Annotated in this window: 55 protein-coding genes (1 of these 55 cut by a window edge); 24 read left to right on the top strand and 31 right to left on the bottom strand. The window is 71.0% G+C overall.

Annotated features, from left to right (window positions below; translation table 11 throughout):
* The 3 genes from NYZ98_RS33160 to NYZ98_RS33150 all read right to left on the bottom strand — a co-directional run.
* A protein-coding gene (locus NYZ98_RS33160) for an ABC transporter ATP-binding protein (protein ID WP_316249629.1) crosses the window boundary here: on the bottom strand, positions 1-450 show its 5' portion. It extends 423 nt beyond the left edge of the window; the window shows 450 of its 873 coding nt (coding positions 1-450); it begins with the start codon at positions 448-450; the stop codon falls past the left edge of the window.
* Positions 450-1,862, bottom strand: coding sequence for an efflux RND transporter periplasmic adaptor subunit (locus tag NYZ98_RS33155; protein ID WP_262847615.1), 1,413 nt, complete (start codon positions 1,860-1,862; stop codon positions 450-452). Before NYZ98_RS33155 ends, NYZ98_RS33160 begins: the two co-directional genes overlap by 1 nt.
* A gap of 87 nt (positions 1,863-1,949) precedes the next feature.
* On the bottom strand, positions 1,950-3,176 hold the full coding sequence (locus NYZ98_RS33150; protein ID WP_262847613.1) for an MFS transporter: 1,227 nt from the start codon (positions 3,174-3,176) through the stop codon (positions 1,950-1,952).
* A 590-nt stretch (positions 3,177-3,766) separates the two neighbouring features.
* Here NYZ98_RS33150 and NYZ98_RS33145 point away from each other — a divergent pair.
* Positions 3,767-3,988 carry an EF-hand domain-containing protein gene (locus NYZ98_RS33145; RefSeq protein ID WP_262847611.1) on the top strand — a complete coding sequence of 74 codons (222 nt, stop codon included), beginning with the start codon at positions 3,767-3,769 and terminating at the stop codon, positions 3,986-3,988.
* A gap of 19 nt (positions 3,989-4,007) precedes the next feature.
* Here the strand turns inward: NYZ98_RS33145 and proC are convergent, their stop codons facing one another.
* On the bottom strand, positions 4,008-4,802 hold the full coding sequence (proC, locus tag NYZ98_RS33140; RefSeq protein ID WP_262847609.1) for a pyrroline-5-carboxylate reductase: 795 nt from the start codon (positions 4,800-4,802) through the stop codon (positions 4,008-4,010).
* 125 nt (positions 4,803-4,927) lie between these two features.
* Positions 4,928-5,842 (bottom strand): proline dehydrogenase family protein, encoded by a 915-nt coding sequence (locus NYZ98_RS33135; RefSeq protein ID WP_262847607.1) that lies wholly within the window; start codon positions 5,840-5,842, stop codon positions 4,928-4,930.
* A 212-nt stretch (positions 5,843-6,054) separates the two neighbouring features.
* On the opposite strand from NYZ98_RS33135, the gene NYZ98_RS33130 reads away from it, so the two are divergent.
* The 8 genes from NYZ98_RS33130 to NYZ98_RS33095 all read left to right on the top strand — a co-directional run bounded on the left by NYZ98_RS33130 (position 6,055) and on the right by NYZ98_RS33095 (position 16,518).
* Positions 6,055-7,617, top strand: coding sequence for an alpha/beta hydrolase (locus NYZ98_RS33130; protein ID WP_262847605.1), 1,563 nt, complete (start codon positions 6,055-6,057; stop codon positions 7,615-7,617).
* Positions 7,618-7,729: 112 nt separating this feature from the next.
* A complete protein-coding gene (locus NYZ98_RS33125) occupies positions 7,730-8,185 on the top strand; it encodes a hypothetical protein (RefSeq protein ID WP_262847603.1) in 456 nt (151 codons plus the stop codon).
* A gap of 163 nt (positions 8,186-8,348) precedes the next feature.
* The gene (gene dnaK / locus NYZ98_RS33120; RefSeq protein ID WP_262847601.1) at positions 8,349-10,235 is read left to right on the top strand and encodes a molecular chaperone DnaK; all 1,887 of its coding nucleotides are present in this window, start codon (positions 8,349-8,351) and stop codon (positions 10,233-10,235) included.
* On the top strand, positions 10,232-10,867 hold the full coding sequence (gene grpE, locus NYZ98_RS33115; protein WP_262847598.1) for a nucleotide exchange factor GrpE: 636 nt from the start codon (positions 10,232-10,234) through the stop codon (positions 10,865-10,867). Before dnaK ends, grpE begins: the two co-directional genes overlap by 4 nt.
* Before the next feature lie 35 nt (positions 10,868-10,902).
* On the top strand, positions 10,903-12,087 hold the full coding sequence (gene dnaJ / locus NYZ98_RS33110) for a molecular chaperone DnaJ (protein ID WP_262847596.1): 1,185 nt from the start codon (positions 10,903-10,905) through the stop codon (positions 12,085-12,087).
* Positions 12,088-12,108: 21 nt separating this feature from the next.
* Positions 12,109-12,456, top strand: coding sequence for a heat shock protein transcriptional repressor HspR (locus tag NYZ98_RS33105; protein WP_262847594.1), 348 nt, complete (start codon positions 12,109-12,111; stop codon positions 12,454-12,456).
* Positions 12,457-12,590: 134 nt separating this feature from the next.
* Positions 12,591-15,170 (top strand): ATP-dependent chaperone ClpB, encoded by a 2,580-nt coding sequence (clpB, locus tag NYZ98_RS33100; protein ID WP_262847592.1) that lies wholly within the window; start codon positions 12,591-12,593, stop codon positions 15,168-15,170.
* 97 nt (positions 15,171-15,267) lie between these two features.
* Positions 15,268-16,518 carry a hypothetical protein gene (locus NYZ98_RS33095; protein WP_262847590.1) on the top strand — a complete coding sequence of 417 codons (1,251 nt, stop codon included), beginning with the start codon at positions 15,268-15,270 and terminating at the stop codon, positions 16,516-16,518.
* A gap of 24 nt (positions 16,519-16,542) precedes the next feature.
* Here NYZ98_RS33095 and NYZ98_RS33090 read toward each other — a convergent pair whose 3' ends face one another.
* A complete protein-coding gene (locus tag NYZ98_RS33090) occupies positions 16,543-17,085 on the bottom strand; it encodes a tetratricopeptide repeat protein (protein ID WP_316249628.1) in 543 nt (180 codons plus the stop codon).
* A gap of 161 nt (positions 17,086-17,246) precedes the next feature.
* On the opposite strand from NYZ98_RS33090, the gene NYZ98_RS33085 reads away from it, so the two are divergent.
* The gene (locus tag NYZ98_RS33085; RefSeq protein WP_262847588.1) at positions 17,247-17,477 is read left to right on the top strand and encodes a hypothetical protein; all 231 of its coding nucleotides are present in this window, start codon (positions 17,247-17,249) and stop codon (positions 17,475-17,477) included.
* Between the two features lie 25 nt (positions 17,478-17,502).
* Here the strand turns inward: NYZ98_RS33085 and NYZ98_RS33080 are convergent, their stop codons facing one another.
* Positions 17,503-17,928: a DUF6069 family protein gene (locus tag NYZ98_RS33080; protein WP_262847586.1), complete on the bottom strand. Its 426-nt coding sequence runs from the start codon at positions 17,926-17,928 to the stop codon at positions 17,503-17,505.
* Entirely contained in the window at positions 17,925-19,472 is a 1,548-nt protein-coding gene (locus NYZ98_RS33075) for an MFS transporter (RefSeq protein ID WP_262847584.1), read from the bottom strand. Before NYZ98_RS33075 ends, NYZ98_RS33080 begins: the two co-directional genes overlap by 4 nt.
* Positions 19,473-19,771: 299 nt before the next feature.
* On the opposite strand from NYZ98_RS33075, the gene NYZ98_RS33070 reads away from it, so the two are divergent.
* Positions 19,772-20,737: an AraC family transcriptional regulator gene (locus NYZ98_RS33070; RefSeq protein ID WP_262847582.1), complete on the top strand. Its 966-nt coding sequence runs from the start codon at positions 19,772-19,774 to the stop codon at positions 20,735-20,737.
* A 9-nt stretch (positions 20,738-20,746) separates the two neighbouring features.
* Here NYZ98_RS33070 and NYZ98_RS33065 read toward each other — a convergent pair whose 3' ends face one another.
* The 3 genes from NYZ98_RS33065 to NYZ98_RS33055 form a co-directional block, all read right to left on the bottom strand.
* Entirely contained in the window at positions 20,747-21,409 is a 663-nt protein-coding gene (locus tag NYZ98_RS33065) for a TetR/AcrR family transcriptional regulator (RefSeq protein ID WP_262847580.1), read from the bottom strand.
* A 31-nt stretch (positions 21,410-21,440) separates the two neighbouring features.
* Positions 21,441-23,156, bottom strand: coding sequence for an SDR family oxidoreductase (locus tag NYZ98_RS33060; RefSeq protein ID WP_262847578.1), 1,716 nt, complete (start codon positions 23,154-23,156; stop codon positions 21,441-21,443).
* Positions 23,157-23,217: 61 nt separating this feature from the next.
* Positions 23,218-24,375, bottom strand: a complete 1,158-nt coding sequence (locus tag NYZ98_RS33055) for a CapA family protein (protein WP_262847576.1) — start codon at positions 24,373-24,375, stop codon at positions 23,218-23,220.
* Positions 24,376-24,499: 124 nt separating this feature from the next.
* On the opposite strand from NYZ98_RS33055, the gene NYZ98_RS33050 reads away from it, so the two are divergent.
* Together NYZ98_RS33050 and NYZ98_RS33045 are read left to right on the top strand one after the other, a co-directional pair.
* Positions 24,500-24,916: a Fur family transcriptional regulator gene (locus NYZ98_RS33050; RefSeq protein ID WP_316249627.1), complete on the top strand. Its 417-nt coding sequence runs from the start codon at positions 24,500-24,502 to the stop codon at positions 24,914-24,916.
* Between the two features lie 76 nt (positions 24,917-24,992).
* Entirely contained in the window at positions 24,993-26,441 is a 1,449-nt protein-coding gene (locus NYZ98_RS33045) for a catalase (RefSeq protein WP_262847572.1), read from the top strand.
* Positions 26,442-26,529: 88 nt separating this feature from the next.
* Here the strand turns inward: NYZ98_RS33045 and NYZ98_RS33040 are convergent, their stop codons facing one another.
* From NYZ98_RS33040 to NYZ98_RS33030, 3 genes are all read right to left on the bottom strand, one after another.
* Complete coding sequence (locus NYZ98_RS33040; protein ID WP_262847570.1) at positions 26,530-26,733, bottom strand: DUF397 domain-containing protein; 204 nt, start codon at positions 26,731-26,733, stop codon at positions 26,530-26,532.
* 95 nt (positions 26,734-26,828) lie between these two features.
* Positions 26,829-27,017: a DUF397 domain-containing protein gene (locus NYZ98_RS33035; protein WP_262847568.1), complete on the bottom strand. Its 189-nt coding sequence runs from the start codon at positions 27,015-27,017 to the stop codon at positions 26,829-26,831.
* Between the two features lie 57 nt (positions 27,018-27,074).
* A complete protein-coding gene (locus tag NYZ98_RS33030; RefSeq protein ID WP_262847566.1) occupies positions 27,075-27,932 on the bottom strand; it encodes a helix-turn-helix domain-containing protein in 858 nt (285 codons plus the stop codon).
* A 471-nt stretch (positions 27,933-28,403) separates the two neighbouring features.
* Between NYZ98_RS33030 and NYZ98_RS33025 the strand changes: the two genes are divergently transcribed.
* From NYZ98_RS33025 to NYZ98_RS33005, 5 genes are all read left to right on the top strand, one after another.
* The gene (locus tag NYZ98_RS33025) at positions 28,404-28,685 is read left to right on the top strand and encodes a hypothetical protein (RefSeq protein WP_262847562.1); all 282 of its coding nucleotides are present in this window, start codon (positions 28,404-28,406) and stop codon (positions 28,683-28,685) included.
* Between the two features lie 5 nt (positions 28,686-28,690).
* Positions 28,691-29,365: a hypothetical protein gene (locus tag NYZ98_RS33020; RefSeq protein WP_262847557.1), complete on the top strand. Its 675-nt coding sequence runs from the start codon at positions 28,691-28,693 to the stop codon at positions 29,363-29,365.
* 163 nt (positions 29,366-29,528) lie between these two features.
* Positions 29,529-31,715 (top strand): molybdopterin-dependent oxidoreductase, encoded by a 2,187-nt coding sequence (locus NYZ98_RS33015; RefSeq protein ID WP_262847552.1) that lies wholly within the window; start codon positions 29,529-29,531, stop codon positions 31,713-31,715.
* Positions 31,716-31,776: 61 nt separating this feature from the next.
* Positions 31,777-32,388: an HD domain-containing protein gene (locus NYZ98_RS33010; protein ID WP_262847550.1), complete on the top strand. Its 612-nt coding sequence runs from the start codon at positions 31,777-31,779 to the stop codon at positions 32,386-32,388.
* Between the two features lie 63 nt (positions 32,389-32,451).
* Positions 32,452-33,393, top strand: a complete 942-nt coding sequence (locus NYZ98_RS33005; RefSeq protein ID WP_262847548.1) for a Rieske 2Fe-2S domain-containing protein — start codon at positions 32,452-32,454, stop codon at positions 33,391-33,393.
* 71 nt (positions 33,394-33,464) lie between these two features.
* Here NYZ98_RS33005 and NYZ98_RS33000 read toward each other — a convergent pair whose 3' ends face one another.
* The 4 genes from NYZ98_RS33000 to NYZ98_RS32985 form a co-directional block, all read right to left on the bottom strand.
* Positions 33,465-33,692, bottom strand: a complete 228-nt coding sequence (locus NYZ98_RS33000; RefSeq protein WP_262847546.1) for a hypothetical protein — start codon at positions 33,690-33,692, stop codon at positions 33,465-33,467.
* Between the two features lie 30 nt (positions 33,693-33,722).
* Entirely contained in the window at positions 33,723-34,478 is a 756-nt protein-coding gene (locus NYZ98_RS32995; RefSeq protein ID WP_262847544.1) for a sulfite exporter TauE/SafE family protein, read from the bottom strand.
* 138 nt (positions 34,479-34,616) lie between these two features.
* Complete coding sequence (locus tag NYZ98_RS32990; RefSeq protein WP_262847542.1) at positions 34,617-35,573, bottom strand: SPFH domain-containing protein; 957 nt, start codon at positions 35,571-35,573, stop codon at positions 34,617-34,619.
* A gap of 204 nt (positions 35,574-35,777) precedes the next feature.
* The gene (locus NYZ98_RS32985) at positions 35,778-36,572 is read right to left on the bottom strand and encodes an ABC transporter ATP-binding protein (RefSeq protein WP_262847540.1); all 795 of its coding nucleotides are present in this window, start codon (positions 36,570-36,572) and stop codon (positions 35,778-35,780) included.
* A gap of 135 nt (positions 36,573-36,707) precedes the next feature.
* Between NYZ98_RS32985 and NYZ98_RS32980 the strand changes: the two genes are divergently transcribed.
* Positions 36,708-37,487, top strand: a complete 780-nt coding sequence (locus NYZ98_RS32980; RefSeq protein WP_262847538.1) for a hypothetical protein — start codon at positions 36,708-36,710, stop codon at positions 37,485-37,487.
* A 51-nt stretch (positions 37,488-37,538) separates the two neighbouring features.
* Here NYZ98_RS32980 and NYZ98_RS32975 read toward each other — a convergent pair whose 3' ends face one another.
* The gene (locus tag NYZ98_RS32975; protein WP_262847536.1) at positions 37,539-38,180 is read right to left on the bottom strand and encodes a response regulator; all 642 of its coding nucleotides are present in this window, start codon (positions 38,178-38,180) and stop codon (positions 37,539-37,541) included.
* Positions 38,177-39,394 carry a GAF domain-containing sensor histidine kinase gene (locus NYZ98_RS32970; RefSeq protein WP_262847534.1) on the bottom strand — a complete coding sequence of 406 codons (1,218 nt, stop codon included), beginning with the start codon at positions 39,392-39,394 and terminating at the stop codon, positions 38,177-38,179. Before NYZ98_RS32970 ends, NYZ98_RS32975 begins: the two co-directional genes overlap by 4 nt.
* A 123-nt stretch (positions 39,395-39,517) precedes the next feature.
* On the opposite strand from NYZ98_RS32970, the gene NYZ98_RS32965 reads away from it, so the two are divergent.
* The 3 genes from NYZ98_RS32965 to NYZ98_RS32955 all read left to right on the top strand — a co-directional run bounded on the left by NYZ98_RS32965 (position 39,518) and on the right by NYZ98_RS32955 (position 41,863).
* Positions 39,518-40,231, top strand: coding sequence for an SDR family NAD(P)-dependent oxidoreductase (locus NYZ98_RS32965; protein WP_262847532.1), 714 nt, complete (start codon positions 39,518-39,520; stop codon positions 40,229-40,231).
* Positions 40,228-41,241, top strand: coding sequence for an S-adenosylmethionine:tRNA ribosyltransferase-isomerase (locus tag NYZ98_RS32960; RefSeq protein WP_262847530.1), 1,014 nt, complete (start codon positions 40,228-40,230; stop codon positions 41,239-41,241). Before NYZ98_RS32965 ends, NYZ98_RS32960 begins: the two co-directional genes overlap by 4 nt.
* A 73-nt stretch (positions 41,242-41,314) precedes the next feature.
* A complete protein-coding gene (locus NYZ98_RS32955) occupies positions 41,315-41,863 on the top strand; it encodes a DUF11 domain-containing protein (RefSeq protein ID WP_262847528.1) in 549 nt (182 codons plus the stop codon).
* 217 nt (positions 41,864-42,080) lie between these two features.
* Here the strand turns inward: NYZ98_RS32955 and NYZ98_RS32950 are convergent, their stop codons facing one another.
* Both NYZ98_RS32950 and NYZ98_RS32945 read right to left on the bottom strand, forming a co-directional pair.
* Entirely contained in the window at positions 42,081-42,935 is an 855-nt protein-coding gene (locus NYZ98_RS32950; protein WP_262847526.1) for a lysophospholipid acyltransferase family protein, read from the bottom strand.
* Entirely contained in the window at positions 42,932-43,813 is an 882-nt protein-coding gene (locus NYZ98_RS32945) for a GNAT family N-acetyltransferase (protein ID WP_262847524.1), read from the bottom strand. Before NYZ98_RS32945 ends, NYZ98_RS32950 begins: the two co-directional genes overlap by 4 nt.
* A 112-nt stretch (positions 43,814-43,925) precedes the next feature.
* On the opposite strand from NYZ98_RS32945, the gene serB reads away from it, so the two are divergent.
* A complete protein-coding gene (serB, locus tag NYZ98_RS32940) occupies positions 43,926-45,164 on the top strand; it encodes a phosphoserine phosphatase SerB (protein ID WP_262847522.1) in 1,239 nt (412 codons plus the stop codon).
* 51 nt (positions 45,165-45,215) lie between these two features.
* Here the strand turns inward: serB and NYZ98_RS32935 are convergent, their stop codons facing one another.
* The 4 genes from NYZ98_RS32935 to NYZ98_RS32920 all read right to left on the bottom strand — a co-directional run bounded on the left by NYZ98_RS32935 (position 45,216) and on the right by NYZ98_RS32920 (position 50,252).
* Positions 45,216-45,698, bottom strand: coding sequence for a SixA phosphatase family protein (locus NYZ98_RS32935; protein ID WP_262847520.1), 483 nt, complete (start codon positions 45,696-45,698; stop codon positions 45,216-45,218).
* A gap of 283 nt (positions 45,699-45,981) precedes the next feature.
* The gene (locus tag NYZ98_RS32930) at positions 45,982-48,318 is read right to left on the bottom strand and encodes a sodium-translocating pyrophosphatase (RefSeq protein ID WP_262847518.1); all 2,337 of its coding nucleotides are present in this window, start codon (positions 48,316-48,318) and stop codon (positions 45,982-45,984) included.
* 1,110 nt (positions 48,319-49,428) lie between these two features.
* Positions 49,429-49,899: an ATP-binding protein gene (locus NYZ98_RS32925; protein WP_262847516.1), complete on the bottom strand. Its 471-nt coding sequence runs from the start codon at positions 49,897-49,899 to the stop codon at positions 49,429-49,431.
* A gap of 2 nt (positions 49,900-49,901) precedes the next feature.
* Entirely contained in the window at positions 49,902-50,252 is a 351-nt protein-coding gene (locus NYZ98_RS32920) for an STAS domain-containing protein (RefSeq protein ID WP_114029683.1), read from the bottom strand.
* A gap of 155 nt (positions 50,253-50,407) precedes the next feature.
* Here NYZ98_RS32920 and NYZ98_RS32915 point away from each other — a divergent pair, with 155 nt between their 5' ends.
* On the top strand, positions 50,408-52,738 hold the full coding sequence (locus tag NYZ98_RS32915; RefSeq protein ID WP_380707368.1) for a DEAD/DEAH box helicase: 2,331 nt from the start codon (positions 50,408-50,410) through the stop codon (positions 52,736-52,738).
* A 391-nt stretch (positions 52,739-53,129) separates the two neighbouring features.
* On the opposite strand, the gene NYZ98_RS32910 is transcribed toward NYZ98_RS32915, so the two are convergent.
* From NYZ98_RS32910 to NYZ98_RS32890, 5 genes are all read right to left on the bottom strand, one after another.
* Entirely contained in the window at positions 53,130-53,492 is a 363-nt protein-coding gene (locus NYZ98_RS32910) for an Rv3654c family TadE-like protein (protein WP_262847510.1), read from the bottom strand.
* A gap of 274 nt (positions 53,493-53,766) precedes the next feature.
* Entirely contained in the window at positions 53,767-54,165 is a 399-nt protein-coding gene (locus NYZ98_RS32905; RefSeq protein WP_316249626.1) for a TadE family type IV pilus minor pilin, read from the bottom strand.
* 171 nt (positions 54,166-54,336) lie between these two features.
* Positions 54,337-54,633: a DUF4244 domain-containing protein gene (locus NYZ98_RS41425; protein WP_316249625.1), complete on the bottom strand. Its 297-nt coding sequence runs from the start codon at positions 54,631-54,633 to the stop codon at positions 54,337-54,339.
* 193 nt (positions 54,634-54,826) lie between these two features.
* Positions 54,827-55,318 (bottom strand): type II secretion system F family protein, encoded by a 492-nt coding sequence (locus NYZ98_RS32895; protein ID WP_262847620.1) that lies wholly within the window; start codon positions 55,316-55,318, stop codon positions 54,827-54,829.
* Positions 55,319-55,969: 651 nt separating this feature from the next.
* Positions 55,970-56,569 carry a type II secretion system F family protein gene (locus NYZ98_RS32890; protein WP_262847508.1) on the bottom strand — a complete coding sequence of 200 codons (600 nt, stop codon included), beginning with the start codon at positions 56,567-56,569 and terminating at the stop codon, positions 55,970-55,972.
* Between the last annotated feature and the right edge of the window lie 309 nt (positions 56,570-56,878).

The following is a 56,878-nucleotide window of genomic DNA, read 5'->3' as shown; positions in this document are numbered from 1 at the left end:
GAACGACTGGAACACGAACCCGACGGCCTGGTTGCGCAGCTCCGCGAGGCCGGTGTCGTCCAGCGTGGAGACGTCCACCCCGTTGACCCGCAGCGTGCCCGCGGTCGGCCGGTCCAGGCAGCCGAGCAGGTGCATGAGCGTCGACTTGCCGGACCCGGACGGGCCGAGGATGGCGACGAACTCACCCTGGTCGATCCGCAGGCTCACCCCGCGCAGCGCGTCGACCGAGACCCCCTCCAGCCGGTAGGACCGAGCAAGCTCGACCGCCTCGAACGCGGGCGCCCCGCCCTCGCCCTCACCGCCCGCTCCACCATCCCCACGACGCGCCCCCGCACTCCCAGGTACGCCCCCCTCACCGTCCCTGTGGCGCGACCCCGCGCTCGTCCATGGGCCGTCCATCCCGCCGCCCTCGCCGGGCAGGTCCGGTCCGCCGGAGGCCGGGTGTGTCATCACGTGAGCTTCTGGCCCGGGCGCACGGTGTCGGCGCCCCTGACGACGATCCGCTCGCCTGCCGTCAGACCCCGGGCGACCTCGACGACGTCGTCACCCTGCGCCCCGAGCTTGACCACCCTGCGTTCGGCCGACCCGTCGGCACGCACCACCCACAGCACCGTCTCCTTGCCGCTGGTCACGATGCTCGACGCCGGCACCGCCACCGCGTCCGGCGACTCGCGCACGGTGAGCCGGACGACCGCGCTCATACCGGGCTTCGGTACCGGCGCCCCGCCCCCGTCGTCGTAGGCGCCCTTGCCGAGCGCGAGCCGTACGGGGTAGCTCACCCCGCCCGTCGTGCCCTCCTTCGGGGTCACGCCCACCCCGGTGACCTTGGCGCCGTACGCGGCCCCCGTCACCGCGTCGAGCTCGACCTCGGCCTTCACGCCTGGCGTGACCAGGAGCACGTCGGTCTCGTCCACGTCGGCGGACAGGGTCAGCTTGGACACGTCGGTCACGGTCGCGATCGCGTCGCCCGCCGCGACCGGGACGCCGGTGGCGATCGTGCCCCCGGAGGTGGCGGCTCCGGCGTTCCCCGAGGAGCCCGCGGCGGCCCCCGCCTGCCCGGCCAGCCCCGCGGGGAGCTGGCCGATCAGGGAGCCGAGGCCGGGGGCGCCGCCGCCCGAGGCGCCGCCGAGCGTGACGACCCCGCCGAAGGGGGCCTTGACCACCAGGCCCTTGACGGTGCTCGACGCGAGCCTGACCGCCGTCTTCGCCTGGGACCTGGAGGCGGCCTGAAGGGAGGACATGGACGACGCCAGCCCGCCCAGCCCGGCGCCGATCTGGCCGCTCACCTGGGACAGCACCTGGTTGACCGAGCGGGTCAGTCCTTGGGTGATCTGGTTCAGCGCGGCCCGCTGCGCGCGGTGCTGGGTCCGGGCCGAGTCGATGGCGGCCAGCAGTTGCGTCCGCACCTGCGGGTCCTTGATCTTCTTGGCCGCCGCGCGCGCCCTGGCGAAGCCCTGGGCGACCTTACGGTCGAGGGACGAGGTGGTGCTCAGGCCGGCGAGCCGGATGCTGGGCGCCGCGACCCCGCCGCCCATCCTGACCGGCCTGGACGCCTGCCTCTCCGCCTTGCGCGCCTGTTCGAGCTGGTCCTCGGCCTGCGGTGAGCTGATCCTGGCGAGGATCTCTCCCTTGTCGACCGAGTCGCCGTCGTGGACGTACAGCCGGGCGACCGTGCCCGCCGCCGGAGAGCGCAGCGTGGCCGTGGCGCGGGCGCCGACGGTCGCGGGCGCCTCGACGACCTCGCTCACCGGGCCGTACTTGGCCGTACCGATCTGCACTTTGGGCGTCTCGTCCTGCGAGCAGGCCGAGAGCACCAAGGTGAGGCCTATGAGAAGCGGGGGGATACCGCGACGAACCGTCACCCGGCCCATCGTAGGAGGACGACCCGTCCCCCCGCCTGGGCCCCCGGTGATCAGGGGGACGGCGCGAAAATCCAGGGCCGGGCGGCGTTAGCGGAGCGCGGGGGCGCGGCGCAGGCGGCGGATGGCGGGGACCGCCAGCATGACGCCGCATCCCGCCACGGCGATCACCGACGAGACCGCCAGCACCTCCCTGGCGCCCACCACGGAGGCCACCGGGCCGGAGAGGGCCTGGCCGACGGGCACGGCCATCACCGAGCCCGCGACCTCGTACGCGTGCACGCGGTTCAGCACCTCGGGCGCCACCTGGGTCTGCACGCTGGTCATCCACATGACGCCCCAGAAGGCGTACCCGGTGCCCGCGGCGAGATGGCAGGCGGCCATGAGGGGCAGCGGCAGGTTCAGCGTGATCGACAGCGGTTCCAGTGAGAACAGGAACATGGCCGTGGCCCCGGCGGCGAGCGGGCGCCCCGGTTCGACCCTCATCGCGACCAGGCCGCCGAGGATCGTGCCCGCCCCGAAAGCCGAGGTGACGAAGCCGTACCCGGTCGCGTGGTACGAGGCGTTGATCAGGGTGGCGCCGATCGGGAGGACCGGGCCGAAGACCGCGATGCCCATCACCGCCCAGATGACGATCACGCCCCACATCCAGGTGCGGGAGCCGAACTCCCGCCACCCCTCCTTGAGGTTCGCCCATATCGACTCGTCCTCGGCCACCTTCGGGACGGCCCTGAGCCGCAGGAGGGCGAGGCACACGGCGCTCACGCCGAAACCGGCCGCGTCGATCAGGAACACCACGCCCACGTCGGCGAACGCCACCAGCAGCCCCGCGACCGAGGGGCCGATCAGCAGCATCAGGGACTCGGAGGTGCGCTGGGTGGCGACGGCGCGCTGCACGTCCCTGGCGATCTGGGGGACGAGGCTGGCCATGCCGGGCTGGAACATCGCGGCGGCGGTGCCGTTGACGGCGGAGATGGCCATGAGCTGCCACAGGGCGGGCGTGCCCGCGAGGAACAGCACCGCCGTCAGCGTCTGGGAGACCAGGCGGACCAGGTCGGCGCCGACCATCATCCGGCGCGGCGTGAACCGGTCGGCGAACACCCCGCCGAACAGGACGAGCACGGCCATCGGCACCATCGAGGACGCGAGCGTGAACCCGACGCCACTGGCCCCGTACCCGGCCTGGAGCACCCCGAGCGAGGTCGCGACCGGCACCATGGCGGAGCCGAGCATCGACACCGACCGAGCCGTGAAGAACAGCCCGAACTCCCGCGTCCAAACCGCCGCCCCCACCACTGGCGCTAGGCCATCCGCCACCGCCCGATCGTCCGCCCCCAGCACACCCACATCACCCACCACCGGCCCCAAGCCGTCCGCCACCACCCGATCGCCCGTCCCCGCTCGATCGTCCGCCCCCACGGCCCCCAGCACACCCACATCACCCACCACCGGTGCCGAACCTTCCGCCATCGCCCGGTCGGCCGTCCCGGCTCGATCGTCCGACACGGCTTGGCCCGCCTCTGGTGCTCGGCCGTCCATCACCGTCCGGTCGTCCGCCCCCGCTGTCCGGCCGTGGGTTTCCGGTAGGTGGTCGGTAGGCCGGTCGTCCGTGGTCATGGTTCGGTCGCCGGGTCGGTCATGTCAGCGGCCCCTGCCACGATGCCCCCATGTCGCCGTGTCCTGTTCCACCCCCGGTCACGCAGCACTCTATTAGCAAGGTTTCCTAACCATTGGCCCCACCCCCGGCCACCCGCACCCCACCGGCCGGCACCGCGCGACGGCAGCGCGACGTCCCACCAGGCCGCGCTGATGCTGGTGGTTCGGGGTGGGTCGTGCTCGTTCGGGGGGATGGGCGAACTAGGGTGTTCGGCGTACCAGGTAACTACTCGCGCCGGAGGCGGTTCTCCTTGTCCGCAGTACCCGCTGATCAGCGATGGGCCCAGCTCAAGCGCCAGTTCGAGTCGATCGACAGCGACGGTGACGGCTTCATCACCCACGCGGAGTTCGCCGAGCACTTCCCGCACCTGCCCGCGGAGGCCCTCGGCGCCCTGGACCAGAACGCCGACTCCGACGGCGACGGCCGCCTGTCACTGGAGGAGTTCCTCCGACTGACCTCCCCCGACCACTGACCCGGCCGGCACGGGGCGGTCAGCCGGAGGCGAGCTGGCGGCTGCGGTCGCGGGCCGCCTCGATGGCGGCGAGGAAGGCCGCGCGGACGCTGTGGCGCTCCAGCTCCGCGATCGCGGAGATGGTGGTGCCACCCGGCGAGGTGACGGCCTCGCGCAGGATGACGGGATGCTCGCCCGAGTCGCGCAGCATGATCGCCGCGCCGACGATCGACTGGGTCACCATGTCGAGGGCCGCCGCGCGCGGCATGCCCAGCAGGATGCCCGCGTCGACCATGGCCTCGACCAGGTAGAAGAAGTACGCCGGGCCGCTGCCGGAGAGCGCGGTCGCCGCGTCCTGCTGGGACTCGGGGATGCGCAGCACCTTGCCGACCGGGCTCAGCAGGTCTTCGGTGTGCTTGAGGTGGATCTCGGAGGCGTGGGCCCCGGCCGAGATGACGCTCATGGCCTCGTCGACCAGGACCGGCGTGTTGGACATGACCCGCACGACGGGCACCTCGTCGCCGAGGCGCGACTCCACGAAGGACGTCGTGATGCCGGCCGCGACCGAGATCACCAGCCGGCCCGGAGGCACGTGGGAGGCGATCTCGGCGAGCAGGGCCCCCATGTCCTGCGGCTTGACCGCGATGATCAGCGTGTCGGCGATCTCGGCGGCCTCGCTGTTGGACACCACCCGCACACCATGGCGCTCGCGCAGCGAGCGGGCCCGTTCCTCGCGGCGGGCGGTGGCGATGATCTCACCCGGGTCGACGCCGGCACGCAGCAGCCCGGACAGCAGGGCCTCGCCCATCTTGCCGGTTCCGAGAATCGCGATCATCTCAAGGCACCTCGCTAGGAGTCGGGAAACGCTGGCAGCCTACCGACTCCCGCCGCCCCGGGACCTGCCACGGAACCGCCTGTGGACAACGGCCCCGCCGCCGGGGCCACCTGTGGACAACGGCGCTATCGGCCCGCCAGCGATCGGGCGAGGAGGGTCAGGTTGGCCGGGCGTTCGGCGAGGCGGCGGGTGAGGTGGCCGTACCAGTCGGTCCCGTAGGGGATGCGCACCCGGACGCGCGAGCCGAGATCCGCCAGCCTCCGCTGCTCCGACCGGCGCACCCCGTACGCCATCTGGTACTCGAAGCCGCCCGGCTCGCGCTCGTTCAGCACGGCGAGCGCGGAGGCGACCTCGATGAGCCGCCGGTCGTGCGTGGCGACCATCGGGTACCCCTGCCCGGACATGAGCACCCTGAGGCAGCGCACGTACGACCGGTCGATCTCGGCGACCTCGTTGTAGGCCACCGGGGCCGGTCCTTCCACGGGGCCCCGGCTCAGCCGTACGCGGGCCCCGGAGAGCGACCGGCAGTGGTCCTCGGCGCCGCGCAGGCTCGACCGGACGGCGACGCCGGTGGAAGGGTGGTCCTCCAGCAGCGCCGCGTGCACCCGGAGCGCGGCCTCGGCCGGCGCCACGCCTTCGGTGTCGACCGTGACGGTGGCCCCGGCCTCGCTCGCGGCCTCGCAGACCCGCGCGGCGTTCTCCCTGGCGAGCTGTTCGCCGACGTTGAGCCCGAGTGCGGTGAGCCGCAGGGTGAGGTCCGCGCCCTTCGCGATGCCGCGCCGCGCGAGGCCGTCGAGGAGCGCGAGGGAGTCCTCGACGGCGCGGGCGGCCTGCCCGGCGCCGCGGCCCTCCTCCCCGAGGCGGTCGAACGTCACCAGCAGCCCGTCGGCCACGACGCCCTCGGCCGCCGAGGCGGCGTCCTCGGCCGTGGTCCCCGCGACGTACCGGCTCACCAGCCTGCGGGTCACCCCGGCCGTCCTGACGACGCTCTCGACGCGACCGCTGCTCGAAGCGGCCAGCAGAACCTCACGCAACACCATCGGCACCCTTCCCGGCTCGGTACGACTCCAAGGGGGAGACCTCCCCAACCTACGGTGCCTCAGGCATCGATGATCCAATCGTGACCCCATGTTGCGGTTTGACAACCAACTGACGACGCATGTCGTCTTATAAGTCTTTTATCCGCATGATCTACCCGATGGTGCCTTAAGTCGGTTCCAACGACGGAGCCGCGGGCATCGGAGGGGTACAAGTGAAAAAGATCCTCATAGCGCTGGCCACCGCCGGCCTGGGTCTGAGCGGAGCACTGGTCACGGCACCCGCGATGGCCGATGCCCAGCAGGCCCCCGACCACACGTCTCCCGCTCCCGTGTGGGAGCAGTGCGCCGCTCTTCCCGCGGGCATCGAGTGCGCTTCGGTCACGGTCCCGCTCGACTACGACCGCCCGTGGGGCAAGAAGATCAAGATCGCCGTGTCACGCAAGACGGCGACCGACACCGCCCACTACCAGGGCGCGATCCTGTTCAACCCCGGCGGTCCCGGGGGCAGCGGCCTCGGCTACCCGTCGGTGATGCAGACCCGCCTCGGCGCCCCGCTGGCCGCGCAGTACGACCTGATCGGGTTCGACCCCCGCGGCGTCGGGTCGAGCGAGCCCGCGCTCCGCTGCGACCCGCACTTCTTCGACCCGGTGCGCCCGGACTACATCCCGGCCAACTGGTCGGAGGAGTCCGCCTGGCTGAAGCGGATGCAGGGCTACTCCAAGGCCTGTGACTCCGCCTACGGCGACGTGCTCAAGCACATGACCACGATCGACGCGGCCAAGGACATGGACGAGATCCGCAAGGCCCTCGGCCAGAAGCAGATCAGCTACGTCGGCTACTCCTACGGCACCTACCTGGGCGCGACGTACGCCACCCTGTTCCCGAGCAAGGTCCGCCGCCTGGTGCTGGACAGCATCGTCAACCCCGAGCGGGTCTGGTACGGCGCCAACATCGACCAGAACCACGCGTTCGAGGCGCGCGCCAAGGCGTTCTTCGCCTGGATCGCCCAGTACGACGCCACCTACCACCTCGGCACCACCGGCGCCGACGTCGAGAAGGCGTTCTACGACTCCCGCGCCAAGCTGAAGGCCACCCCGGCCGAGGGCAGGGTCGGACCGGACGAGCTGGACGACACCTACCTCGCGGGCGGATACCTGAAGAGCCGCTGGCCGCTCCTGGCCAACGCCCTCTCCCGGTACGCCACCGCGGGCGAGACCGCCCCCCTGGTCGCGGCCTACGGCACCTACGGCGACAGCAGCGGCGACGACAACGGCTTCGCGGTCTACTCCGCGGTGGAGTGCACCGACGCCCGCTGGCCGCGCGACTGGGGCACCTGGCACCGTGACTGGTGGGAGTCCTACCGGACCGCCCCCTTCCTGAGCTGGGGCAACGCCTGGTTCAACGCGCAGTGCCAGTCCTGGCCGGTCCGCGGGCACAACGACCTGCGCATCAACGGCTGGGCGATCAAGAACGCCCTGTTCTTCCAGGACACCAAGGACGCGGCGACGCCGTACCAGGGTGGCGTGGAGATGCACAGCCGCTTCCCGACCTCGCGCCTGGTGGTCATGGACGGCGGCGGCAACCACGGTCTCACCGGCCGGGGCAACGCCTGCATCGACGACATCTGGAAGGCGTACCTGACCGACGGGACGCTGCCGGCGAGCCGGCCCGGACCGGACGCCCACTGCGCGCCGTTCGCCGACCCGGTGCCGCCCGCGGCGACCCTGCGTTCGGCGCCGACGGCCGACGACGACTGGGTGCCCGGCGAGCGCTGAGCCCCGCCGGATCGGCACACGCATGACGGAAGGCCCCCAGGCGCCGCGACGGCCCGGGGGCCTTCCCGTGTCCGAACCCGGCGGGGACCGGGTACGTCAAAGGGATATGCGGATGATGACGGCGACCATGACGACCGGCTCCCTGCTGCTCGCGCTGGGCTGTGGCAGCGCCCCGGGCGGCGCGCCCGTGACCCCGGGCCCCGACACGGCGGTCTCCTCCAGCCCCGGCCCGGCGGACGGCGCGATCACCCCGGCGGGCACCCCGACGCCCACCAGGCCGAAGGGGCACACCGTCGACCCGCACAAGGTGAGGTGGGTGAAGGCGACGCCCTCCCGTGACGGGCGCAAGCTCAAGATCGTCTGGTGGTCGGGGGTAGAGCCGTGCAACGTGCTCGACCGCGTCGCCCTGCGCCAGACCGGCCGGAGCGTGACCGTCACCCTGTACGAGGGCCAGGCGCGCGGGGCGCGGGACGTGGCGTGCATAGAGATCGCCGTCCAGAAGACGACCACCGTCAAGCTCAAGGCGCCCCTGCGCGGGCGAGCGGTGATCGACGGCGCGCGGCGCTGACCCGCTTTCTCAAGCAGTACGTCCACATTTCTCACCCCGGGCCCACGGAATGCCTCCGGCCCGCATAGGGTTGAGCCCGTTAGACTCAAGTCGCTTGACAAACAGCCGAGCGGGTTCCAACATTGAGTCATACAGACTCAACTTTGACTACAAGGACGTACTCATGGCACGTGCGGTAGGTATCGACCTGGGGACGACCAACTCCGTCGTCTCGATCCTCGAGGGCGGTGAGCCCACCGTCATCGCGAACGCCCAGGGCTCGCGGACCACGCCGTCCGTGGTCGCCTTCGCGAAGAACGGCGAGGTCCTCGTCGGCGAGGTGGCCAAGCGGCAGGCCGTCACCAACGTCGACCGGACCATCCGCTCGGTCAAGCGCGAGATGGGCTCCAACTGGTCCGTCGAGATCGACGGCAAGAAGTTCTCTCCCCAGCAGATCAGTGCCTTCGTACTGCAGAAGCTGAAGACCGACGCCGAGGCCTACCTGGGCGAGAAGATCACCGACGCGGTGATCACGGTCCCCGCGTACTTCAACGACTCCCAGCGCCAGGCCACCAAAGAGGCCGGCACGATCGCGGGCCTCAACGTCCTGCGCATCATCAACGAGCCCACCTCGGCCGCCCTGGCCTACGGGCTCGACAAGGACAAGGACCAGACCATCCTGGTCTTCGACCTCGGCGGCGGCACCTTCGACGTGTCCCTGCTCGACGTCGGCCAGGAGGACGGCCACGGCTTCGTCGAGGTCAAGGCCACCAGCGGTGACAACCACCTGGGCGGCGACGACTGGGACCAGCGCGTCGTCGACGAGCTGGTGACCCGCTTCAAGAACGCCCACGGCGTCGACCTCGCCAAGGACAAGATGGCGCTCCAGCGCCTGCGCGAGGCCGCGGAGAAGGCCAAGATCGAGCTGTCCGCCCAGACGGAGACCTCGGTCAACCTGCCCTACATCACCGCCTCATCCGAGGGCCCGCTCCACCTCGAGGAGAAGCTGACGCGCTCGGAGTTCCAGCGCGTGACCGCCGACCTGCTCGAGCGCTGCAAGGGCCCGTTCCACCAGGTCATCAAGGACGCCGGCATCAAGGTCGCCGACATCGCCCACGTCGTGCTCGTCGGCGGGTCCACCCGCATGCCGGCCGTCAGCGAGCTGGTGAAGGAGCTGACCGGCGGCAAGGAGCCGAACAAGGGCGTCAACCCGGACGAGGTCGTCGCCATCGGCGCCGCGCTCCAGGCCGGCGTGCTCAAGGGCGAGGTCAAGGACGTCCTGCTCCTCGACGTCACCCCGCTCAGCCTCGGCATCGAGACCAAGGGCGGCATCTTCACCAAGATCATCGAGCGGAACACCACGATCCCGACCAAGCGGTCGGAGGTCTTCACCACGGCGGAGGACAACCAGCCGTCGGTGCAGATCCAGGTCTTCCAGGGTGAGCGCGAGATCGCGGCCTACAACAAGAAGCTGGCCACGTTCGAGCTGACCGGCATCGCGCCGGCGCCGCGCGGAGTCCCGCAGATCGAGGTCACCTTCGACATCGACGCCAACGGCATCGTCCAGGTCGGCGCCAAGGACCTCGGCACCGGCAAGGAGCAGTCGATGACCATCACCGGCGGCTCCGCGCTGCCGAAGGACGACATCGAGCGCATGATGCGCGAGGCCGAGTCCTACGCCGAAGAGGACAAGCAGCGCCGCGACGACGCCGAGACGCGCAACAACGCCGACGCGCTCGCCTACCAGACGGAGAAGTTCCTCCGCGAGAACGACGAGAAGGTCCCGGCCGAGGTCAAGACCGAGGTCGAGGAGTCGCTCACCGAGCTGAAGAAGACGCTGGAGGGCACCGACTCGGCCGCCATCCGCGCCGCGGCGGAGAAGCTCGCCACCGTCAGCCAGAAGATGGGCTCGGCGATCTACGCCCAGTCGCAGGCCGACGCGGCCGGCGCACCGGCCGACGCGACCGGCACGCCCACTGACGGCACCCCCGGCGGCAACAAGTCCGACGACGACGTCGTCGAGGCGGAGATCGTCGACGACGAGCCGAAGCGGGAGGGCGGTGCCGCGTGACGTCCCCGAACTCTGGGAGCGAGCACGAGGGCCTGGTGATCCGCGACAACCGCCGCATCGACCCCGAGACCGGGGAGGTGCGCGAGGGGGTGGCGAAGGCGGCCGACCAGCCGGCGGCCAGGCCCGACGACGGCCTGGCGGCCGACCTGGCCGCCCAGCTCGCGGAGCGCACGGCCGACCTGCAAAGGCTCCAGGCCGAGTACTCCAACTACCGCAAGCGCATCGAGCGCGACCGGGTCGTGGTCCGCGAGCTGGCGGTGGCCGGCGCGCTGACCGAACTGCTGCCGGTGCTCGACGACATCGGCAGGGCCCGCGACCACGGCGAGCTCACCGGCGGGTTCGCCAAGGTGAGCGAGGCGCTGGAGAGCGCGGTCGGCAAGCTGGGCCTCACCACCTACGGCACCAAGGGCGACCCGTTCGACCCGACCGTGCACGAGGCGCTGATGCACAGCTACTCCTCCGAGGTCACCGTGCCCACCTGCGTGGAGATCCTCCAGCCCGGCTACCAGATCGGTGACCGGATCCTGCGCCCGGCACGGGTCGCCGTCGCCGAGCCGGAGGAGCCGGCGACCCTCTCCGCGTCCGAGGCGGGTGAGGCGGGCGAGGCCTCGGCCGACCCCGAGGGCAATTGAGCTACCACCCCTTTGGCTCGCGAAGGAAGCGATAGATGAGCACCAAGGACTACCTGGAAAAGGACTATTACGCGGTCCTTGGTGTGTCGAAGACCGCCACCGCCGAAGAGATCAAGAAGGCGTACCGGAGACTCGCCAGGAAGTACCACCCGGACGCCAACCAGGGCAACACCGAGACCGAGGCGAAGTTCAAGCAGGTCTCGGAGGCCTATGACATCCTGTCCGACACCAAGCGCCGCAAGGAGTACGACGAGGCGCGGACGTTGTTCGGATCAGGGCTCGGCGGGTACGCGGGGGGCGGCGCCCCCCGCGGCGGTGGCGGTTTCCCGTTCGAGTTCGGCGACCTGTTCGGCGGCAGCGCCCAAGGCGGCGGCGGCACGGGCGAGCGCATCGGCGACCTGTTCGGCGGCCTGTTCAACCGGGGCGGGCGCCCCACCACCTCCACCACGAGCCGGCCCCGCCGGGGCCAGGACATCGAGTCGGAGGTCACGCTCTCGTTCAACGAGGCCGTGGACGGCACCACGGTCTCGCTCCGGCTGACCACCGCCTCGGCGTGCACGGCCTGCCACGGCACGGGCGCCAAGGCCGGCACCACCCCGCGGGTCTGCCCGACCTGCGAGGGCACCGGCGCGGCCAGCCGCAACCTCGGCAACTTCGCCTTCTCCGAGCCGTGCCGCGACTGCAAGGGACGCGGGCTGCTCGTCGACGACCCCTGCCCGGTGTGCGAGGGCAGCGGGCGCGGCAAGAGCACGCGCACCCTGCAGGCGCGCATCCCGGCGGGGGTGGCCGACGGCCAGCGCATCCGGCTGAAGGCCAAGGGCGCCCCCGGCGAGAACAGCGGGCCCGCGGGCGACCTGTACGTCTTGGTCCATGTCAAGGCGCACTCCGTCTTCGGCCGGTCGGGCGACAACCTGACCATCACCGTGCCGGTCACCTACACCGAGGCGGCCCTCGGCGCCGAGATCAGGGTGCCCATCCTGCAGGGCCTGCCGGTGACCCTCAGGATCCCCGAGGGCACCCCGAACGGCCGCACGTTCCGCGTGCGCGGCCGGGGTGTCACGCGCAAGGACGGCACCAAGGGTGATCTGCTCGTCACCGTGGAGGTCGCGGTGCCCCAGCACCTCGGCGAGAAGGAGCGGTCCGCGCTGGAGGAGCTCAGGTCGGCCTCCGACGGGATCGACCCGCGCGCCGAGCTCCTCAAACAGGCCGGTAGCGAGTAGCCCCGAAGGGAGGCGACGCCGATGGACGCCAACTTCTTCGACCTGTCCGACGACACACCCGTGTACGTCATCTCGGTGGCCGCCCAGCTCTCCGGGCTGCACCCGCAGACGCTCAGGCAGTACGACCGCCTCGGCCTGGTCAGCCCCGGCCGCACGGCCGGCCGGGGCCGGTTGTACTCCACCCGCGACATCGTGATGCTCCGCGAGGTCCAGCGGCTCTCCCAGGAGGAGGGCATCAACCTCGCGGGCATCAAGCGCATCCTCGTCCTGGAGACCGAGAACCTCCACATGCGCGAGGAGATCAGCCGCCTGCGGGGCGAGATGACGATGATCCGCGCTCTGATCCAGTACCAGCTTCCTCCCGCGTGAGCGCGACGCGACCCACGCCGGGGCTCCGGGCGAGGACCGTCACGGGGCCTCCGGCGCACACATAGCGAAGTGGCGCGGCGACGCCGGCCCGGTCGGCGCCCGGACGGCCGCCATGCGAGAAAGGCAAGGCAATCGTGGACTACAAGCTGACGCGAAAGAGCCAGGACGCCCTGTCCGGGGCGATCCGGCGCGCCGCCGCTGAGGGCCACCCCGAGGTCGCCCCGGCCCACCTGTTCACCAGCCTGCTCTCCCAGACGGACGGCACCGCCGTCCACCTCCTGGAGGCCGTCGGGGCCGACTGGAAGGGGCTGCGCTCCGAGACCGAGCGGCAGCTCGACCAGATCCCGAAGGCGCAGGGGTCCACGGTGAGCGCGCCGTCCTCCTCACGGCAGCTTCTCGCCGCGCTCAACACCGCGGCCGCGCGGGCCAAGCAGCTCGGCGACGAGTACGTCTCGACCGAGCACCTTCTGGTCGGCCTCGCCACCGACGGCGGGTCCGTCGCGACCCTGCTCAAGGCGCAGGGCGCGACGCCGAACGCCCTGCTCGAAGCCTTCGAGAAGGTACGCGGCCACGCCCGCGTCACCAGCGAGAGCCCCGAGGACACCTACCGCGCGCTGGAGAAGTACGGCGTCGACCTCACCGAGCTGGCCAGGGCCGGCCGGCTCGACCCGGTCATCGGCCGCGACAACGAGATCCGCCGCGTCGTCCAGGTGCTCAGCCGCCGCACCAAGAACAACCCGGTGCTGATCGGCGAGCCGGGCGTCGGCAAGACCGCTGTGGTCGACGGCCTCGCCCAGCGCATCGTGGCCGGCGACGTCCCCGAGAGCCTGCGCGACAAGCGCCTGGTCTCGCTCGACCTCGGCTCGATGGTCGCGGGCGCCAAGTTCCGCGGCGAGTTCGAGGAGCGGCTCAAGGCCGTCCTGAACGAGATCAAGGAGAGCGACGGCCAGGTCGTCACCTTCATCGACGAGCTGCACACCATGGTCGGGGCGGGCGCGGCCGAGGGCGCGATGGACGCCGGCAACATGCTCAAGCCCATGCTGGCCAGGGGCGAGCTGCGCATGATCGGCGCGACCACGCTCGACGAGTACCGCGAGCGCATCGAGAAGGATCCCGCGCTGGAGCGCCGGTTCCAGCAGATCTACGTCGGCGAGCCCACGGTCGAGGACACGATCGCGATCCTGCGCGGGCTCAAGGGCCGCTACGAGGCCCACCACAAGGTGCAGATCTCCGACGGCGCGCTGGTCGCCGCCGCCACGCTGTCGGACCGCTACATCACCGCGCGCTTCCTGCCCGACAAGGCGATCGACCTGGTCGACGAGGCCGCGAGCCGGCTCCGTATGGAGATCGACTCGCGCCCGGTGGAGATCGACGAGCTCCAGCGGGCCGTGGACCGGCTCAAGATGGAGGAGCTCGCGCTCGCCAAGGAGACCGACGAGGCCAGCGTCCAGCGCCTGGAGAAGCTGCACAAGGAGCTGGGCGACCGCCAGGAGGATCTCGACGCCCTCGTCGTCCGCTGGCAGAAGGAGAAGTCCGGGCTCAACCGGGTCGGCGAGCTGAAGAAGGAGCTCGACGAGGCCCGGTCGGCGGCCGAACGCGCCCAGCGCGACGGCGACTTCGAGGCCGCCTCCCGGCTGATGTACGGCGACGTGCCGCGCCTGGAGAAGGAGGTCAAGGAGGCCGGCGCCCAGGCGCAGCCCGAGAACCCCATGGTCAAGGAGGAGGTCGGCGCCGACGACATCGCGCAGGTGATCTCCGCATGGACCGGCATCCCTTCCGGGCGCCTCCTGGAGGGCGAGACCGCCAAACTGCTCCGCATGGAGGACGAGCTCGGGCGGCGGCTCATCGGTCAGCACGCGGCCGTACAGGCCGTCTCGGACGCCGTCCGGCGGGCACGCGCGGGCGTGGCCGACCCCGACCGGCCGACCGGCTCGTTCCTGTTCCTCGGCCCGACCGGTGTCGGCAAGACCGAGCTCGCCAAGGCCCTCGCCGACTTCCTGTTCGACGACGAGCGCGCCATGACGCGCATCGACATGAGCGAGTACGGCGAGAAGCACAGCGTGGCCCGGCTGGTCGGCGCCCCTCCCGGCTACATCGGTTACGAGGAGGGTGGCCAGCTCACCGAAGCCGTGCGGCGGCGGCCGTACACGGTGGTGCTGCTCGACGAGATCGAGAAGGCCCACCCCGAGGTCTTCGACATCCTGCTGCAGGTGCTCGACGACGGGCGGCTCACCGACGGCCAGGGCCGCACGGTCGACTTCCGCAACACGATCCTGATCCTCACCTCCAACATCGGCTCGCAGTACCTCGTCGACCCCACCCTGGACACCACCACCAAGCGCGACAAGGTCCTCCAGTCCGTCAGGAACTCGTTCAAGCCCGAGTTCCTGAACCGGCTCGACGACGTGATCCTTTTCGACGCGCTCGGCTCGGAGGAGCTGACCCAGATCGTCGAGCTGCAGGTCGCCAGGCTCGCCCGGCGGCTGTCCGACCGGCGCCTCACCCTGGACGTCACCACTGCGGCGCGCGACTGGCTGGCGCTCACCGGCTACGACCCGATGTACGGCGCGCGGCCGCTGCGGCGGCTGGTCCAGTCGGCGATCGGCGACAAGCTCGCCAAGGGCCTGCTCGCGGGGGAGATCCACGACGGGGACCAGGTCACCGTCGATCTGGACGTCACTGGAGACACCTTGACCGTCAGGTCGTCCCGGTAAGGAAATGCCCAGGGTTGGGTTAACGACCCGCCGACGCCAGGCCTCCTTGGCTACTTTCGGTGCTCGTCGAAGCACCGGAAGTAGTCAGGGAGTGTTCATGCGTACTTCACACAGCATCCGAGGGTTCCTCGCGATGGCGGCGGTCACCGCTGGCGTCAGCTGGGCGGGGATGAGCGGCGCGGACGCCGCGTCGGTGCCCTGCCAGACCGGCGTCCCGGCGCTGGTGTACAGCTCGGGCGTCGTCGTGTACCCGTGCCTCGGCCTGTCGTGGCCCGACGACCTCGACGACGGCCGGGTCGGCCCCTGGCTCCCGACGACCGCCACCACCACCCAGATCACCCCCACCCTCCCCGACGGCCGGCCCCTCCAGCCCGCCACCGTCCAGACCGGCCCGGCCGCCCTGCAGGGCACCCCCGGCATCCAGTACGCCCCCGGCGTTCAGGGCGGAGTCCCGGGTGGCCCCGCCGTCCAGGGCGGTCCTCAGGGCGGGATCGGCGTCCAGGGGAACCCGGGAGGCGAGGAGTACCACGGCGGCGACCAGGGTGAGGAAGGGTACGGCGGCGAGGGCGAGGAGCACGGGCCCGAGCAGAGCGAGAACGGGTACGGCGGCGGCCATGGCGAAGGCGGGTACAACGGACCCGACCGAGGCGAGAACGGGCCCGGCGGGGACCAGGACGGCCCTCGTGGCGGATACCACGGACCCGACCGGGACGAGAACGGGTACGGCCCCGCCGAGGACCGCGGGCCTGACCAGGACGGCGGCGGCCGTGGCGGATACCACGGCGGCGAGAACGCCGACGGCTACCACGGCGACCAGGGCGACGGCCCTCGCGGGGGCAACGGCGACCACCAGAACCGCATGAAGAGCGACTTCCCCTCGGGCCCGGCCACCACCGGCCCCTCGGACGTCCCGGGCGCCGGCCTCGACGCGGCGGCGACGCCGTCACTGATGCCCATCGCCCCCCAGACACCCGCCCTCACCACTCCGCCTCCCGCTCAGCAGGCCCCCGCGGTCCCGGGCGGAAACGCCACGTCTCCGGCCCCGGGCGCGACGGCGGAGAACGCCTCGCCCGCGCCCGGAAGCGTGCGACCGGAGGTCGTGACGGGCGCGGACGCCGCACCGCCGGCGGGAGCCGCTCAGCAGGCCCCCGGCGATCTACCGGCCGGGGCCGCAGGTCAGGAGGGTGTCGACTCCGGGATCGTCCGGCCCGTCGAGACCGGTGCCGGCACGGTCGGTGCCAGGCTGGCGGTGCCGCGCCTCGTCGCGCGCCCCGGGGAGGACGGCGCGAACTCGGTCGGCACCGAGCTCAGGCTCCCCCCGCTCGGCAAGGTGCTGAACACCGGCTGATCGCCCGAGGCGCAGGGCGGCCGGTCAGCGGGAGACGTCGAGGAGCGCGTCCAGGTCGTCTTCGGGGAGGCCGAGGTCGACGCGGATGCGATAACGCGTGCGCAACAGCGCGTCCCGCGTGCCGCCGCCCGCGCCCTCACTCGTGAGGACCCCTTCGGTCGCCCACTCGTGCGCGCCTGACAGGTCGCCGTAGGCCACCAGCGTCTCGGCCACGTGTAAGGCGGTGCCCGGGTCGACCCGGCCGTCCGCCTTGATCGAGTCGACCAGTTCCCGGGCCTCGGCCGGCCGGTCGAGCTCGAACAAGGTGTCGGCGATGCCGGCCCGGGGATCGATGCTCACCTCGCCCCCGTCGTCCAGTGCCCGTTGGAAGCATTCGAGGGCCCGCGCCGGTTGCCCGGCCTGGCGCCACTCCTCGGCGGCGAGCACCAAGATCGCGGCACGGGACACCTCACCGGACGCGTAACCGCGCGCCAGATCATCGAGCCGCCCGGCGAGCGCCCCGTGGTCGTCATGGAGAAGAGCCTGTTCGAGCAGCCGATCAAGGTGCTCACGTGTCACATGTGCCACAAGACGAGATTACCGAGCCCCGCTCAACTATGCGCGGACAACAGCAGGCATTACTTCGGTACTGATTCGCACATGGTTGGCTACCGTCCGCGTGTCGTACGAGACGAGGGGGCATATTCCCCCTGCCTGGAAGGTCGCGCACGCCGTGAGAAGGAGCTGCGATGGACATGTCCTGGCAGACGACCTTCGCCGTGGCGTGCGCCGCGATCGTGGTCACGGTGGTCCCCGGCACCCTCGGGTACGCCACCGCCCGCGTCGAGACGGCCGTCCGGCAGAGCCAGGAGGTGTCGCGGTTGCGGGCCGAACTCCAGTCGGTGCGCAAGGCGGTCCAGGAGGTCTCCGACCCCTGCGAAGTCCCGCCCGAGGGCACCGTTCCCGGCGCCTCCCACTGAGGAACCACGCCCCTGCCCCGAGGCATCACCCTCGCTTCCTCCGTAGCGAGGGGATGAGGACGGCGGCCACCGCGACGTGCATCAGCGACAGCACGATCCTGGTACCGGCCGTGGCTCCGACGAACGTCACCGGGACGAAGGACACCGCCAGCACCACGAGGGCGAGCACCGTCCATATGGTGCGGGCACGTCGGGTGAGGCGTTCCAGCACCGCGAGCGCGCCCCACCCGAGCAGCGAGAGCACCAGCGTGAACATGACGACGATCGGCAGGCCGATGGGCCCGGCCGGCTGACCGTTGCGGGGATCGACGACGAGGCCGACGTCCAGCACCTGGGCCACCAGCCAGATCAGGCCGGTGGCCACCACCGTCCCGGCGGTCGCGAGGGCTCTGACGCGCAGGACCGGGGAACCGCCGGCGATGGGCTGGGGCGTCCGTGCGTCGGTCGTCATGGCGTACTCCTTGAGATCGCAGGATCGGACAGGCTCGGGTCGGACGGGGTCGAATCGGCCAGGCTGGGGGCGGAAGGGCTCGGAGCGGGCGGATCGGCCGAGCGGGGAGGAACGCCGGGGGCGGCGGGTCCTGGTGGGGCCGGGGTGCGCAGGAGGGTCAGGGTGAGGACGATGGCCACCGCGACCAGCACGGCCCCGGCGCCGAACGCCAGGTGATATCCGTCGTTGAGCGCCGCCACGGCGTCCAGGCCCCCGATGGACGGCAGGACGCCGGTGCGCGCGGTCGCCAGGGCCGCGAGGAACGCCAGCCCCAGCGCCCCGCCCGCCTGCGCCGACGTGGTGAGCAGGCCGGACACCAGCCCCGCGTCCCTGGGCGTCGCCTCCGACATGGCGAGGGTCATCACCGCCGGCATCGCGAGCCCGGCCCCGGCGCCGAGGAGCGTCATCATCGGCAGGACGTCCAGCGCGTACACGCCGCCCACCGGAGCGCGGGCGGCCAGGGCCAGGGCCGCGAAGACGCCCGCCAGCCCCCACAGCAGCACCGTGGGCTCGCCGAACCTCCCGATCAGCCGCGCCGACAGGCCGAGCGAGACCGCCGCGAGCGCCACAGGGACCGGCAGGCCCGCGAGGCTGATCGTCACCTCGTCGTAGGCCAGCACCCGCTGCAGGTACAGCACGCTGAGGAACGAGAACCCGATCATGGAGGCCACCATCAGGAACTGGACGAGGTTGGCCCCGGTGACCGGCCGCGAGCGCAGGATCCTGGGCGGCAGGAGCGGGTCGGCCGCGCGGACCTGGCGGAGCGCGAACGCGGCGAGCAGGACGACGGTCGCGGCGCCGAGCGCGTACGTGCGCGCTGATCCGCCGGGCCCGCCGGCCCCGGCGATGGTGAACACGCCGAGCATGAGACCGGCGGTGACCAGGAACGCGCCCAGGACGTCCACCCCGGCGCCCAGCCCGATCCCCCGGTCGGCGGCGACGATCCGCACGGCCAGGACGGTGGCCACGATCCCGATCGGGACGTTGACGAAGAAGATCCAGTGCCAGCCGGCGCTCTGGGTGAGTACGCCGCCGGCGACCCCGCCGATCGAGCCGCCGGCCGCCGCGACGAAGCCGCTCGCGCCGATCGCCTTCGCCCGCTCGCGCGGCTCGGGGAAGAGCGTGACGACGATGCCCATGCTGACGGCGGAGGCGACGGCGCCGCCGACGCCCTGGACGAACCGTCCCGCGACCAGCATCCCCTGGCCGGTGGCCAGCCCGCACACCAGTGACGAGGCGGTGAACAGGATCAGGCCGGCGACGAAGACGCGCTTGCGCCCGAGCAGGTCGCCGAGCCGCCCGGAAAGCAGGAGCAGCCCGCCGAACGCGATCAGGTACGCGTTGACGACCCAGGCCAGGTCCGGCTGGGAGAAGCCGAGGTCACGCTGGATGGCCGGCAGCGCCACGTTCACGATGCCGCCGTCAATGATGATCATCAGCTGCACGGTGCTGAGCACGGCGAACGCCGTCCAGCGGGAGCCGCTGCCAGGTGGAGGATGTCTCATAAGTGCCGCTTTCTGATCAGACGTCGTTTCAGCGCGCGCCCCGGTCCCCGGCAGGCCCGAAGACCCGCCCCCGATCGCGGGCATGCCGGAGACGGGCCGCGCACGGCCCTGGGCATGCCGGAGACAGGCCGCGCACGGCCCTGGGCATGCCGGAGACAGGCCGCGCACGGCCCTGGGAGGGGAGGATTGACTCGCTCGTAGTCGACCGTATGGGGACCGAGGAAGACAGCCAATGCGTATGAGTCTTCCGTTCATACGCCAACGTCCACCGGGCCGGATTCCGGGGTTATGCTCGCCGTATGGACGTGCTGAGCGACGTGATCGCCACCATGCGCACCGGCGAGCCCCGTTCGGCGCTCGTCGAATGGCACGCGCCGTGGGGCCAGAGCTACCCGCCGATGCCCAGCGCCGGCTTCCAGGTGATCCTCCAGGGGTCGTGCTGGCTGATCCCGCCGGAGGGCGCGCCGCTCGCGCTCGGCGTCGGCGACGTGGTGTTCCTGCCGTACGGGCGGGGGCACGCGCTGGCCGACAGCCCCTCCACCCCGCTGAACGACGTCGCCTGCGACCCGCACGACTCCGGCTACGAGCGGCGCTACGCGTCCCCGCCCGCCGGCCGCCGCCGCCCCGACGACCCGGGCGCGGTCACCGTCACCCTCTGCGGCGCCTACCAGCTCGACCCCGCGCGGGCGCATCCGCTGCTGACCGACCTGCCGGAGATCGTCCACCTGCCCGCCCGGCTCGGCCACCACCCCGAGCTGCGCGCCGCCGTCGAGCTCCTCGGCGGGGAGCTCGACCGCCCGAGGCTCGGCGCGGACGCCGTGGTGCCCGCCCTGCTCGACATGCTGCTGCTGTTCATCCTGCGCGCCTGGTTCGACGAGCAGCCCCACCACGGCACGCCCACCGGCTGGGCGGCGGCGCTCAACGACCCGGCGGTCAGCGCGGCGCTGCACGACATCCACCACGACCCCGGCCACCCGTGGACGGTCGAGGAGCTGGGCGCCCGCGCCGGGCTGTCACGGGCGGCGTTCGCTCGCCGGTTCGCCGCGCTGGTCGGACGGCCGCCGCTCGCTTACCTGACGTGGTGGCGCATGACCACGGCCGCGCGTCTGCTGCTCGACTCCGACGCGCCGCTCACCGTCGTGGCCGAGCGGGTCGGCTACTCCTCGGAGTTCGCCTTCGCCAACGCGTTCAAGCGCGAGTACGGCACCGCGCCCGGCCGGTACCGCCGCCAGGAGCACCTGGAACCGGCGACGACCGGCCCCTGACGAACGCCGTCAGGCCCGCGCGGTCCGCTGGGCCTGGAGCTGGCTCGACAGGTATTCGCGGATCAGCCGCTTGGCCCCGTCCACGAGCGGCGGCCACCCACCCGGGTCGCGGCGGAACGCCAGCGCGAGCACCGCGCCGCCCGCCTCGACCGCGACCGTGAGGCTGAGGTCCAGCTCCTCGCTGTCGGCCATGCCGAACTCCTCCAGCAGCAGCCCGCGCAGCCGCCCGGCGATCACCATGTTGTTCTCCGAGACCGTGTCGAGCAGGTTGAGGTCGACGGCGTCGCCGAACCGCAGCGAGCGGAACCCGGGAACGGTCCTGTGCATGTCGACGTACTCGTCGATGATGGCGTCGACCGCGTGCCACCAGCCGGTGAACTCCTCGGTCATGAAGCGCCGGCCCACGCGGGAGATGAACAGCTCCACGTTGCGCTGGGTCAGCGACTGGGTGATCGCCCGCTTGTCGGGGAAGAACTGGTACACCGAGCCGATCGCGACGTTGGCCCGCTCGGCGATGCGCGTGGTGGAAAGGGCTTCGTAGCCGACCTCGTCGAGCAGCTCGGCGCAGGCGTCGAGCATGCGCTCGACGCGGCGGGCGCTGCGGCGTTGCGACGGTTTGCGGCGCAACGAGACCTGTTCATCGTCGCAGGGGTCAGTCGGCGAGCTGGGCACAGCATCATCTTGCCCCTTCCGCGTCCGGCGGTCAGTCCTTCCCGGCCAGTCGTCCTAAATCGGAATCCGCGATTCGGGCGAGACCGCGCAACAGCCCCGGGGAAAGCCGCGAAAGCGCGTATCCGATCCTGCCCTCGGCGTTCACCGGGACCACGGCGGTGTTGCGGTGGACGGCGCGGAGGATGTGCGCCGCGACCCGCTCGGGCGCGTACCCGCGCCGCTGGAGCGCCTGCTCGGTCAGCGCCCGGTCTCCCCCTCGGTACGTCGCGTTGCCGGCGATCGGGGTGGAGACGAACCCCGGGCAGATGACGCTCACGCCGATCCCCCGGCCGGCCAGCTCGGCGCGCAGGCAGTCGCTGAGCATCTTCACCGCGGCCTTGGACGTGGAGTAGGCGGGCAGCACCCGTGAGGGCACGAAGGCGGCGAGCGAGGCGATGTTGACGATGTGGCCGCCCTCGCCGCGCTCCACCATCTGGCGGGCGAAGAGCCGGCACCCATGGACGACGCCCCAGAGGTTGACGCCGATGGTCCGCTCCCAGTCGGTCAGCTCGTGGTCCAGGAAGGGCCCGGTGACGGCGATGCCCGCGTTGTTCACCACGATGTCCGGCGTGCCCAGGTCGTCCTGGACGGCCGAGGCGAACCGCTCCATCGCGCCGGTGTCGGAGACGTCGACCTGGCGGGCGTGGGCGGTTCCGTACAGGCGCCCGATGTCCTCGGCGGCGCGCCGGGCGGCGTCGAGGTCGAGGTCGGCGCAGACCACTTCGGCGCCGTGGGCCGCGAAGGCCCGGGCCGTCGCCCGGCCGATGCCGCTTCCCGCGCCGGTGACGACCACGAGCCGCTGGTCGAAGGCCTTGCGCCCCTCGGCGACCCTGGCGCGCCTCAGCTCACGGGAGGGCTCGGCGCCGTGCTCTACGTGGCGGGCGAACTCGGCGATCATCCGGGCGACCGTCGCGGGATGGCTCCGCTGCGCCCAGTGGCCGGCCGGGATGGTCCGGTGCCACATGCGCGGCACCCACCGGTGCAGGGACGCCAGCAGCTTCGGCGACACGAAGATGTCCTTGCGCGCCTCGATGAGCTGCAACGGGACGTCGACGTACGGCTCGGGCACGAGGTCACGCCCGGCGAACATGTTGGCCCGGTAGAGGTTGAGGCCGTTGGTCCCGTCCTGGACGAGAGTGTCGGCCGGGTGGCCGTCCCGGGGCTCGATGCCCTCCGACAGGCGCATGGTCCGGGCGAGCGTGCGGGGCGCCACCGTCCGCCAGGCCAGCTCGCCCGCCCCCGGCGCCTGGAAGGCGGCCATGTACCACGACCGCACGGCCTGTCCGGCGACCTCCCGCTTGGCGGCGTTCCGCATGAAGTGCGACCCCTGGTCCAGGCCGGGGCCGCCGAGGGAGGTGAACGAGGCCAGCCGTTCGGGGAACCGCCGCGCGGCCTCCCAGCCCTGGATGGAGCCCCAGTCGTGGCCGACCAGGTGGACGGTGTCCTTGCCGATGGCGTCGAGCACCTCGGCGAGGTCGTCCACCAGGCGGCCGAGGGCGTACCCGCCGGCGTCCCTGGGCGTGGACGACGCGCCCGCGCCCCTGACGTCGTACCGCACGACGTGGAAGTCGGCCGCCAGCAGGTCGGCGACCTCGTCCCACACCCGGTGGGTGTCGGGGTAGCCGTGGATCAGCAGCAGAGTGGGATCGGCCGGGTCCCCCTGTTCGCGCAGTGCCAGTCGTACCGAGCCCGCCTCGATGAACCGCATACGCCTACTCCACACCATGGAGTGCCGCCGGGCCAGCCGTCCGGGCCGGGCGCGCGCCGGGTCAGGGCCTGGCGCGAAGGCCCGCGCAGCCTCGCAGCGCCTTCCAGTTCGCCACGGCCTGCTGCCCGGCGGCGCCGGTGACCGGGATCGGGATGCCTCCGCTGATGCGCGCGGGGGTCCACTGGTCCTTGAGCACCTTGCGGCCGTTGATCGTCAGCGTCAGCACTCCGGTGGCGCCCGTCTGGGCGCTGGAGTTGTAGAAGACGAAGTTGCCCATGCCGTAGCTGACGTACCGGCCCCGGAGGTAGCCGCTGCCGAGCAGGATGTGGGCGTGACCGCCGATGATCACGTCGGCGCCCGCCGCGATCAGCTTGGGCGCGAGATCAAGCTGGGCGGCGTTCGGGCATTTTTGCAGCTCGGTGCCCCAGTGGAGGTGGACGATCACGGTGTCGGAGGTCCTGCGCGCCTGCCGTACGGCCTGGAGCAGCCGTTCCTCGTTCTTGGCGGAGGCCAGCCCGCCCTGGGTGGCGGTGGCGGTCCAGGCCTGGATGAACTCGGAGTCCAGCACCTGCGTGGCGCCGATGATGGCCACCCGGTTGCCGTTCACCGTCTTGCGGAATGGCTTGTACGCCTCGGCGGCGTTCCTGCCGATGCCGACGACCGGGAAGCGGGACCGGCGGATGGCCGCGAGCGAGTCGCGCAGGCCGCCCTGCATGTAGTCCATGCCGTGGTTGTTGGCCATGGAGGCGACGTCCACCCCGGCCGCCTTCAGCGCGGTCAGCGCGGTCGCGGGAGCGCGGAAGGTGAACTGCTTGCCCGGCGCGGGGGTGCCGCCCTGGGTGATGGCGGTCTCCAGGTTGACCATCGCCAGGTCGGCGCGCTTCAGCACCGAGGAGATCGGGCCGAGGGCGGTGCGCGGGGAGGCGAGCCGGTTCCGCAGCGATCCCTCGAAGTGGGTGTCACCACCGAAGGAGATGGTGAACGGCCCGCGCTTCGGCTTCTCGTCGGCCGATGCCGACGCCGAGGCGGTGGAACCGTCCTCCTTGGACCCGGTGTCCTTGGCCGGTTTCCCCGCCGACTCGGCGGCCGAGCACGCGGCGGCCGGCACCGCGGCGAACGCGGCGACGGCCAGGACGGCGACGGCGCGGCGGAGGGCGGGCGCGGCCGGGGAGAGGTGTGACGTGCGGGGCGGGGCGGGTGCAGTGGGGTGACTTCTCATCGCTCCAAGAGCATGCCATCTTCCGCCCGCCGTTGGACAGCGCCGCCGCCTGCGAGCGGCGAAGAGCTGACTGGGAAGATTCCTTTACTTGAATGATTCAGGTTTAGGGCTTAAGGTGCAGGTCGTGGGAGATGTTGACCGGCTACGTGACCTGGGACTGCGGGTGACCGCGGCCCGAGTCGCGATCATGCGCACCGTTCGGGCCGGTGACCACCTCGATGTGGTCACCATCCACCGCGCCGTGCGCGAGCGGGTCGGCCACGTTTCCCTCCAGGCCGTCTACGACGGGCTGCACGCGCTCCACAGGGCCGGGCTCCTGCGCAAGATCGAGCCCATGGGCAGTCCGGCACGCTACGAGGCCAGGGTGGGCGACAACCACCACCACCTCGTCTGCCGCATGTGCGGCACCGTGACCGACGTCGACTGCGCGACGGGCGAGGCTCCATGTCTTGATCCCGTGGACGCCGCAGGTTTCCTGATCGAAGAGGCCGATGTGATCTATTGGGGCGTCTGCCCCGACTGTCACTCCCAGAACCCCTGATAACCGCCGCACTTGACGGGCATGGAGTCCAAGGCACAAGCCGTACTCCACCAACGACGAACCGGAGGACCGCGCGATGACCGAACGGCCCATCACCACGACGGACGCGGGCATTTCCGCCCCGAGTGACGAGTTCTCTCTCTCCGTGGGTCCCAACGGCCCTCTGCTGCTCCAGGACCATTACGTCATCCAGAAGATGGCCCAGTTCAACCGCGAGCGGGTCCCCGAGCGGGTCGTCCACGCCAAGGGCGGCGGCGCTCACGGTGTGCTGCGTATCACCGAGGACGTCAGCCAGTTCACCAAGGCGAACCTGTTCCAGAAGGGCAAGGAGACCGACCTCTTCCTGCGCTTCTCCTCGGTGGCGGGCGAGCTCGGCAGCCCGGACACCCAGCGCGACCCCCGCGGCTTCGCGATCAAGTTCTACACCGACGAGGGCAACTACGACCTGGTCGGCAACAACACCCCGATCTTCTTCATCCGCGACCCCTCGAAGTTCTCCGACTTCATCCACAGCCAGAAGCGGCGCGCGGACACCAACCTGCGCGACCACAACATGCAGTGGGACTTCTGGACCGGCTCGCCCGAGTCGACCCACCAGGTCACCTTCCTGATGACCGACCGGGGCACGCCCACGAGCTGGCGGCACATGCACGGCTTCGGCTCGCACACGTTCCTGTGGTACAACGCGGGCGGCGAGAAGTTCTGGGTGAAGTACCACTTCAGGACCGACCAGGGCGTGGAGAACTTCACCGACGCCGAGGCCGGCGCCGTGATCGCGCAGGACGCCGACCACCACATCCGCGACCTGCACACCGCGATCAAGAACGGCGACCACCCCTCGTGGACGGTCAACGTGCAGATCATGCCGTTCGAGGCGGCGGCCGACTACCGCTTCAACCCGTTCGACCTGACCAAGGTGTGGCCGCACGGCGACTACCCCGAGATCACGATCGGGAAGTTCATCCTGAACCGCAACCCGGTGAACTACTTCGCCGAGGTCGAGCAGGCCGCGTTCGAGCCCGCCAACCTGGTGCCGGGCATCGGCGCCTCCCCGGACAAGATGCTCCAGGGCCGGCTGTTCTCCTACCCCGACACCCACCGCTACCGCATCGGTGCCAACTACCTGCAGCTCCCGGTCAACCGGCCGAAGTCGCCCGTCCACAGCTACAACAAGGACGGCGCCATGCGCTACGAGAACCCCGGCGACCCGGTGTACGCGCCCAACACCTTCGGCGGTCCCGTGGCCGACCCGGCGATCTTCGCGGGCGAGAACTACCACGTCGCCGGTGAGGTCATCCGCAGCGCCTACCAGAGGCACGCGGAGGACGACGACTTCGTCCAGCCGCGCGCCCTGTGGGAGAACGTCCTGTCCCCGACCGACCGCGAGCACCTCGTGAGCAACATCGTCGGCCACGCCTCCGCCCCGGAGGTCGACGCCGAGATGAAGAAGCGCGTCGTCGAATACTGGACCAACGTCCACAAGGAACTCGGCGAGGGCGTCGCCAACGGCCTCGGCGTCGTCTGACCCCTGGGCCAGGCGCGAGCCCGCGCCGCACTCCGGGAACGCGAGAGGGCCCCATCCGTACCGTGGATGGGGCCCTCTCGCGCGACCGCTAAACCTCGGGACGAGCCGCCTTGACGCGCCTGAGGAACGCTTTCCACTCGGCCGCCGGGAAGGTCACGACGGGGCCGCCGGTGTTTTCGCTGTCACGCACGACAACATCCGCGCCGCCGCTGGAACCGACTTCGACGCAATTCCCATTGGTACTGTAGGAGCTTTTCCGCCAGGTCCCGTGCCCGATGTCCGTAACGGACATATGTGACCTCCACCCCAGAAGACAATAATAGGAGTATTTTCATCATGAGGCTCGGTCACATGGGACGCAAGGTCAGGATCGGGTCACCAAAAGAATCATGATTTCAGCTGCTTGAGGAATCTCGTCCATTCCTGCCGGGAGAACCGGAGAACCGGTCCGTCGACGTCCTTACTGTCACGGACCCAGAGCAGGTCCTGGCCGGTCGAGGCCACCTCGACGCAGTTGCCGTTCGCGCTCCGGCCGCTCTTGCGCCACACATGGGAACTACTATCGTCGGCTTGCATGGGATTCCTTCCGTTCACGGCACGCCGGCGCCGCGCCGCTCCCGGTGAAGCGATTCGCTACCGCCAGCGTTCCGAAATTGTGCGAATGAGCTGCTGCGATTTCGCCTCGTCGAGGGAGATGCTCAGCAGGTGATCGAACGCGCGTTTGTACGCGAACACCTGCTCGGCGTCCTCGACGAACCGTGCTCCGAAAAACTCCTCGAGGTAGACCGTCTCCGGGAAGTCGGCGAAGCTGAGATACAGAAACGGGCCCGTGGGCGTCGGCGGAGGAGTGTCCTGGGTCAGGATTCTCATCTCGACGTGCTCGAGTTCCGAGACCTCGACGAGGTGGTCGAGCTGCTCCCGCATCACCCGCGCGTCGCCGAACTGGCGTCGTAACACCGATTCGTCGAAGACCGTCACGAGGTTGAGCGGGTGCGGGCCACCCAGAAGGTAGTCCTGACGGGCGCCTCTGGCCTCGACCCGCTGCTCGATCCACACCGGCGGGATCTGCACGATCGGCTGCATGGCCGCCATCAGCGCGCGGGCGTAGTCCCGCGTTTGCAGCAACCCGGGAAGCACCTGTGGCTCCCAGTTGCAGGCCAGGTCGGCCTCCGCCTCCCGGTCCAGGAGGACCAGGGCCGTGGGCGGCAGGGAACCGCGATAGTCGTCCCACCAGCCCTTCTGGGCGGCGCTCCGGCGCAGTTCGAGCAGCTGTTGCCGTATGACGCGATCGGCGCCGAACAGCTTCAGGAGATCCTCGACGTCCTTGATGGTGGGAAACGTCTTGGCGTTCTCGATGCGGCTGACCTTCGCGGCCGACCACTTCAGCCGCGCGGCCACCTCGTCGCCGATCAACCCGGACGCCTCACGCAGGCGCCGGAGGTCTCGGCCCAGACGCGCCCGGCGAAGCGAAGGACTGCCACGGTCAGGCACCCCGGCCTCCTCGTCGAGACGTCAAATGGTTCGCGCGGAGTCATGATCCACATACGGAGCCCGCTCATCCTAGTGCAAGTTACATCTACCCATGCACTGCAGGGTGACTACCGGGTTACAGAAATTATTTCACTTTAGCTTGCGTAGTAATACCCCATGAGAGAGCATTTAGGAAGAAGGTTTTCCCGGAAGATCGGGAAGGGTGGCCAAATGATCGCTCGGGGAATCGGCACACCGGCACCTTTGATCGCGCCCGAATCGGGAGCCCCAACTTGGCCCGGCGCGGCGACGCGGTCCCTCTCGCCCAGGCGGAGGGAGGACGGCGGTCCAGCCGCGCAGACGACGCGGCATCATTTTCACGGCTGAAGAACGTGAATCTCGCAGGCAAGCGAAAAGCCGGGCCGAAGGCTGCCACCTAGCGACCCGGCGTGCCGAGAACTCCCTCTCGAATGCCTTCATCAGGAGTCTCCGATGAGTCACCACGGTACCAAGCCACTGTTCCAAATCAAGAGCTTCTTGACGGCACTGGTCGAGCGGGCCGACCGGACCCTGTGCGCGGACCAGGACGGGTGGGCCCTGCGGCTCGGCTGGACGGTCACCCGCACCGGTTTCGGTGCCCGCCGATACCGCGACCCCCGGTTCGACGCCCTTCGCGCCGGGCGCGCGGCGGCGTGCGTCCCGGCCGCCGAAATCCCCCCGACCACGGAAATCCCGGAGCGCCGCGTTCCGGCCGACTCGCTGGAATGGCGGTAACCGCGATGACGTCCCGAAATGTGCGGCACAACCTGCACCCCGCCGTGGATCACCTTCCCCTCGCCGGCCGGGGCGGGGCGGTGACCCGGATATGGCGGCGGCGGACCGAGATCCTCCTGGTGGCCGTGGTCGTCTCGCTGGTGGTGGTGGCGTTCCGCGCGCACGTCTGGTGGGGGTTCGGCGTCGTCACCGGCATGGTCGCGGTGCCCGTCACGCTCCGGCGCGGCCGTAACCGGCTGAAGGTGCACTTCTGGTGCGTCTACTCCCGGCACCGCATGCGGCGGCTGTTCCTCGGCACCCCCCTGCGCACCCGGAAAGGGCGCATCCCGCTGATCCTTTGGATAACCCCGACGCCGGAGGGAGAGAAGGCCCTGGTCCTGTGCCGGGTGGGGATCTGCGCGGAGACCTTCGAGGCCTTCGCGGGCGAGATCGCGGCGGCCTGCGGTGCCACGTCGGCGCGGATCGCCCGGCACCGGAAGTGGGCCAATCTGGTCACGGTGGAGATCATCCGCCGGGGCGAGCGCCCGGTTGCCCCTTCGGCGGGCATGAACCGCCGGATCTCCGACCCGTACGCGTGGGAGCCGCTGGGCGATTCGTACCCGGGGTCGTCGCCCGACCCTTTCGACCCGCCTCACGGCCGGCCGGACGACGCGCCGGGGGCCAGGTACGCCTGGCGGTGAGGGCCTGACCGGCCTGTTCGAGTGCCGGCGAAGCGGTTCGGGGGGCGCTTCGCGGGGTGCGCGGGGGTGGTAAAGCGCTGTCAAGCAGGATGGTGAAGCACTTCCTTGTCGGGCTCTGGGCCGGTAAAGATGGGTTTGCCCGTCGAACTCAGGAGGCCGACTCATGCGTACGGCGCACCGAACCTGCCCGCTGTGTGAGGCCGTCTGCGGCCTGACCATCACGCTGGACGACGACGACCGGGTGGTGGGAGTACGAGGGGACGACGCCGATCCGTTCAGCAAGGGGTTCATCTGCCCCAAGGGGGCGAGCCTCGGCCGGCTGGACGAGGACCCGGACCGCCTGAGCAGGCCCATGGTCCGCGAGGACGGCGAGTGGCGGGAGGTGGGCTGGGAGGAGGCCTTCGAGGCGGTGGAGCGCGGCCTGGCGGCCGTGCCCGGCCCGGAGCGCGCGATCTACCTCGGCAACCCGAGCGCCCACACGATGGCGGGCACGCTGTACTCGGGGCCGCTGGTCCGCAGCCTCGGCACCCGCCAGGTCTACTCGGCGAGCACCTCCGACCAGATGCCCAAGCACGTGGCGGCCGGCCTGATGTTCGGCCACCCGTTGACGATCCCGGTGCCCGACCTCGACCGCACCGACTACCTGCTCATGCTCGGCGCCAACCCCCTGGAGTCCAACGGCTCGCTCTGCACCGCGCCCGACTTCCCCGGGCGCCTCAAGGCGCTGCGCAGGCGCGGCGGGCGCCTGGTCGTCGTCGACCCGCGCCGCACGCGCACGGCGGCCCTGGCCGACGAGCACGTCTTCGTGCGGCCGGGCATGGACTCCTACCTGCTGATGGGCATCGTCCACACCCTGTTCGCCGAGAACCTCACCGACGTGCGCGTGCCGGTGACCGGCCTGGCCGAGGTCGAGGCGGCGGTGGCGGCGTTCACCCCCGAGGCGTGCGCGGCGGCGAGCGGGGTGCCCGCCGAGGTCATCGTGCGCCTGGCGCGCGAGCTGGCCGCCGCCCCCACGGCCGCCGTGTACGGCCGGATCGGCACGTGCACGGTCGAGTTCGGCACGATCGCGCAGTGGCTGGTCGACGTGGTGAACGTGCTGACCGGCAACCTCGACCGGCCCGGCGGCGCCATGTTCCCGCGCGCGGCCACCGAGGGCCCGCCCCGGCGCAAGCCGTACGCCAGGGGGCGCTGGCACAGCCGGGTGCGCGGGCTGCCCGAGGCCAACGGCGAGCTGCCGGTGGCCACGCTGGCCGACGAGATGGAGACGCCAGGCGAGGGCCGGATCCGGGCGCTGATCACGGTCGCGGGCAACCCGGTGCTGTCGGCGCCGAACGGCGCGCGGCTGGACCGGGTCCTGGCCGGGCTGGACTTCATGGTCAGCGTCGACCCGTATCTGAACGAGACGACCAGGCACGCGCACGTGATCCTCCCGCCGCCCCGGGTCATGCAGGCGGGGCACTACGACTTCGCGCTGCTCGCCCTGGCGGTGCGCGATTACACCCGCTACTCGCCGCCCGTGCTCGCCCTCGCGCCAGGACGCCCTCCCGAGACGGTGATCCTCGCGCGCCTCGCCATGATCGCGTCCGGGCAGGGCGCGGGCGCCGACCCCGCGCTGCTGGACGAGATGATCCTCGACCAGATGCTCCGCAAGGCCGTGGACACCCCGGGGTCGCCCGTCGAGGGCCGCGACCCGGCCGAGCTGCGTGCCGCGCTCACCGGGTCCGGCGGGGCCGAGCTGCGTCTCGACGCGATGCTGCGCCTCGGCCCGTACGGCGTCTGGGGCGGGCGGGCGGAGGGCGACGACGGGCTGTCCCTGGAACGGCTGCTGGAGAGCCCGCACGGCATCGACCTCGGCGCGCTCGAACCGCGGCTGCCCGGCCTGCTCAGCACGGCATCGGGGACCGTCGAGCTGGCCCCCGAGGCGATCATCGCCGACGTCGGGCGGCTCCGCGAGGCGCTCGGGCGCGAGACGAACGCGTTCGTGCTCATCGGGCGGCGGCACCTGCGGTCCAACAACAGCTGGATGCACAACGTGGGGCCCCTGGTCGGCGGCACGAACCGCTGCACGCTGCAGATCAACCCCAAGGACGCCGCCGACCTCGGGCTGGCCGAGCAGGCGGTGATCCGCTCGGCGGCCGGGGAGCTCACCGTATGGCTCGAACCGACCGACACGATCATGCGCGGGGTGGTGAGCCTCCCGCACGGCTGGGGGCACTCGGGCAGCGCGCAGCTCGTCGCCGCCAAGCACGCGGGGGTGAACGCCAACACGCTGACCGACGAGTCGATCATCGACCCGTTGTCGGGAAACGCGGTGTTCAACGGCGTCCCGGTGACGCTCACCCCGGCCTGAGGAGGGATCAGGGGCACCGGCCTGGGCAAATCCGGACGGTTCCGGTAATAGGCTGTGGCGCGTGACCACCGTGCCCGATAAGGAACGTCTACCGGCCCAGGTCGGTTTCGCCGTCGAAATCGACAAGTTGAAGCGCGTGCTGCGCCGCAACACCTTGATGGACGGCTCCCGCAGGGAGAACGACGCCGAGCACTCGTGGTACCTCGGCATGCTGGCCATGGTGCTCGGCGAGCACGCGCCGTCCGGTACCGACCTCGACCGCGTCACGGCCATGCTGCTCGTGCACGACATCGTCGAGATCGACGCGGGCGACACCTTCATCTACGACCTGGCGGCGGTCGAGGTGCAGGAGAAGGCCGAGCGCGCCGCCGCCGACCGCATCTTCGGCCTGCTCCCCGAGGACCAGACGGCCGCCATGCGCGCCCTCTGGGACGAGTTCGAGGAGCGGAGCACGCCCGAGGCGAGGTTCGCCAAGGCGCTCGACCGGCTCGCGCCGATCCTGGCCAACCACCACAACGAGGGCGGGTCCTGGACGCGCCACGGCGTCACGGCCGACCAGGTGATGGAGAAGGTCGAGATCATCCGGGAGGGCTCGGCCACCCTGGGCGAGTACGCCACGGAGATCGTCGAGCTGTCGGTGGCCCGCGGCCATCTGGCCCGCAGCCGCTCTTAATCACCTTCACGGTGTTCTCTCACGCTTTGGGGGGTAAGTCCACTTAAGCGAGAGGGGGCGCACGTGGAGGAAACCTCGAAGTCCATCAACTCGCGGCGTCGTACGCTCAGGGAGTCCCTGGGCCTCGGGCGCATACCGCTGCCGGTGGGCCTGACCGACCGCCTGGAACACGTCAGGGCGATCGACCGGGTGGTCATCCCGGTGGCGAAGGCCATCCGGCGCACGCTGCCCTCCGGGAGCGCCCTCAGGGACCTGCTGCACGGCGTGCCCACCGGGCACCCCCTGCACCCCCCGCTGGCGACCATCAGCCTCGGCTGCTGGACGGCCACGGCCGTCCTCGACCTCATCGACGTCGACCCCCGGGCGTCCCAGGCCGTGCTGGTCACCGGCATCGCCGGCGCCGTCCCCGCCGTGGCGGCCGGGCTGACCGACTGGTCGGTCCTGCACCTTGAGCAGCAGCGGGTCGGATTCGTGCACGCCGTGGTCAACCTGGCGGCGCTCGGGCTGTACTCGGGGTCGCTCATGCTGCGGTTGTCCGGCAGGCACCGCGCGGGGCGGACGCTCGCGTTCGCCGGCCTGGGCGCGGTGAGCGTCGGCGGCTACCTCGGCGGGCACCTGGCGTACCGCATGGCGGCGGGGCCCACCCACGCCGAGCCGACGACGCACCTGGTCCCGCTCGGCTGGCACGACCTGTGCCGCTTGTGGGACCTGCCCGACGGGCGGCCGGTCTCGCGGCGCCTCGGCTACATCAACCTGTTCGTCCTGCGGCACGGGTCCGAGGTCAAGATCCTCACCGACCGCTGCTCGCACCTGGCCGGCCCGCTGCACCAGGGGCGGCTGGTGGTGGAGAAGGACGAGGCCTGCGTGGTGTGCCCGTGGCACGGCAGCACGTTCCGACTGGAGGACGGTGCGGTGGTGCACGGCCCGGCGACCGCGCCCCAGCCCGCGTTCGAGGTCAACGTCCGGGGCGACGGCATCGTCCAGGTGCGTCCCCGGCCCGCCTGACCCGCGCCCGGCGGATCCGCGGGTTCACGTGAACCCTTCCGCCGGGGCCTCCCTCAGTCAGTCGCAGGGGATCACTCGTCCCCTCGGTCGGCGGCCGGATGTTCGACCAGCGCCAGGATCCGGCTCGCCATGAAACGCGCGGTCCGCACGGGCGTGCCGCTCCTGGTCACCTCGCTCACCTCGACGAGTCCCCTCCGGGTGGCGACGTCGACGCGGCGACCCGCCTTCGTCGCGATGACCTCGTACGTACGCGGATTACCACCCGCGTCTATGACGATCTCGACCCGGTCACCCTTCATGCCCTGATAAATACCCACTTGCGGGTGTGGTTAGCCGTACACCAGTTTGACAATCGCCACGATTCCCACGCAGACGATCAGCGCGCGCAGCACCCGCGCGGGCAGCCTGCGGCCCACCCGCGCGCCCAGGAAACCCCCGACCAGGGAGCCGAGCGACACCAGGAGTACGGCCCACCAGTCGACCGGGGCCAGCACCGCGAACAGCACCGCCGCGGTGGCGTTGACCAGCAGCGACAGCATGTTCTTCGCCGCGTTGACCCGCTGGAGCCGCTCGTCGAGGAAGATGCCGAGCAGCCCGATCAGCACGACGCCCTGCGCGGCGCCGAAGTACCCGCCGTAGACCCCCGCGCCGAGCACGCCCAGCCACAGCCACGGCCCGCCGTTCGGGTGCGGGCGCTCCTGCCGCTCGGCGAGCCAGACGTTGAGCCGGGGCTGGACGACCACCATCACGCAGGCGAGCGCGATCAGCACCGGGACGATCACCTGGAACGCCTTCTGGGGCAGGGAGAGCAGCAACAGGCCGCCGACCAGCGAGCCCGCCACCGAGGCGACACCGAGCCGCAGCAGCCGGTCGCGCTGGCCGCGCAGCTCGTCGCGGTAGCCGAGCACGCCCGTCACGTTGCCCGCCACCAGGCCGACGTTGTTGGACACGTTGGCGACGATCGGCGGGTACCCGAGCGCGAGCAGCGTCGGGAACGTGATCAGCGAGCCCGACCCGACGACGGCGTTGATCCCCCCCGCCGCGACCCCGGCCGCGAGGACCGCGACCACCTCCCACGGTGTCACGTGGCCACCTTTCGTACGGCTCCGCACGATGGTAGGCGGCGCCCGCGCGCACCCGGCGGCAGGGGTCCCCCGCTCATCGGGCGCCCGGGGGCGGAGCGGTCACCGAGCAGGCCGGGCGAAGGGGGACGGCGGGGGCGGTCACTGGGTGGGCGGGGTCTCCTTGAGCGAGGTCTCCCCGGGCGGGGCTTCCTTGAGCGGGGCCTCATCGGGCGGGGTGAACGGCTCGCCCAGGTCCTGCTCGGTCTCGGAGGGGACGCTCCGCATCGTGTCGTCGCCGCCCTTGGCGGTCTCGGGAAGCGCCTGGAGGTACCGGTAGGCGAGCGCCCGCTGGTCGGGGTCGCCCGCGTGGATCGCGCGGAACACCGTCGCGAGCGCGTCGGCCTGGCTCCTGGCCCGCAGGGCCTGGGCGTCGGCGTCGGCCTGGGCGCGCAGCACGGCCGCCTCCGCGTCGCCCCTGGCCTTCAGGATCGCCGCCTGGCCCTCGCCCTCCGCCGTCAGGATGGCGGACTGCTTCTGACCCTCGGCGGACAGGATGGCGGCCCGCTTGTCGCGGTCGGCCCGCATCTGTCTCTCCACGGAGTCCTGGATGGAGGACGGCGGGTCGATCGACTTCAACTCGACGCGGTTGACGCGGATGCCCCATTTGCCGGTTGCGTCGTCGAGCACGGCGCGCAACTCGGCGTTGATCTCCTCACGGGAGGCCATCGTGCGGTCGAGGTCCAGGCCGCCGACGACGGCGCGCAGGGTGGTCCCGGTGAGCTGCTCGACACCGGTCAGGTAGTTCGCGATCTCGTAGGTGGCGGCCTTGGGGTCGGTCACCTGGAAGTAGATCACCGTGTCGATCGACACGACCAGGTTGTCGGAGGTGATCACCGGCTGCGGGGGAAAGGAGACGACCTGTTCGCGCAGGTCGATGATGCCCTTCACGGTGTCGATGAACGGCACGACGATGGTGAGCCCGGGAGTGAGCGTGCGGTGGTAGCGGCCCAGCCGCTCGATGATGAACGCCTGGGCATGGGGGACGATGCGAATGGTGCGGTATAAGGCGAACCCGGCGATGGCCACCACGATCATGGCGACGACAAGCTGTGTCATGAGCCACTCCGACCCGACGAATCCGATGAGCCCCCGGCCGGAATGATATTTGGTCCGGGCTTTACTTGTTCGTCAACCACGCACGTGATCGGCCCGGATCATGAATCACCCGGCGTCCCAGCCCTTTCCGGCCACCCGAAGGCCGTACCGGCGGCCGGCGGGTCGTCCCTGGTGGCGCGGACGCCGGCCCGGCGACGCCGGAGGTCAGCCCGGCAGCGCGCGGGCGTACCAGCGGCCGTCGGCGCTGCGTTCGAGGCTGAGCGGCACGCCGAAGGTGCGCGAGAGGTTGTCGGCGGTCATCACGTACTCGATGGGCCCCTGGGCGACCACCGACCCGTGGCGGAGCAGCAGGACGTGCGTGAACCCGCTCGGCACCTCCTCCACGTGATGGGTGACCAGCACCATGGTCGGGGCCTTCGCGTCGTAGGCGAGCCCCGACAGGCGGCGTACGAGGTCCTCCCGGCCGCCGAGGTCGAGCCCGGCCGCCGGCTCGTCGAGCAGCAGGAGCTCGGGGTCGGGCATGAGCGCCCGCGCGATCTGCACGCGCTTCCGCTCGCCCTCCGACAGCGTGCCGAACTTGCGCCTGATCAGGTGGGCGCAGCCGAGCTGGTCGATGAGCTCCACCGCGCGGGTGACGTCCCCGGAGTCGTACTCCTCGTTCCACCGGCCGAGGATGGCGTACGAGGCGGTGAGCACGAGGTCGATGACCTTCTCGTCCGGCGGCACCTTCTCGGCGAGCGCCGCGCTGGCGAGGCCGATGCGCGGCCGCAGGTCGAAGACGTCGGTCTGGCCGAGCCGCTCGCCGAGGATCTCCACCGAGCCCTCGCTGGGGAACAGCAGTGCCGCCGCGACCTGCAGCAGCGTCGTCTTCCCCGCGCCGTTCGCGCCGATCACGATCCAGCGTTCGTCTTCCTCGACCGTCCAGTCGATGCCCCGCAGCAGGGCCGCGCCATCTCTGCGGACGGCGACGTCCTGGAGCCGAAGCACCTGACCACCCATCCCGAATACCTCCATAACCTGTTGATCCAGATCAACCCGGTTCTTCCGGATCAATCCAGCCCCACCGGGCAAGTCGCCCCGCCCAGTGTCCCTCCGGACCAAACCTATTGCAGCATCAGCGCATATCGTGGTTCGGTGCACCCCGATTCACCGATCTCCGCCACCTTGGTCGCATGGGGCAACGCCTGGCTTGCCGGACATGTCGGCCTGGACGAGGCTGTCGACCGGCTGGAGCGCGCCGCGGGACCACAGGTCGTCTCGACTGAGGTGACCGAGACCCCCCTGCGCGGATTCCTGGCCGACCTGCGGGTCGAGGGCATGACCGCCCTGCGCCTGTCCCTGCCCGCGCCGGGCGACCCGCTCGGCCTCACCGGGCCTCCCCCGTTCACCATGGCCGCCGTCGACGCCGGACAGGCGGCCACGGCGGTGCTCCCCGGCCGCTGCCTGGGACTGGTCCCCTCCCCCGACCTGCGCGGCTCGTCCTACTCCGGCGTCCGCTGGACGCTGATGGAGGCCCGCGCCGCCGTGCCGGACGTCCCCGGCCTCGCGGACGCCGAGCACGAGCTGACCTCGGCCATGCGCTCGGCCACCGACGCGCTGCTCTCGGTGGACGGTCCCCGCGAGGGCCAGCCCTCGATCAGGACCGCCGACGACGGCCTCGCCCCCGGCTACCCGCCGCGCGCCCACCGCGTGGCCGCCCTCACGGCCCGGCTGGCCTCGGTCCTGCGCCTGGCCGACGAGCGCGGCCTCACCTCAGGGCAGATCGCCGTACGCGGGCAGGCCCTGCGCGACCTGGACCGGGCCGTGCGGCGCGCGCGGGTGGCCGCCCACAACGCGATCGTCGAGGCCCGCCAAGGTCCGGACACCCTCGCGCGGCGCGCCCGCCCGGACAGCGCCCAGCAGCGGGGCGGGTAGCCTCACCGCTCCCGAAGCTCAGTCCGGGTAGCCTCCCACCGCTCACGAAGCTCAGTCCAGGCCGTGCCGGACGGCGTACAGGGCCGCCTGGGTGCGGTCCTGGACGCCGAGCTTCATCAGCACGTTCGAGACGTGGGTCTTGACGGTCTTCTCGGCGACGACGAGCGCCCTGGCGATCTCCCGGTTGGACCGCCCGGAGGCGATCAGCGCGAGCACCTCACGCTCCCGGTCGGTCAGCACGGACGGCGCAGGCGACCCGGCACCGCCGCCCTCGGCGCGCGGCGGGCTCGCGATCATGGCCTCGGCCGCCTCGGGGGCCAGCAGCACCTGGCCGCCGTGCACCGACCGGATTGCCTGCACGAGCGCGGCCGGGTCCACGTCCTTGTAGAGGAACCCGGCCGCCCCCGAGCGCATGGCGGGCGCCACGTCCCCCCGGTCGCTCACCGAGGTGAGCACGATCACCCGTACGCGCAGGCCGCGCGCGGCGATCTCCCCCAGGGCGCCGAGGCCGTCCATGACGGGCATCTTGAGGTCGAGCAGCAGCACGTCGGGCGCCAGCGACTCGGTCAGTGCCACCGCCTCGGCCCCGTCCGCCGCCTCCCCCACGATCTCGACGTCGTCCTGCAGGCCGAGGAAGGTGCGCAGGCCCTGGCGCACGATGGGGTGGTCGTCGGCGACCAGGACGCGGATCACGCCGGCACCTCCAGCCGCAGGGTCGTCCCCGCGCCGGCCTCTGACGACACCAGCAGCGAGCCGCCGGCCGCCTCGGCCCGGTCCCTCATCGAGAGCAGGCCCAGCCCCCGCACGGTGGGCGACTCGGTGTCGAAACCGTCCCCGTCGTCCCTGACCTCCAGCCTCAGCCGCGCTCCCGCCGTCTCCAGGCTCACGTGTATCGCCGACGCGTGCGCGTGCCTGAGCGCGTTGTGCAGGGCTTCCTGAGCCACCCTCAGCACGGTCACCTCCGTCACGGGCGGCAGGTCGCACAGCGGGCCGCCGGCGAAGGAGATGTCCTCGGGGTACAGGCGGTCGAGCACGCCGACGTGCTTGCGCAGCGTCTCGGCCAGCCCGTGCCGGTCGAGTTCGGCCGGCCGCAGCTCCACGATCACGGCCCTCAGCTCGGCGAGCGCCTCGCCCGCCAGCCGCTGGACCCTGTCGATCTCGGTCATGGCGCGCTCGGGGTCGGAGGCGACCAGCGCGGCCGCCGCCTTGGCCGTGAGCCGCAGGGAGAACAGCTTCTGGGTGACCGCGTCGTGCAGCTCGCGGGCCATGCGGTTGCGCTCCTCGACGATCGTCAGCTCACGGCCCCGCTCGTACAGGCGGGCGTTGGTGAGCGCGATGGCCGCGTGGGCCGCGAAGAGGGTGAGCAGGTCCTGGTCCTCCTGGGTGAACCCGCCGGGGGCGCGCTTGTTGGCCAGGAAGATGATGCCGAGCACGTGGTCGGCGTCGCGGATCGGCACCCCGATGAAGTCCTTCATCACCGGGTGCGCGCTCGGCCACCACTCGAACCGGGGATCCTCCCGGATGTCGGGCAGGCGCACCGGAGCGGCCTCCCGCAGCATCGCGGCCAGCATGCCGTGCTGGCGCGGAAGCGGGCCGATGGCCTCCCACTGCTTGTCGCTGACCCCCTCGGCGACGAACTCCGCGAACGAGCCGTCGTCGTCGGGCACCCCGAGCGCCGCGTACCGGGCGTCCAGCAGGGTGCGCGCCGATCGCACGATGACCTGGAGCACCTCACGGGCCGACAGATGGCGGGTGACGGCGAGGACCGCGGAGCTGACGGCGTGCAGCACGGCGTCCCGCTCGGACGTCCCCTCGACGACCCGGTCCGGCGACCGTCCAGCGTCCTTCTCCGCGACCCGGTCCGGCGTCCCCTCGGACGTCCGTCCGGCTGAGCCTTCGGTGGTCACGCCCACACTGTAGGCGGGGTGGCGCGGTAAGGCCTCGGCCCATGGTCCTAGGCCCATCAGCGCAGGCGGGCCCGGACGTGCGGCCGATGCCCCGGCGGACGTACCACTCCTAGCGTCATGCCCATGGCGAAAGACACCCGATCCACAACAGAAACCCCAGCGGGGGCGTCCCCGGCACGGCCCACCGCCCTGGTCACCGGCGCCTCACGGGGTCTCGGCCTCGCGCTGGCCAAGGCCCTCGCGGCCGGCGGCTGGCAGCTGGTCATCACCGCGCGGGGCGCGGCGGACCTGGACAGCGCCGCGCGGGAGACCGGCGCGACGGCCATCGCCGGCGACGTCGCCGATCCGGCCCACCGCGCACGCCTGGCGCGGGCCGTACACGAGCTCGGCGGCCTCGACCTGCTGGTCAACAACGCGAGCTCGCTCGGCGCCGTCCCCCTGCCCCCGCTGGCGGACTACCCGCTCGACGCGCTGTCGGAGGCCCTGCGGAGCAACGTGCTCGCGCCGCTGGCGCTGATCCAGGAGACGCTGCCCGGCCTGCGCGAGCGCCGGGGCGCCGTGATCAACATCTCGTCCGACGCGGCGGTGGGGGCGTACGCGGGCTGGGGCGGGTACGGGCTGACCAAGGCGGCGCTCGACCAGCTCTCCCACGTGCTCGCGGCCGAGGAGCCCGAAATCGCCGTCTGGTGGGTGGACCCGGGAGAGATGCGCACGGGCATGCTGACCGACGCCGTGGGCGCGGAGGAGGCGGCGGGCGCGGCCGATCCCGAGACGGTGGCGCCGTTCCTGGCCGACCTGGTCAAACGGCGGCCCGCCAGTGGCCGGGTGATCCGGTGATCACCTTCGACCTCCCCCGGGTCCGCGAGGCGCACGAGCCGCCGGAGGCGCGCGGGCTGGCGCGCGACGCCGTGCGGCTCATGGTGTCCGGCACCGACACCGGGTCGGTCACCCACCACGCCTTCACCGACCTGCCCACCCTGCTGCGCCCCGGCGACCTGCTGGTGGTCAACGACTCGGCCACCCTGCCGGCGGCCGTCCGGCTCGACCGGCTGTCGGTCCACTTCTCCACCGAGCGGGAGGACGGCTCGTGGCTCGTGGAGCTGCGGCGCCGCACGGCGGGTACGACCGGGCCCTACAACGGGGGCGAGCCCGGCGAGTGGCTGCCGCTTCCCGGGGGCGCCACGCTGCGCCTGCTGGAGCGCGAGACGCCGAGGCTCTGGCGGGCGCGCGCCGACCGCGACGTCCCGGCGTACCTGCGGGAGTACGGGGTGCCGATCCGGTACTCCTACGTGGAGCGGGACTGGCCGCTGTCGGCCTACCAGACCGTCTTCGGCGTGCGGCCGGGCAGCGCGGAGATGCCGAGCGCCGGGCGCCCGTTCAGCCACGAGCTGGTCACCGCGCTGGTCAGCCGAGGCGTCATGGTCGCGCCGATCACCCTGCACACCGGCGTCGCGTCCCCGGAGAAGGACGAGCCGCCCTACCCGGAGCGCTACCGGGTGCCCGTCCAGACGGCCCGGCTGGTGAACCAGGCCGAGGGACGGGTCATCGCGGTGGGCACGACGGTCGTGCGCGCGCTGGAGACGGCGGCGCTGCACGGCTCGGGGGAGGTGCGCGCGGCCGAGGGCTGGACCTCGCACGTCGTCACCCCTGCCGGGGGCGTCCGCGTGGTGGACGGGCTGATCACCGGCCTGCACGAGCCCCGCTCCAGCCACCTCATGATGTTGTCGGCCATCGCCGGCGAGGACCTGCTGTCCCGGTCGTACGACGAAGCGCTCCGCGAGGGCTATTTGTGGCATGAATTCGGCGACCTGCACATGATCACGCCATATCAAATCCGCATAAAGTGATGTGCAAGGGCGTTCCAAGTCGATACATCGATGCTGGACGACGTCATTCGGATCACTTCACGGGAGATAACGCATGCGCCGGCACCTCTCCGCACTAGCCGCACTCACCCTGGCCGGATCACTGGCGGGCGCCTCGCTCGCCATCCCGGCCACCGCGGCCGCGGCCCCCGCGAGCGCCACCCAGGCGGTCGCCGCCCCGCAGTCCCCCCTCTACACCAAGGTCATCTGGAACAAGACCGTCCGCCGCGGCGGGACGATCACCTACTCGCTGAAGAGCACCAACAAGGGCGAGTGGCCGACCGACTTCGCCGGGATCCTGGGCTCGCTCCCCAGGGGCGCCAGCAAGATCCGGGTCGTGGGCGCGGGGTCGAAGACGTTCTGCGACGTCTCGGGCCGCGAACTGTTCTGCATCTTCGACACGCTGAAGCCGAACAAGTCGGCCAGCTTCAAGATCAAGGTATGGCTGAAGCGGAGCACCCACGGGTACGCGTACGCCGACTTCGGTGCCTTCTCGATCGACGTCCCCGAGGGCGTGGACGTCACCAACGAGGAGGAGCTGGACAAGCTCGACCTGCAGAGCGACGCCAAGTTCAAGAGCTTCCGCACCCGGATCGTCCGCTGACCTGTGACGGGAGCCGCTGATCGGGGGCGGCTGGCAGGGGATCGACGAGACACGCGGCCGGCCGGCACTGTACGGGGGTTCACACGCGTGCAGAGGTGCCATGCGTACCACAAATCGCCGGCTCGACGGCTCACGCCGCCGGGTCACGCCTGAGCGTCTCGGGAGCGGCCGTCGCGAAACGCGACGGCCGCTTCGCCTTTCCCCGGGCTGTCGGCCGTCAGGCCGCCGCCGTGAGCTCGTGGCGGTGCGGCACGAGCTCGCCGGTCACGGGGGCGGGCTCGCCGGTCAGCACGGTACGCGCCGCCTCGGCGAGGGCGCGCCGGGTGACATCGTCCCGGCCCTCGTGGGTGATGACAGGGAACATGGTCACCTCGGCGACCAGCCCCCTGGCCGCGACCACCCGCAGCAGGGACGCGAGCAGGGTGTCGTCCCCCACGAAGGCGGGGCCGGTCGCCAGACGGCCCTCGCGATCACAGAACCTCAGCCCGATCGGCCTGACCGGGGCGCCCGAGTCGATCGCCGCCTGGAACATCGCCGGGCGGAACGGTCCCATCCCCCGCCCGCACCAGGTCGTGCCCTCAGGGAAGGCCACGACCGACCGGCCGTCCCTGAGCGCTCCGGCGACCACGCGCACGGTCGCGGGAAGCGTGGACAGGCGGTCCCGGTCGATGAAGATCGTGCCACCGCCCGCCACGAGCGAGCGGATCACCGGCCAGCGCGCGATCTCGGCCTTGGCGACGGCCCGGCACGGCACCGTGGCCGCGACCACCAGCGGGTCCAGCCAGGAGATGTGGTTGGCGACCAGCAGCGCGCCCCCGGCGTGGGGCTCGCCGGGGCGGACCGCGAGGCGCACCCCGAGGACGCGCAGGAAGGCCCGCGCCCACAGCATCGTCGCGACGGCCTGGCGGGTGTCGCCGAACCGCCCCGCCACGAGCGCCCACGGGAGCCCGGCCAGCACGACCAGGAGGGCCCCCAGCAGGCGGGACGCCCGCCGTACGCGCCCGGCCGCGTCCACGGGGGCGGAGACGCAGGAGGCGACGGTACACGGCCCCTCGGGCAGCCAGAGGCTCATCCCGTCACCCCGAGGAAGTGCCGCAGGTAGCGGGCGTCGATGTTGGCCATCGACAGCAGGACGAAGAAGTCCGCCGTGCCGAACGCGGGATCGTGGGCGGGAGGCCCGCAGACCCACGACCCGAGCCGCAGGTAGCCGCGCAGCAGCTTCGGCATCACGAACTTCTCCGGCCGCGGCACGCCGTCAGCGGACCACGCCTCGCGCGGCGTCACGCGGTACCGCTCAGGCCCGAGGGCGACCCGGTCCAGCACGCCGGCGGCCGTCGCCCCGCCGTCGTCCAGCGGGATGGAGCAGCAGCCTCCGAGCCAGGAGTGGCCGCCACTGGTCATGTAGCGCGCGATCCCCGCCCACATCAGCCCGATCACCGCGCCTTCCCTGTGGTCGGGGTGGACGCACGTGCGCCCGACCTCCACCATGCCGGGACGGATGCCGCGCAGGGCGGACAGGTCGAACTCGCCGTCGGAGTACAGCCGGTCGGTCCGCCCGGGCGCCAGCAACCGGTAGGTGCCGACCACCTTGTCCCCGGAGCGCACCAGCAGGTGATCGCAGTAGGTGTCGAACCGGTCCACGTCGAGCCCGGTGATCGGGGAGTCGAGCCGGACCCCCATCTCCTCGGCGAACACCTCGTGGCGGAGCCGCTGGGCCGCCCGCATGTCGGCGGCGTCCCTGGCGAGGCTCACGGTGTAGCGGCCGCGCGCGTCCGCCGGGAGACGTCCGTCCGCCAGGAGACCTCCGTCGGGGACGGGACGTCCGTCAGGGACGGGACGGACGTCGGCGGCGGGGTTCGTCCGAAGTCCTGCCGCGGGGCCGAAACGGGCGGCGGGCGCGGGATCGGCGCCGGTTTCTCTGGGGAAGGGATGGGCGAATGCCTGGGTCATGGCGTGCCTCCTCATGTGGCACACCCATGAAGACATGGGCAGATGGCCATCGCCCGTCCGTATGGTGAACCCCTTGCGCGCTCGCTCTGAGCGGTCGGTAGCGTTGGTCACGATGAAGCAGCGAACGCTTTTGATCACGCTGACCGGCCCTGACCGACCCGGAGTGACCTCCCGGTTGTTCACCGTGCTGGCCTCCTTCCCCGTCAACGTCTCCGATGTCGAGCAGGTGGTGATCCGCGGCCGGCTGATCCTCGGCGTACTGGTCACCTACGCCGGAGGGCCTCCGACCGGCACCGGCGGCACCCTCGGCGCCATGTGGGCCGCCGTCGAACGCGCGGCGGACGACCTCGGCATGGAGGTCGAGCTCACCACCGGCAGCGACCTCAAGGAGAAGCGCCGCAGGGGGCGCCTCCACGTGACCGTGCTCGGCAACCCGCTGGAACCCGCGGCCATGGCCGGCATCGCGGGGCGCATCGCCGCGGCCGGCGCCAACATCGACCGCATCGAACGGCTGTCCCGCCTGCCGGTCACCTGCATCGAGCTGGCGATCTCCGGTGCCGACCCCGCCGCTCTGCGCACCGCACTGACCGCCGAGGCCGTGCTCCAGCAGGTCGACGTCGCGGTTCAGCGTTCCGGCCTGCACCGGAGGGCCAAACGGCTGGTCGTCATGGACGTGGACTCCACGCTGATCCAGGGCGAGGTGATCGAGCTCCTGGCCGCCCACGCCGGCTGCGTCGACGAGGTCGAGAAGATCACCACGGCCGCGATGCGCGGCGAGCTGGACTTCGCGGCCTCCCTGCACGAGCGGGTCGCGCTGCTCGAAGGCCTCGACGAGAGCGTCTTCGAGCGGGTCAGGCAGGAGGTCGTCCTGACGCCCGGCGCGCGCACTCTGGTCCGCACGCTGAAGCGGCTCGACTACCGCTTCGCCATCGTCAGCGGTGGTTTCACCCAGATCACCGACTCGCTGGTCACCGAGCTCGGCATCGACTACTCCGCCGCCAACACCCTGGAGGTGGTGGGCGGCAAGCTCACCGGGCGCGTCGTCGGGGACATCGTCGACCGACCCGGCAAGGCGCGCGCGCTGGAGCGCTTCGCCCAGCAGGCGGGCATCCCGATCAGCCAGACGGTGGCCATCGGCGACGGCGCCAACGACCTGGACATGATCGCGGCGGCCGGGCTGGGCATCGCCTTCAACGCCAAGCCCGTCCTGCGGCAGGCCGCCGACGCGGCGGTGAACGTCCCCTACCTGGACGCGATCCTGTACCTGCTCGGCATCTCCCGCGACGAGGTGGAAGCCGCCGACGCCGAAGACGGCCTGACCCACCTGACCCTGGGCACCCCCACCGAATGACCTCCCTGGACGCCCGACCCGGCGTCCAGGGATCGTCGGGCCTTCAGGTGATCAGTGGTCCTTGGGGTTCCAGCGGCTGAGCATGCGCGCGTCGCCCGGACCGAGACCCGCCCAGGGGCCGGTCTCGAGCACGGCGAACGCTCCGGGCGGGAAGCCGTCCTCGTCCCGGGACAGGGTGAGGCTCATGATCAGTTCGTGCACGCCCGGATTGTGGCCGACCAGCAGGACCGTCGCCACCTCGTCGTCGGTCCGGCCGACGAGTTCGAGCAGCTCGTCCGGGTACGCCTCGTAGATCTCGCTTTCGAGCTGGAGGGGGGCGTCCGCGGCCAGCCCGGCCAGCGCCAGCTCGGCGGTCCGCCGGGTCCGCAGGGAGGGCGAGCACAGCACAAGATCGGGACACAGGCCCATCTGTTTCAACGTCTCCCCGGCCCGGCCGGCGTCCCGCTCGCCGCGATCGGTCAGGGGGCGTTCTCTGTCGGCCAGACCAGGCGTGTGAGCGGCCTTGGCGTGTCTCAGGACGATGAGCGTGTTCACTCCCCCAACTATCCCATCAGACGAGCGCGGCGACATGCCGCAGGGACGGTGAGGGGGACGTACCGGGGAGCACGACGACGCGCCGAGCGGGCACACCTGACCCGCCCTGTGACACGCGTACGGCTACCGCCTCACCGAGGCGGTAGCCGCAGGTTTCCGCGAAAACGATCAACCGTCCGGTATGCCGGCCGACGACTCCAAGCCGTCCACCGGCACGCCCGACAGCACACCTCAGTCACCCTCCGCCGACAGCATGCACGCCGTCAGAGGGCGACTGTGACGTTTAGCTCGACACCTTCTCGGTCTCGACCTGCTCGGTCGTGTCGCCGTTCGCCGGGGCGATGCTGTTCGAGCGCCGCTTGGAGATGACGACCGCGGCGACGACGACCCCGACCGCGACCACCGTCACGCCGATGCGCAGCACGCCGTTGTCGGCGTACGTCACCACGGCGGGGGCGATGAGCAGGGCCACGAGGTTCATGACCTTGATCAGCGGGTTGATCGCCGGGCCGGCGGTGTCCTTGAACGGGTCACCGACGGTGTCACCGATGATCGTGGCCTCGTGCGCGGGCGAACCCTTGCCGCCGTGGTGGCCGTCCTCGACCAGCTTCTTCGCGTTGTCCCAGGCGCCACCGGAGTTGGCCAGGAACACCGCCATCAGCGTGCCGCACGCGATCGCGCCCGCGAGGTAAGCGCCGAGCGGCGCGTACCCGAGGGCGAAACCGACCGCGATCGGCGTCAGGACGGCGAGCAGGCCGGGCGTGGCCAGCTCGCGCAGCGAGTCACGGGTGCAGATGTCCACCACGCGGCCGTAGTCGGGCAGCTCCGTACCGGCCATGATGCCCGGCTTGGTGCGGAACTGCTCCCGCACCTCGAAGACGACCCGGCCCGCCGCACGGCCCACCGCGCTGATCGCGAGCCCGGAGAACAGGAACACGACCGCCGCGCCGATGATCAGGCCGACGAGCACGTTCGGCGAGTCGACGCTGAGGCTGAAGGAGCTGAACGAGCCCAGCGCCTCCTTCACCCCGGCGCTCGCGTTGGCCAGCTCGAACTCGACCGCCGTACGGAACGAACCGAACAGCGCGGTCGCCGCGAGCACGGCCGTCGCGATCGCGATGCCCTTGGTGATCGCCTTGGTGGTGTTGCCCACCGCGTCGAGCGAGGTGAGGATGCGGGCACCCTCGCCCTCGACGTCCCCGGACATCTCGGCGATGCCCTGGGCGTTGTCCGAGACCGGCCCGAAGGTGTCCATGGACACGATCACGCCGACGGTGGTGAGCAGGCCGGTGCCGGCCAGGGCGACCGCGAACAGCGCCACGGTCACGTTGCCGAAGCCCAGCAGGAACGCCCCGTACACCGCGCCGCCGATGAGCAGCGCGGAGTAGACCGCCGACTCCAGGCCGACGGCGATGCCGGACAGGATGACGGTGGCCGGGCCGGTCAGCGAGCTCTCGCCGATGTCCCGGACGGGACGGCGGTTCGTCTCGGTGAAGTAGCCGGTGAGCACCTGGATGGCGCTCGCGAGCACCAGTCCGATCAGCACCGCGCCGATCGCGATCAGCCGGGGGTCGGAGTCGATGGCCGCGATGCCGTCGCTCACGTCGGTCAGGCCGGCGAACGAGCTGGGCAGGTAGGCGAATGCCGCAACGGCTACCAGGACGGCCGAGATGGCCGCCGAGATGAAGAAGCCGCGGTTGATGGCCGCCATGCCGTTGCGGTCGCCGGTCCGGGGAGCGGTGGCGAAGATGCCGATGATCGCGGTGAGCACGCCGATCATCGGGACGATCAGCGGGAACACCAGGCCCTCGGTGCCGAACGCCGCCTTGCCCAGGATCAGGCTGGCGACCAGCATGACCGCGTAGGACTCGAACAGGTCGGCCGCCATGCCGGCGCAGTCGCCGACGTTGTCGCCCACGTTGTCGGCGATGGTGGCGGCGTTGCGCGGGTCGTCCTCGGGGATGCCCTGCTCGACCTTACCGACCAGGTCGGCGCCCACGTCGGCGGCCTTGGTGAAGATGCCGCCGCCGACTCGCATGAACATGGCAAGAAGCGCCGCGCCGAAGCCGAAACCTTCCAGGACGCTCGGCGCGTTGCCCTTGTAGATGAACACGACGATCGCCGCGCCCAGCAGGCCGAGGCCGACGGTGAACATGCCCGCCACACCGCCGGTGCGGAACGCGATGCGCATCGCGATCTTCTCGCCCGACTCACGGGCGGCGGCGGCCACGCGGACGTTCCCGCGCACGGCCAGCCACATGCCGATGAACCCGGTCAACGCGGAGAAGACCGCGCCGATCACGAAGAAGACCGAACGGCCGATGGCGACGCTCGTCGACTCGGCCGGCAGAAGGTAGAGCAGGAACGGGATGAGCACCACAAAAACGGCGAGTGTCCGGAACTGCCGCGTCAGATACGCTGCGGCACCTTCCTGGACGGCTCGCGAGATGTCCTGCATGCGCTGCGTGCCCTGGGGGGCAGCGAGCACTTCTCGTACAAGCCCACCTGCTACGGCGAGCGCGAGAAGCGCCACCGCGGCCACCACGATCACGATCGTGAGATGGGAACCACTAAGGGATACCGCTGCGGCGTCGTCAGCGGCGAGATAGAGCCTAGACATCCGTCCTCCTCGGCCAGACGGGTAGGTCCATGCCCAGACCGCGCTGCGAAGTCAGTCGGGGGGCGGCGCGCATCCGAGCTGGATTGGCAGTGCCGCTTCCGGTAACTGTCCGCAGACCTCCCGCAGGGCGACGTCGATCTGCGGGGACAAAACCTTGGCCGGTGCCGGGAGTCTACGCAGGCACGCGCTAGATATGAAGCCTCTTCACCCAGCCAATTGGGGCCGCGTCCAGTAAGACGCGTGGCTTTGCCCTGCAACAACGACGTTTTCCCCACCCGTCCCCCCGCGACGTCCGCATTACGGACAGCCCATTATTACCAAACAATTAGGCCCCCAACCCCTCCCGCCACCCCAACAACCCCCCGCCCCACCCTCGACCCCCGAGCAGGCTCCGCCCCCCATCGCCTCTCCCTCAAGCCCGGCACCACGCTCCTGGCCCCGCCGCCCGCCCTAGCTTGCACGTGACGCATCCACCCCACGCCGACCTCTGGGGACATACCGCAAGGCGGCGGGCCCTCTGAAGGACGCCGGACCCGTGTCGAACGCGAAGTCACGGCCGATGAGTCGCGGTCGCGGCCAGAGTCGCTCAGCCACTGAGGAGAGCGGTCATGGCGCGTCGCTGATCCGACGCGGGGCGCGGGCAGAGTCGCTGCGGGGGCCTGATGCGCTCGGACGCCGAGTCCACGCCGTGGCAAGGCGAGATCTACGAGCAAGTGAGCAGTAGATGATGGACGGCCCGCGTCTAGAAGAGGGCCTCCCGAGAACAGTCGATCATCTGCCTGCTGAACGGCAGGTGAAAGCGTCCTATGCCCACTGGTCAGACCCGCCCAGGTCGGTGGAACTGTCCGAGACCACACCCAAACGGGACGAGCCAGGGAAGGACAGAACCCACGCGGCCGGATCACGACTCGCCGACTACGGCTCGATATCGCACGGCCGACCAGCGGGCCAGGGGAAAGATCGAACCCATACAGCCGGGGTCACATCTCCCCGGTAAAGACTCGTCTTCGCGCGGCCAGCCTGCGGGCCGGAGGGCCGGAGTGAGGGCGGACTGGTCCGGCCTGGCTCGGAAGTCGCCCGAGCCAGGTCGGACGCGTGTCCAGCCGCTGTCTATGCGGTGGCGAGACCGGTGGTGGCCGCGGGCCAGCTCATCCTGATCCGCAGCCCCTTGGCGCTTGGATACACCTCGACGTCATCCGCCAAAGCCGCGATGACGGCGATGCCGAATCCGGACATCAGCGTGTCGGCAGGGAGCAGGCTCGCCAGCGCGGTGCCATTGACGGCGGCCGGCGGCCCATCCTCGTCCTTGTACGCCTGTTCCAGATCGTCGCTCGGTGCCGAGTCGGTGACCGTGACCTCGAAGCGTCCCGACTCGTCGCACAGCTCGATGCGGATCGGCTCCCCGGGGCAGTGGACGCGGTGCGCCTCCACTGCCCTCGAGCAGGCCTCACCCACAGCAAGCCGTACCTCGTCCAGCAACGCCTCCGCGACACCCGTGCGGCGGGCGATGGCCGTTGCGACCAAACGCGCCGTACGCACGTGAGCCGGTAGTGCGCTGAACGTCAGCTCGACGGTGGCCATGACTACTTGTCTCGGCCGTGAGCTTCCTTGGCCTCTTCGACCGAGGCGTAAATCCCGAAGACCTTCGTCAGACCGGTGATCCGGAAGATCTTCAGAATGCGCTCCTGCGTACAGACGAGCTCCAGGGAGCCGTCGTGCGCACGAACGCGCTTGAGCCCGCCGACCAGGACACCAAGTCCAGTGGAGTCCAGGAAGTCCACCTTCTCCATGTTGACGAGCAGGTGGAAGTTACCCTTGTTGACCAGGTCGATCAGCAGCTCACGCAGCCTCGGCGCGGTATAGACATCGATCTCACCCTCGACTTCCACGATGGTGAGTCGGTCTTCAGTGTGGTGGTCCAACTTCAGATCCACAGATCCTCCAGCGCCTTGCCTGCTGAGTCCACGACGAGGGGTCTGACATGCTGGGACCCCAAGTCCCAGCGCGCAATACCCTGACGCGCGGCATTCAACCACGCCCCGCCTTCGTGTCTATACGAAATCACGACTCCGGGCGACTCTCCCCCAAGATGCCAAACTGGAAACCAGTGACTCCGACTACATCACCCTCACGGCGACCGGGCCCGATCCTCTCTCGCCTGCTCGCCGCACCCTCCCGCCGGGAGCGTGTCACGCACGTAGAGCACGTTCCCGCACGTCAGGCGGGTGAAGCGCGTTGGCCCGATTGGGTCGACGACCTTATTATCAGCCATCTGCGAAACCAGGGGATAGAGGGCCTCTGGGAGCACCAGGCTACCGCCGCTGAGCTGGTTCATCGTGGCCAAAACGTGATCATTGCCACAGGGACCGCCTCGGGAAAATCTCTCGCCTACCAGGTGCCGGCCGTGTCGGCGGTACTCTCCGGGGGTACCGTCCTCTACCTCACGCCCACCAAGGCGCTGGCAGCCGACCAGTTGCGGGCGGTGAAGGATCTCAAGCTCGCGCAGACGCGGGCGGCGACCTACGACGGGGACACCCCGCCCGACGAGCGCCAGTGGGTGCGGCGCCACGCCAACTACGTCCTCACCAACCCCGACATGCTCCACCGCTCGATGCTCCCCCACCACTCGGGCTGGTCCTCCTTCTGGCGGCGGCTGCAGGTGATCGTCGTGGACGAGTGCCACGGATACCGAGGGGTCTTCGGATCGCACGTGGCGCAGATCCTCCGCCGCCTGCGCCGGATATGCGGCAAATACGGCTCCAGTCCGACCTTCATCCTCGTCTCGGCTACGGTCAGCGACCCCGCGGCTGCGGCAATGCGTCTGACGGGCCTTGAGATGGCCGAGGTGACCGTGGACGCCTCCCCCCGGGGTTCGACCACGTTCGCGCTGTGGGAGCCGCCCCTGACGGACCTGCGGGGCGAGGGCGGCGCCCCGGTCAGGCGCACGGTCACGGCCGAGACGGCCGACCTGCTCTCCGATCTCGTGATCGACGACGTCCGGACCCTGGCCTTCGTGCGGTCCCGCCGCGCCGCCGAGACCGTGTCGCTGATCGCGCGCGGCAACCTTGAGGAGATCTCGCCCGAGCTCCCGTCCCGGGTCGCCGCCTACCGGGCCGGTTACCTCGCCGAGGACCGGCGCGTGCTGGAGAAGGCCCTGCGGTCGGGCGCGATCATGGGACTCGCGACCACCAATGCCCTGGAACTCGGCATCGACGTGTCCGGGCTGGACGCCGTCCTGATCGCGGGATGGCCCGGCACCCGCGCCTCCCTCTGGCAGCAGGCGGGGCGCGCCGGCCGCGACGGCCAGGACGCCCTCGCCGTGTTGATCGCCCGAGACGACCCCCTGGACACCTATCTCGTCCACCACCCTGAAGCGCTCTTCGGGCAGCCGGTGGAGGCGATCGTGCTCGACCCGGACAACCCGTACGTCCTCGGCCCTCACCTGTGCGCGGCCGCGGCCGAGATCCCCCTGACCGAGGACGACCTGGCCGTCTTCGGGGACGCGGCGGAAGAGGTGCTGGACGATCTCGTACGGCGCGGCATGCTGCGGCGGCGGCCCCAGGGGTGGTTCTGGACGCGCCGCGAGCGCGCCGCGAACCTGGCCGACATCCGGGGTTCGGGCGGAGCGCCGATCCAGGTCGTGGAATCCTCCACGGGACAACTGCTCGGCACCGTCGACGAGCCCTCCTCGCACACCGCCGTCCACACCGGCGCGGTCCACCTCCACCAGGGAGACACCTACCTGGTCGAGTTGCTGGACCTGGACGCCGGCGTCGCGCTGGTCTCGGCCGAGGACCCCGACTACTCCACCTTCGCCAGAGACGTCACCGAGATCTCGGTGCTGGAGTCCCTTCGGCACCATCCCCTCGGGCCGGGCGAACTGCACTTCGGCACCGTCGAGGTGACACGCCAGGTCGTCTCCTTCCTGAAGCGTCGCGTCCAGACCGGCGAGATCCTCGGGGAGGAGCCCCTGGACCTGCCGCCCCGCACCCTGCGAACGCGGGCGGTCTGGTGGACCCTGCCCGACACGGCGGTGGCCCCCCTCGTCTCCGAAGGCCTGGACCTCGGAGGGGCGGCGCACGCCGCCGAGCACGCCGCCATCGGCCTGCTCCCGCTGTTCGCCACCTGCGACCGATGGGACATCGGCGGCGTCTCCACCGAAACGCACCCCGACACCGACCTGCTCACGGTCTTCGTCTACGACGGCCACGAAGGCGGAGCCGGCTTCGCCGAACGCGGCTTCGCCCGAGCCCGCGAATGGCTCACCGCCACCCGCGAGGCCATCGCCTCCTGCGAATGCGAACGCGGCTGCCCCTCCTGCATCCAGTCGCCCAAATGCGGCAACGGCAACGAACCCCTCGACAAACAAGGAGCCCTCCACCTCCTAACCACCCTCCTAACCCCACCCCCCACCCCCTGACCCCCCAACACCCGATCACCCCCGGGACACTGGCCCGCACGCCCCCGAACTCCGGACACCCGGACGCCCCGAACGCCTGACCGCCCGCACCCTCGAACCCCCGACACCCCGGACATCCGACCCCCGCACACCCCCGAAACCCGAACGCCCCGGACGCATGACCTCCCGCGCATGACGGCAAGTTTCAAGTAACCGTCCACGCCGCGCAGGACTGCACGATGCTGACCGCGCGATTCGCAAGGCCACCCACACTTCGCTGTGCGGCTGCAGCCTTTGTTATCGACACGGCTGATCGTTCACGCGTCGCTTACTGCTCACGCGGAAACGGCTCTCGGTTGAGGACGACGGTCATCACCAACTGGGAACGAGACGCGGTCGGGCTGGGGCTCACTCAGCGGGGCCCGGCTCGGGCGTCGGCGGTGGCGGACTGTTCTCCCAGCCAGGGAAGCACTATGCGGACGGCAACCCGCACGTCCACGACGCCTGCCCGAACGGCGCAACGTGTGAGCGAGACGCGGTTGGCCTCGGCCAGAGCGCGTGCTCGCGGGCAAGCCTCCTCCGGAGCCGCAAACGCTCGGACCGCCCCGGCCAGCGCGCTGAGATCGGCCGCCGACTGGGCTCTGTGACGCGCAATCCGAGCCGAACCCACAAAAAGCAGCGCTACCACCAGAAACCAGACCATCGCCATCACCACAAGAACCCAAATCGTCGCCGAACCCCGATCCGAACCCCCATCCTCAGTCCGGCCTTCCACCCAACCGCGATCACTCCGTCGACCCACCGACCCACCGACCTTGAACCCGATCTCGACTTGAACCCGATCCCGAACCGCTCTCGAACCACGATCCGCAGAGCCCGATCCTCGGACCACCGATCCCAGAACTGATCAACGACCAAAAGCGGCAATTCCCAACTTCAAACCGCCAGCCCACCAGCACCGAACCCACGACCCGCCGCACCGCTGGCGACCAGCTCGTATCGCCTCGAGAGCGGCTGATGGTGAGTATCCGTCCGCCTCCGGCAGGGCCTCATTCCTCTGGGGTTCGGAACTGGGGTTCGACGGGCGAGGCGGCTCCCGTGCCGGAGGGGGTGTCCGCTCCCGGCTCGGTGGCCGAGGTCGCCGACGCGGTCACCGGGATGGCGGGTAAGCCGATCACCCAGCCGGGCCGGACCGATGCCGCCACGGTCACCTGGCTCCGCTCAGGGCCCCGTGTCACGGAGACGGTGGCACCGGCAGGTGCGGCGCCTCCGGCCGCCTGCCGCACGGCCTCGAGCGGCTCACCCCTCGCGGCGGCCCTGGCCCCCGCGCGTGCCGCGTCGACGCACTCCAGTTGGGCGGCCACGGCCGTGACCGCCCATAGAGCCGCTCCCAGCACCAGCGCCAGCGAAGGAAGCGCGACCGCCATCTCAGCCGTGGCCGACCCCACCTCCCCGACCGTGACCGAACTCGGATCCTCAACCGTGGCCGAACCCACGCGTTCGCCTGTCGCAGCGGCTTCTGCGGGCATATCGATGTCCTTCGAGTCCTGTCCTGCTGCTTGAGTGAGGTGAAGCTGCGAGCATCCGAGACGGCCCTCTGCAGGGAGTAGGCCAGCCGGTTATCCGGCGAGCTTCAGTGCGCGGGCGATGATGTCCGACAGCATTTTCCGTACCTCCTGGCTGCTTACGATCTTGAACAGCAGGCCAGCGAAAGCGCAGGCGGCGATGGTGCCCACCGCGTATTCGGCGGTGGACATGCCCGCTTCGGCTCGCGTGTGCGCCAGTACGGCGAGCCTGCGTCCCGAGGCGCGGACCCGCTCCAGCCACCTCCGTAGTCCTGGCTTGATCGCGTGGCCCTCTCGGAGCCGCCTCGCTTGCGATGTGCGCCGACCATGTCCACTGATCCACCTGCGCATCGGACCTCCCCCTGAGTCGTCATCGCGGCCGCGTGGCCTGATCCACGCCGGCCCTCAACAGGTGAGATCAGCGTCGCGCAGGCCGGGGGTCCGAGATCGGGCCGAACGACGTTCTGTGGACGGCCAGAGATCTTTTGAGGGTGCCTGTGGACAACCGGCACTCGGCGTCGTCCGGCTCCCTGCGACCGGTCGGTCAGTCACCGAAGACCTGGCCGGCCAGCCCGGCGACCACCGGGATGATGCCCAGGAAGACGAACGCGGGCAGGAAACAGAGCCCGAGGGGCGCGACCGCCTGGACGCCGACTCGCCGCGCCGCCGCGGACGAGGCGGCGCGGGCGTCATGCCGGGCGTCATCGGCAAGCCTGGAGAGCACGTCGGCGACCGGCGCTCCGCTCAGCGCCGCCCGGGTCATTCCACGGGCGAGGGCCGCCAGGGGCCGGTCGGTTTCCAGGGCGGACCAGGCCGCCTCCGGTCGCGCGCCGAGCCGTAACTGCCCGTTCACCCAGGCCAGTCGCTCGCCGAGGGGGCCTCCCAGCGCCGCCGCAACCGCCGACAGGGCGCCGCTGACCGGTTGTCCCGCGCGCAGGCAGGCCACCATGAGGTCAATGGCGAACGGCAGGTCGGCGGTGATGCGTGCTCGCCTCCGGCGTACCTCGCCCGGCTCGCGACGGCGGCCGATCAACATCACCACGACACCGATGGCGGCGCCACAGATCAGTCCGGGTACCCCGCCGACGACGAGACAGCCTCCGAGAACGGCCGCGAGCACCGGAAGGATCTCTCGGATGATGTGCTTGAGTCGCCCGTCCTTGGAAGGCAGCCCAGGATGGGGTGCAGAGCGTGATCGACTGGCGCTGATCAGGGGCGTGCCCCTTCTTCGCGCATGTCCGGAGGTGGAAGGGCTCGGTGCAGAGCGTGATCGGTTGGTGGTGATCAGGGTCGCGCCGGTTCTTCCGAGCGTCCTTCGTGCGCGTCTGGGGGTGGGACCGATGGACGCGCGCGCTCGAAGATGATCTAGGTTCTTGGGCGCTGACATTCGCCCGGAGGGATTCAGCACGTGATCTCCGAACGGCGGGCTTGGCCGTCGGGCGGTCCCAAAGGGTGCGGGAATGATGAACGTAGCTTCGGTGGGCGGGTTAAGGATGTTCGTTTCGGCGAACCTGAGCGGGTCGGCAGGGTGAAACGGATCCGGGGTCGGACAGTCCGCCTGTAGGCGCGCCAGCCTCTCTGTGGGGTCCCATGGCGTGAGCCACAACCACGTCGAGAGTGCCGCCAGTCCTGCGCCGAGCAACCAGGTCATGAGCCATCCAATCGATCGGCATGTGGGGTCGTGCGGTCAGGTGCCGGGGTGTTGGGCGTGGGCTACTAGGCGGTTGGTCCATGAGACGCCGGCCAGGTCCAGCAGGAGACCGGCGCCAAGGCAGGCGAACCCGGCCGGGCTGCCGAACAGGAACGGGAGAGGCCGCAGGCCCAAGCCGGCCGCGAGCAGCAATCCGAGCGCCGGGAGAACCGCGAGGAGGCGAGCCGTGGAGCGCGGTCCGGCCAGTTGGGCCGCTACTTCGGCACGATGGGCCTCCGCTTCCCTGAGGGAGCCGCCTAGCCGCTCCACCAAGGCGGCCAAGCCTCCGCCGACGGTGAGGCTGACCCGCCAGCAGGCGGCGAGCCTGACCAGTCCTTCGCCTCCGTGTTCGGGTGCGGCCCTCTCCAGGGCGGTGGCCACGTCCCCGCCGTCGCGCGCTATGGCCACGACCGGTCCGAGGACGCCGGGGTCGGGAGGCTCGAGGCAGGAGGCCGCGCGCGCCAGGGCCTCCCCTGGCGTACGGCCGGTGGTCAGTTCGGCGACGACGGCCTGACAGAGCTCGATCGACAGCAGACGCCAGGCGGCCGCCTGGCGCGCCCGATCGGGCCGGCGGACGTACCGGGCAAGGCCGGCCACGAGTCGCCGCCGCCCCCCGTCGTGCGGGCGAACCAACGAAAGCAACCTGACCGTCTCCAGATCAGGCCCCATCCACACCAAAGCCGCCGCCCCGGCCAAAACCACAGCCACCACCAGCATGCGAGGACTCCTTTCAAATCATCGACCGCCACGACCAACGACCTCGTCAGGGGGCGGCGTTGGGGGCGTGGTTCAGGAGGGTGAGGAGAGCGAGGACGGTATGCGCCGGGACCATGGGGACCAGTTCGTCAGGGGAGGGTATTGGGGGCGTGGGTTACAAGGGTGGGGAGGGCGGGGCCGGGACGAGGA

It is taken from the genome of Sphaerisporangium corydalis, from assembly GCF_025506355.1.
Taxonomy (GTDB): domain Bacteria; phylum Actinomycetota; class Actinomycetes; order Streptosporangiales; family Streptosporangiaceae; genus Sphaerisporangium; species Sphaerisporangium corydalis.
Note: the sequence above shows the minus strand (reverse complement) of the source record. Positions and strands in the feature narration are given on the sequence as shown.

Coding starts and splice junctions, on each gene's coding strand:
- proC (WP_262847609.1), bottom strand. CDS start 4,802: ATGATCGCGATTCTCGGAACCGGCAAGATGGGCGAGGCCCTGCTGTCC.
- NYZ98_RS33135 (WP_262847607.1), bottom strand. CDS start 5,842: ATGGTGTTGCGTGAGGTTCTGCTGGCCGCTTCGAGCAGCGGTCGCGTC.
- NYZ98_RS33125 (WP_262847603.1), top strand. CDS start 7,730: ATGATGACGGCGACCATGACGACCGGCTCCCTGCTGCTCGCGCTGGGC.
- dnaK (WP_262847601.1), top strand. CDS start 8,349: ATGGCACGTGCGGTAGGTATCGACCTGGGGACGACCAACTCCGTCGTC.
- dnaJ (WP_262847596.1), top strand. CDS start 10,903: ATGAGCACCAAGGACTACCTGGAAAAGGACTATTACGCGGTCCTTGGT.
- NYZ98_RS33105 (WP_262847594.1), top strand. CDS start 12,109: ATGGACGCCAACTTCTTCGACCTGTCCGACGACACACCCGTGTACGTC.
- NYZ98_RS33095 (WP_262847590.1), top strand. CDS start 15,268: ATGCGTACTTCACACAGCATCCGAGGGTTCCTCGCGATGGCGGCGGTC.
- NYZ98_RS33085 (WP_262847588.1), top strand. CDS start 17,247: ATGGACATGTCCTGGCAGACGACCTTCGCCGTGGCGTGCGCCGCGATC.
- NYZ98_RS33080 (WP_262847586.1), bottom strand. CDS start 17,928: ATGACGACCGACGCACGGACGCCCCAGCCCATCGCCGGCGGTTCCCCG.
- NYZ98_RS33075 (WP_262847584.1), bottom strand. CDS start 19,472: ATGAGACATCCTCCACCTGGCAGCGGCTCCCGCTGGACGGCGTTCGCC.
- NYZ98_RS33070 (WP_262847582.1), top strand. CDS start 19,772: ATGGACGTGCTGAGCGACGTGATCGCCACCATGCGCACCGGCGAGCCC.
- NYZ98_RS33060 (WP_262847578.1), bottom strand. CDS start 23,156: ATGCGGTTCATCGAGGCGGGCTCGGTACGACTGGCACTGCGCGAACAG.
- NYZ98_RS33055 (WP_262847576.1), bottom strand. CDS start 24,375: ATGAGAAGTCACCCCACTGCACCCGCCCCGCCCCGCACGTCACACCTC.
- NYZ98_RS33045 (WP_262847572.1), top strand. CDS start 24,993: ATGACCGAACGGCCCATCACCACGACGGACGCGGGCATTTCCGCCCCG.
- NYZ98_RS33040 (WP_262847570.1), bottom strand. CDS start 26,733: ATGTCCGTTACGGACATCGGGCACGGGACCTGGCGGAAAAGCTCCTAC.
- NYZ98_RS33035 (WP_262847568.1), bottom strand. CDS start 27,017: ATGCAAGCCGACGATAGTAGTTCCCATGTGTGGCGCAAGAGCGGCCGG.
- NYZ98_RS33025 (WP_262847562.1), top strand. CDS start 28,404: ATGAGTCACCACGGTACCAAGCCACTGTTCCAAATCAAGAGCTTCTTG.
- NYZ98_RS33020 (WP_262847557.1), top strand. CDS start 28,691: ATGACGTCCCGAAATGTGCGGCACAACCTGCACCCCGCCGTGGATCAC.
- NYZ98_RS33015 (WP_262847552.1), top strand. CDS start 29,529: ATGCGTACGGCGCACCGAACCTGCCCGCTGTGTGAGGCCGTCTGCGGC.
- NYZ98_RS33000 (WP_262847546.1), bottom strand. CDS start 33,692: ATGAAGGGTGACCGGGTCGAGATCGTCATAGACGCGGGTGGTAATCCG.
- NYZ98_RS32990 (WP_262847542.1), bottom strand. CDS start 35,573: ATGACACAGCTTGTCGTCGCCATGATCGTGGTGGCCATCGCCGGGTTC.
- NYZ98_RS32985 (WP_262847540.1), bottom strand. CDS start 36,572: ATGGGTGGTCAGGTGCTTCGGCTCCAGGACGTCGCCGTCCGCAGAGAT.
- NYZ98_RS32965 (WP_262847532.1), top strand. CDS start 39,518: ATGGCGAAAGACACCCGATCCACAACAGAAACCCCAGCGGGGGCGTCC.
- NYZ98_RS32955 (WP_262847528.1), top strand. CDS start 41,315: ATGCGCCGGCACCTCTCCGCACTAGCCGCACTCACCCTGGCCGGATCA.
- NYZ98_RS32950 (WP_262847526.1), bottom strand. CDS start 42,935: ATGAGCCTCTGGCTGCCCGAGGGGCCGTGTACCGTCGCCTCCTGCGTC.
- NYZ98_RS32945 (WP_262847524.1), bottom strand. CDS start 43,813: ATGACCCAGGCATTCGCCCATCCCTTCCCCAGAGAAACCGGCGCCGAT.
- serB (WP_262847522.1), top strand. CDS start 43,926: ATGAAGCAGCGAACGCTTTTGATCACGCTGACCGGCCCTGACCGACCC.
- NYZ98_RS32930 (WP_262847518.1), bottom strand. CDS start 48,318: ATGTCTAGGCTCTATCTCGCCGCTGACGACGCCGCAGCGGTATCCCTT.
- NYZ98_RS32925 (WP_262847516.1), bottom strand. CDS start 49,899: ATGGCCACCGTCGAGCTGACGTTCAGCGCACTACCGGCTCACGTGCGT.
- NYZ98_RS32915 (WP_380707368.1), top strand. CDS start 50,408: ATGCCAAACTGGAAACCAGTGACTCCGACTACATCACCCTCACGGCGA.
- NYZ98_RS41425 (WP_316249625.1), bottom strand. CDS start 54,633: ATGCGCAGGTGGATCAGTGGACATGGTCGGCGCACATCGCAAGCGAGG.
- NYZ98_RS32895 (WP_262847620.1), bottom strand. CDS start 55,318: ATGTTGATCGGCCGCCGTCGCGAGCCGGGCGAGGTACGCCGGAGGCGA.